General features: G+C 46.8%; 51 protein-coding genes (2 of these 51 only partly in view). 31 read left to right on the forward strand and 20 right to left on the reverse strand.

What is annotated here, in order from left to right:
- The 9 genes from OGY13_RS07950 to hybG form a co-directional block, all read left to right on the forward strand.
- Positions 1 to 192 carry the 3' portion of a DUF2623 family protein gene (locus OGY13_RS07950; RefSeq protein WP_003024490.1) on the forward strand. The gene continues 96 nt to the left of window position 1, outside the view, so 192 of the gene's 288 nt are visible here — the last part of the coding sequence; its start codon lies off the left edge, out of view; its stop codon occupies positions 190 to 192.
- 188 nt (positions 193 to 380) lie between these two features.
- Positions 381 to 1,499: a hydrogenase 2 small subunit gene (hybO, locus tag OGY13_RS07955; RefSeq protein ID WP_003024486.1), complete on the forward strand. Its 1,119-nt coding sequence runs from the start codon at positions 381 to 383 to the stop codon at positions 1,497 to 1,499.
- A gap of 2 nt (positions 1,500 to 1,501) precedes the next feature.
- Complete coding sequence (gene hybA / locus OGY13_RS07960; protein ID WP_003828357.1) at positions 1,502 to 2,488, forward strand: hydrogenase 2 operon protein HybA; 987 nt, start codon at positions 1,502 to 1,504, stop codon at positions 2,486 to 2,488.
- Entirely contained in the window at positions 2,478 to 3,656 is a 1,179-nt protein-coding gene (gene hybB / locus OGY13_RS07965) for a Ni/Fe-hydrogenase cytochrome b subunit (protein ID WP_003828354.1), read from the forward strand. Before hybA ends, hybB begins: the two co-directional genes overlap by 11 nt.
- Positions 3,653 to 5,356: a hydrogenase 2 large subunit gene (gene hybC / locus OGY13_RS07970; protein ID WP_003828353.1), complete on the forward strand. Its 1,704-nt coding sequence runs from the start codon at positions 3,653 to 3,655 to the stop codon at positions 5,354 to 5,356. The genes hybB and hybC overlap by 4 nt, the downstream gene beginning before the upstream one ends.
- On the forward strand, positions 5,356 to 5,850 hold the full coding sequence (locus OGY13_RS07975; protein ID WP_032944999.1) for a HyaD/HybD family hydrogenase maturation endopeptidase: 495 nt from the start codon (positions 5,356 to 5,358) through the stop codon (positions 5,848 to 5,850). The genes hybC and OGY13_RS07975 overlap by 1 nt, the downstream gene beginning before the upstream one ends.
- The gene (gene hybE / locus OGY13_RS07980) at positions 5,843 to 6,331 is read left to right on the forward strand and encodes a hydrogenase-2 assembly chaperone (protein ID WP_008785804.1); all 489 of its coding nucleotides are present in this window, start codon (positions 5,843 to 5,845) and stop codon (positions 6,329 to 6,331) included. The genes OGY13_RS07975 and hybE overlap by 8 nt, the downstream gene beginning before the upstream one ends.
- Positions 6,324 to 6,665: a hydrogenase maturation nickel metallochaperone HypA gene (gene hypA / locus OGY13_RS07985; protein ID WP_213752710.1), complete on the forward strand. Its 342-nt coding sequence runs from the start codon at positions 6,324 to 6,326 to the stop codon at positions 6,663 to 6,665. The genes hybE and hypA overlap by 8 nt, the downstream gene beginning before the upstream one ends.
- A 30-nt stretch (positions 6,666 to 6,695) precedes the next feature.
- Positions 6,696 to 6,944, forward strand: coding sequence for a hydrogenase maturation factor HybG (hybG, locus tag OGY13_RS07990; RefSeq protein ID WP_003024459.1), 249 nt, complete (start codon positions 6,696 to 6,698; stop codon positions 6,942 to 6,944).
- A 94-nt stretch (positions 6,945 to 7,038) separates the two neighbouring features.
- Here the strand turns inward: hybG and yghU are convergent, their stop codons facing one another.
- Positions 7,039 to 7,905, reverse strand: coding sequence for a glutathione-dependent disulfide-bond oxidoreductase (gene yghU / locus OGY13_RS07995; protein WP_008785803.1), 867 nt, complete (start codon positions 7,903 to 7,905; stop codon positions 7,039 to 7,041).
- A gap of 218 nt (positions 7,906 to 8,123) precedes the next feature.
- Between yghU and OGY13_RS08000 the strand changes: the two genes are divergently transcribed.
- Both OGY13_RS08000 and gss read left to right on the forward strand, forming a co-directional pair.
- The gene (locus OGY13_RS08000; protein ID WP_174771078.1) at positions 8,124 to 10,412 is read left to right on the forward strand and encodes an FdhF/YdeP family oxidoreductase; all 2,289 of its coding nucleotides are present in this window, start codon (positions 8,124 to 8,126) and stop codon (positions 10,410 to 10,412) included.
- Positions 10,413 to 10,565: 153 nt separating this feature from the next.
- The gene (gss, locus tag OGY13_RS08005) at positions 10,566 to 12,425 is read left to right on the forward strand and encodes a bifunctional glutathionylspermidine amidase/synthase (protein ID WP_048236767.1); all 1,860 of its coding nucleotides are present in this window, start codon (positions 10,566 to 10,568) and stop codon (positions 12,423 to 12,425) included.
- Positions 12,426 to 12,676: 251 nt separating this feature from the next.
- On the opposite strand, the gene OGY13_RS08010 is transcribed toward gss, so the two are convergent.
- The 7 genes from OGY13_RS08010 to OGY13_RS08040 form a co-directional block, all read right to left on the reverse strand.
- Positions 12,677 to 12,832, reverse strand: a complete 156-nt coding sequence (locus tag OGY13_RS08010) for a hypothetical protein (protein WP_186805001.1) — start codon at positions 12,830 to 12,832, stop codon at positions 12,677 to 12,679.
- 122 nt (positions 12,833 to 12,954) lie between these two features.
- On the reverse strand, positions 12,955 to 14,064 hold the full coding sequence (locus OGY13_RS08015) for a hypothetical protein (protein ID WP_213752709.1): 1,110 nt from the start codon (positions 14,062 to 14,064) through the stop codon (positions 12,955 to 12,957).
- Between the two features lie 1,129 nt (positions 14,065 to 15,193).
- Complete coding sequence (locus OGY13_RS08020) at positions 15,194 to 15,583, reverse strand: hypothetical protein (RefSeq protein ID WP_186412987.1); 390 nt, start codon at positions 15,581 to 15,583, stop codon at positions 15,194 to 15,196.
- A 539-nt stretch (positions 15,584 to 16,122) separates the two neighbouring features.
- Positions 16,123 to 17,184, reverse strand: a complete 1,062-nt coding sequence (locus OGY13_RS08025) for a PAAR domain-containing protein (RefSeq protein ID WP_213753053.1) — start codon at positions 17,182 to 17,184, stop codon at positions 16,123 to 16,125.
- 35 nt (positions 17,185 to 17,219) lie between these two features.
- Positions 17,220 to 19,193 carry a type VI secretion system Vgr family protein gene (locus tag OGY13_RS08030; RefSeq protein WP_081364675.1) on the reverse strand — a complete coding sequence of 658 codons (1,974 nt, stop codon included), beginning with the start codon at positions 19,191 to 19,193 and terminating at the stop codon, positions 17,220 to 17,222.
- A gap of 603 nt (positions 19,194 to 19,796) precedes the next feature.
- A complete protein-coding gene (locus OGY13_RS08035) occupies positions 19,797 to 20,525 on the reverse strand; it encodes a peptidoglycan recognition protein family protein (protein WP_071445514.1) in 729 nt (242 codons plus the stop codon).
- Between the two features lie 474 nt (positions 20,526 to 20,999).
- The gene (locus OGY13_RS08040; RefSeq protein ID WP_047408665.1) at positions 21,000 to 21,518 is read right to left on the reverse strand and encodes an Hcp family type VI secretion system effector; all 519 of its coding nucleotides are present in this window, start codon (positions 21,516 to 21,518) and stop codon (positions 21,000 to 21,002) included.
- A 673-nt stretch (positions 21,519 to 22,191) separates the two neighbouring features.
- Between OGY13_RS08040 and tssB the strand changes: the two genes are divergently transcribed.
- The 15 genes from tssB to OGY13_RS08115 are packed head-to-tail and all read left to right on the forward strand — an operon-like array spanning position 22,192 to position 41,784.
- Positions 22,192 to 22,698 (forward strand): type VI secretion system contractile sheath small subunit, encoded by a 507-nt coding sequence (tssB, locus tag OGY13_RS08045; protein WP_213753052.1) that lies wholly within the window; start codon positions 22,192 to 22,194, stop codon positions 22,696 to 22,698.
- Between the two features lie 19 nt (positions 22,699 to 22,717).
- A complete protein-coding gene (gene tssC, locus OGY13_RS08050; protein ID WP_071445509.1) occupies positions 22,718 to 24,199 on the forward strand; it encodes a type VI secretion system contractile sheath large subunit in 1,482 nt (493 codons plus the stop codon).
- A 5-nt stretch (positions 24,200 to 24,204) separates the two neighbouring features.
- Positions 24,205 to 24,627: a type VI secretion system baseplate subunit TssE gene (gene tssE, locus OGY13_RS08055; RefSeq protein ID WP_071445507.1), complete on the forward strand. Its 423-nt coding sequence runs from the start codon at positions 24,205 to 24,207 to the stop codon at positions 24,625 to 24,627.
- 5 nt (positions 24,628 to 24,632) lie between these two features.
- Positions 24,633 to 26,465, forward strand: coding sequence for a type VI secretion system baseplate subunit TssF (gene tssF, locus OGY13_RS08060; RefSeq protein ID WP_213753051.1), 1,833 nt, complete (start codon positions 24,633 to 24,635; stop codon positions 26,463 to 26,465).
- Entirely contained in the window at positions 26,432 to 27,475 is a 1,044-nt protein-coding gene (tssG, locus tag OGY13_RS08065; RefSeq protein ID WP_213753050.1) for a type VI secretion system baseplate subunit TssG, read from the forward strand. Before tssF ends, tssG begins: the two co-directional genes overlap by 34 nt.
- Positions 27,476 to 27,503: 28 nt before the next feature.
- Positions 27,504 to 28,778, forward strand: coding sequence for a type VI secretion system-associated FHA domain protein TagH (gene tagH / locus OGY13_RS08070; protein WP_374115578.1), 1,275 nt, complete (start codon positions 27,504 to 27,506; stop codon positions 28,776 to 28,778).
- Positions 28,779 to 28,801: 23 nt separating this feature from the next.
- Positions 28,802 to 29,308, forward strand: coding sequence for a type VI secretion system lipoprotein TssJ (gene tssJ, locus OGY13_RS08075; RefSeq protein WP_373371263.1), 507 nt, complete (start codon positions 28,802 to 28,804; stop codon positions 29,306 to 29,308).
- Positions 29,309 to 29,310: 2 nt separating this feature from the next.
- Positions 29,311 to 30,654: a type VI secretion system baseplate subunit TssK gene (gene tssK / locus OGY13_RS08080; protein ID WP_213753048.1), complete on the forward strand. Its 1,344-nt coding sequence runs from the start codon at positions 29,311 to 29,313 to the stop codon at positions 30,652 to 30,654.
- A 27-nt stretch (positions 30,655 to 30,681) separates the two neighbouring features.
- A complete protein-coding gene (gene icmH, locus OGY13_RS08085; protein ID WP_374115577.1) occupies positions 30,682 to 31,467 on the forward strand; it encodes a type IVB secretion system protein IcmH/DotU in 786 nt (261 codons plus the stop codon).
- A gap of 11 nt (positions 31,468 to 31,478) precedes the next feature.
- Positions 31,479 to 34,220: a type VI secretion system ATPase TssH gene (tssH, locus tag OGY13_RS08090; RefSeq protein ID WP_213753047.1), complete on the forward strand. Its 2,742-nt coding sequence runs from the start codon at positions 31,479 to 31,481 to the stop codon at positions 34,218 to 34,220.
- Positions 34,217 to 34,963 (forward strand): type VI secretion system-associated protein VasI, encoded by a 747-nt coding sequence (gene vasI / locus OGY13_RS08095; RefSeq protein WP_213753046.1) that lies wholly within the window; start codon positions 34,217 to 34,219, stop codon positions 34,961 to 34,963. The genes tssH and vasI overlap by 4 nt, the downstream gene beginning before the upstream one ends.
- Positions 34,964 to 34,967: 4 nt before the next feature.
- Entirely contained in the window at positions 34,968 to 36,389 is a 1,422-nt protein-coding gene (gene tssA, locus OGY13_RS08100) for a type VI secretion system protein TssA (protein ID WP_456301209.1), read from the forward strand.
- Positions 36,390 to 36,440: 51 nt separating this feature from the next.
- Entirely contained in the window at positions 36,441 to 39,926 is a 3,486-nt protein-coding gene (gene tssM / locus OGY13_RS08105) for a type VI secretion system membrane subunit TssM (protein WP_502873534.1), read from the forward strand.
- Between the two features lie 14 nt (positions 39,927 to 39,940).
- On the forward strand, positions 39,941 to 41,281 hold the full coding sequence (locus tag OGY13_RS08110) for a VasL domain-containing protein (protein WP_186412997.1): 1,341 nt from the start codon (positions 39,941 to 39,943) through the stop codon (positions 41,279 to 41,281).
- Positions 41,282 to 41,304: 23 nt separating this feature from the next.
- The gene (locus OGY13_RS08115; RefSeq protein WP_047408701.1) at positions 41,305 to 41,784 is read left to right on the forward strand and encodes an Hcp family type VI secretion system effector; all 480 of its coding nucleotides are present in this window, start codon (positions 41,305 to 41,307) and stop codon (positions 41,782 to 41,784) included.
- A 228-nt stretch (positions 41,785 to 42,012) separates the two neighbouring features.
- Here OGY13_RS08115 and OGY13_RS08120 read toward each other — a convergent pair whose 3' ends face one another.
- A complete protein-coding gene (locus OGY13_RS08120; protein ID WP_071445487.1) occupies positions 42,013 to 42,795 on the reverse strand; it encodes a lipoprotein YafT in 783 nt (260 codons plus the stop codon).
- A gap of 1,030 nt (positions 42,796 to 43,825) precedes the next feature.
- On the opposite strand from OGY13_RS08120, the gene OGY13_RS08125 reads away from it, so the two are divergent.
- Positions 43,826 to 44,029 carry a helix-turn-helix transcriptional regulator gene (locus OGY13_RS08125; protein WP_134866889.1) on the forward strand — a complete coding sequence of 68 codons (204 nt, stop codon included), beginning with the start codon at positions 43,826 to 43,828 and terminating at the stop codon, positions 44,027 to 44,029.
- A 145-nt stretch (positions 44,030 to 44,174) separates the two neighbouring features.
- Here the strand turns inward: OGY13_RS08125 and OGY13_RS08130 are convergent, their stop codons facing one another.
- Positions 44,175 to 44,435 carry a helix-turn-helix domain-containing protein gene (locus OGY13_RS08130; protein WP_134866888.1) on the reverse strand — a complete coding sequence of 87 codons (261 nt, stop codon included), beginning with the start codon at positions 44,433 to 44,435 and terminating at the stop codon, positions 44,175 to 44,177.
- Positions 44,432 to 45,283: a replication initiation protein gene (locus OGY13_RS08135; protein ID WP_286637577.1), complete on the reverse strand. Its 852-nt coding sequence runs from the start codon at positions 45,281 to 45,283 to the stop codon at positions 44,432 to 44,434. Before OGY13_RS08135 ends, OGY13_RS08130 begins: the two co-directional genes overlap by 4 nt.
- Before the next feature lie 695 nt (positions 45,284 to 45,978).
- Between OGY13_RS08135 and OGY13_RS08140 the strand changes: the two genes are divergently transcribed.
- Positions 45,979 to 46,248, forward strand: a complete 270-nt coding sequence (locus tag OGY13_RS08140; protein ID WP_134866886.1) for a hypothetical protein — start codon at positions 45,979 to 45,981, stop codon at positions 46,246 to 46,248.
- Positions 46,249 to 46,468: 220 nt separating this feature from the next.
- Here OGY13_RS08140 and OGY13_RS08145 read toward each other — a convergent pair whose 3' ends face one another.
- Together OGY13_RS08145 and OGY13_RS08150 are read right to left on the reverse strand one after the other, a co-directional pair.
- Positions 46,469 to 46,756, reverse strand: coding sequence for a hypothetical protein (locus OGY13_RS08145; RefSeq protein WP_134866885.1), 288 nt, complete (start codon positions 46,754 to 46,756; stop codon positions 46,469 to 46,471).
- 22 nt (positions 46,757 to 46,778) lie between these two features.
- Positions 46,779 to 47,171, reverse strand: coding sequence for a hypothetical protein (locus OGY13_RS08150; protein WP_134866884.1), 393 nt, complete (start codon positions 47,169 to 47,171; stop codon positions 46,779 to 46,781).
- Positions 47,172 to 47,510: 339 nt separating this feature from the next.
- Here OGY13_RS08150 and mobQ point away from each other — a divergent pair, with 339 nt between their 5' ends.
- A complete protein-coding gene (gene mobQ, locus OGY13_RS08155) occupies positions 47,511 to 48,581 on the forward strand; it encodes a MobQ family relaxase (RefSeq protein WP_134866883.1) in 1,071 nt (356 codons plus the stop codon).
- Between the two features lie 673 nt (positions 48,582 to 49,254).
- Here mobQ and OGY13_RS08160 read toward each other — a convergent pair.
- The 5 genes from OGY13_RS08160 to OGY13_RS08180 all read right to left on the reverse strand — a co-directional run bounded on the left by OGY13_RS08160 (position 49,255) and on the right by OGY13_RS08180 (position 53,538).
- A complete protein-coding gene (locus tag OGY13_RS08160; RefSeq protein ID WP_134866881.1) occupies positions 49,255 to 50,508 on the reverse strand; it encodes a hypothetical protein in 1,254 nt (417 codons plus the stop codon).
- 95 nt (positions 50,509 to 50,603) lie between these two features.
- Positions 50,604 to 50,912, reverse strand: coding sequence for a hypothetical protein (locus OGY13_RS08165; protein ID WP_134866880.1), 309 nt, complete (start codon positions 50,910 to 50,912; stop codon positions 50,604 to 50,606).
- A gap of 74 nt (positions 50,913 to 50,986) precedes the next feature.
- Positions 50,987 to 51,229 (reverse strand): EexN family lipoprotein, encoded by a 243-nt coding sequence (locus OGY13_RS08170; protein WP_134866879.1) that lies wholly within the window; start codon positions 51,227 to 51,229, stop codon positions 50,987 to 50,989.
- 39 nt (positions 51,230 to 51,268) lie between these two features.
- The gene (locus OGY13_RS08175) at positions 51,269 to 51,811 is read right to left on the reverse strand and encodes a hypothetical protein (protein WP_134866878.1); all 543 of its coding nucleotides are present in this window, start codon (positions 51,809 to 51,811) and stop codon (positions 51,269 to 51,271) included.
- Positions 51,812 to 52,263: 452 nt separating this feature from the next.
- Entirely contained in the window at positions 52,264 to 53,538 is a 1,275-nt protein-coding gene (locus OGY13_RS08180) for a tyrosine-type recombinase/integrase (protein WP_134866877.1), read from the reverse strand.
- Between the two features lie 503 nt (positions 53,539 to 54,041).
- On the opposite strand from OGY13_RS08180, the gene OGY13_RS08185 reads away from it, so the two are divergent.
- On the forward strand, positions 54,042 to 56,057 hold the full coding sequence (locus OGY13_RS08185; protein ID WP_286637579.1) for an ATP-binding protein: 2,016 nt from the start codon (positions 54,042 to 54,044) through the stop codon (positions 56,055 to 56,057).
- A gap of 22 nt (positions 56,058 to 56,079) precedes the next feature.
- The gene (locus tag OGY13_RS08190; protein WP_286637580.1) at positions 56,080 to 56,511 is read left to right on the forward strand and encodes a hypothetical protein; all 432 of its coding nucleotides are present in this window, start codon (positions 56,080 to 56,082) and stop codon (positions 56,509 to 56,511) included.
- Positions 56,512 to 56,596: 85 nt separating this feature from the next.
- On the opposite strand, the gene OGY13_RS08195 is transcribed toward OGY13_RS08190, so the two are convergent.
- Together OGY13_RS08195 and OGY13_RS08200 are read right to left on the reverse strand one after the other, a co-directional pair.
- Positions 56,597 to 56,938: a hypothetical protein gene (locus OGY13_RS08195; RefSeq protein WP_286637582.1), complete on the reverse strand. Its 342-nt coding sequence runs from the start codon at positions 56,936 to 56,938 to the stop codon at positions 56,597 to 56,599.
- Positions 56,939 to 56,996: 58 nt separating this feature from the next.
- Positions 56,997 to 57,671 carry the 3' portion of a helix-turn-helix transcriptional regulator gene (locus OGY13_RS08200; RefSeq protein WP_286637584.1) on the reverse strand. The gene runs 39 nt beyond the window's last position, so only the last 675 of its 714 coding nucleotides appear in the window; its start codon lies beyond the right edge, outside the window; it ends in the stop codon at positions 56,997 to 56,999.

The raw sequence follows: 57,671 nt of genomic DNA on the forward strand, positions 1-57,671 counted from the left end.
CGTGGTTTTGTGCTGGGATTTTCACATCGAATGTTTGAAAAAACGGGCGATCGACAGCTCAGCGCGTGGGAAGCGGGGATCCTGACGCGCCGTTATGGGCTGGATAAAGAGATGGTGATGGATTTCTTTAAAGAGAACCAGTCCAGTACAACAATTCGGTTTTTCATGGCTGGCTATCGACTCGAAGCTTGATCCGAAAGGGGTATTATCTTGCTTTAATTAATTACACTATTGACCTACGCCTTCGTTTTGTTGCTCCGCCGAAGTATTATAATGCACATAACCATATAAAAAGTGTGGTAATGGCGCGCCGATCGCAATATGCAACATGCGAATGGTGCAAAATAAAAGCCAGGTCTTCGCAACGGAATAACTATAAAATGACTGGAGATAACTCTCTCATCAATTCGAGCGGCATTAATCGCCGTGATTTCATGAAGCTTTGTGCAGCACTGGCCGCTACCATGGGGCTCAGTAGCAAAGCCGCCGCAGAAATGGCCGAATCAGTTTCTCGTCCTCAGCGCCCACCGGTTATCTGGATTGGTGCTCAGGAGTGTACGGGTTGTACTGAATCGCTGCTTCGCGCGACACACCCTACAGTGGAAAACCTTGTTCTGGAGACAATCTCTCTGGAATACCATGAGGTGCTCTCTGCCGCCTTCGGCCATCAGGTTGAAGAGAACAAACATAACGCTCTGGAGAAGTACAAAGGGCAATATGTTCTGGTAGTAGATGGTTCTATCCCACTGAAAGATAATGGTATTTACTGCATGGTTGCCGGTGAGCCGATCGTGGATCACATCCGCCGGGCCGCAGAAGGCGCAGCCGCTATCATTGCCATCGGCTCTTGCGCCGCGTGGGGTGGTGTTGCTGCCGCTGGCGTTAACCCAACGGGTGCCGTCGGCCTGCAAGAAGTTCTGCCAGGCAAAACCATCATCAACATTCCCGGCTGTCCGCCGAACCCGCATAACTTCCTCGCAACGGTCGCGCATATCATCACTTATGGTAAGCCGCCGAAGCTGGATACCAAAAACCGTCCGACATTCGCCTATGGCCGTTTGATTCACGAACACTGCGAACGTCGCCCGCACTTCGATGCTGGTCGTTTTGCTAAAGAGTTTGGTGATGAAGGCCACCGCGAAGGTTGGTGCCTCTACCATCTGGGCTGTAAAGGACCAGAAACCTACGGCAACTGCTCAACGCTGCAATTCTGCGATGTGGGCGGCGTGTGGCCGGTGGCTATCGGTCACCCTTGCTACGGCTGTAACGAAGAAGGCGTCGGCTTCCATAAAGGTATTCACCAGCTTGCTCACGTGGAAAACCAAACGCCGCGTTCCGAGAAACCTGACGTCAACATGAAAGAAGGCGGCAATGTTTCTGCCGGAGCGATTGGACTGCTGGGTGGCGTAGTAGGACTGGTTGCCGGTGTCAGCGTGATGGCGGTTCGTGAACTGGGGCGTCAGCAGAAGAAAGATAACGCTGACTCACGGGGAGAATAACCGTGAACAGACGTAACTTTATTAAAGCAGCCTCCAGCGGGGCATTGCTGTTGGGCGCAGCGCCGTCCATCAGCCATGCGGCTGCAGAAAACCGTCCGCCGATCCCTGGTTCTCTTGGGATGCTCTATGACTCGACGTTGTGCGTAGGCTGCCAGGCCTGTGTCACCAAGTGTCAGGATATCAACTTCCCGGCGCGTAACCCGGAAGGCGAGCAAACCTGGTCGAACAACGACAAACTGTCGCCGTATACCAATAACATCATTCAGGTGTGGCGTAGCGGAACAGGCGTTAACAAAGACCAGGAAGAAAATGGCTACGCATACATCAAGAAACAGTGCATGCACTGTGTTGATCCGAACTGCGTTTCCGTTTGCCCGGTCTCCGCGCTGAAGAAAGATCCGAAAACCGGCATCGTCCATTATGACAAAGATGTCTGCACGGGCTGTCGTTACTGCATGGTCGCTTGCCCGTACAACGTGCCTAAGTACGACTACAACAACCCGTTTGGTGCGCTTCACAAATGTGAACTGTGTAACCAGAAAGGCGTTGAGCGTCTGGACAAAGGTGGTTTACCGGGTTGTGTTGAAGTGTGCCCAGCCGGTGCGGTGATTTTTGGTACGCGTGAAGAGCTGATGGCTGAGGCGAAAAAACGTCTCGCGCTGAAGCCAGGTAGCGAATACCACTATCCGCGTCAGACGGTGAAAGCAGGCGATACCTATCTGCATACGGTACCGAAGTACTACCCGCACCTGTACGGTGAGAAAGAAGGCGGTGGTACGCAGGTTATGGTACTGACGGGTGTTCCTTACGAGGATTTGGATCTGCCGAAGCTGGATGATCTTTCAACTGGTGCGCGTTCCGAACATGTTCAACATTCCCTGTACAAGGGCATGATATTACCCCTGGCTGCGCTGGCGGGCTTAACCGTGCTGGTTCGTCGTAACACGAAAAACGACCATCACGATGGAGGAGACGATCATGAGTCATGATCCTAAACCGCTGGGCGGAAAAATAATCAGCAAACCGGTCATTATTTTTGGGCCGCTTATCGTCCTGTGTATGCTCCTGATCGTGAAACGTCTGGTCTTCGGACTGGGCTCAGTCTCCGATCTGAACGGCGGTTTCCCATGGGGTGTATGGATCGCGTTTGACCTGTTGATTGGTACTGGCTTCGCGTGCGGCGGTTGGGCGCTGGCGTGGGCGGTGTACGTTTTCAACAGAGGACAATACCATCCGTTGGTTCGTCCGGCGCTGCTGGCGAGCCTGTTTGGCTACTCGTTGGGTGGTCTGTCGATCACCATTGACGTCGGTCGTTACTGGAACCTGCCGTATTTCTACATTCCGGGCCACTTCAACGTGAACTCGGTACTGTTCGAAACGGCGGTCTGTATGACCATCTATATCGGCATCATGGCGCTGGAATTTGCTCCGGCTCTGTTTGAACGCCTGGGGTGGAAAGTTTCCCTCAAACGTTTGAATAAAGTGATGTTCTTTATTATTGCCCTCGGCGCGCTGCTGCCAACCATGCACCAGTCTTCAATGGGTTCATTGATGATTTCTGCGGGTTATAAGGTGCATCCACTATGGCAAGCTTATGAAATGCTGCCGCTTTTCTCGGTATTAACCGCCTTTATTATGGGCTTTTCGATCGTCATCTTTGAAGGCTCGTTGGTACAAGCCGGTCTGAAAGGTAACGGTCCGGACGAGAAAAGTTTGTTCATCAAGCTGACGAATACCATCAGCGTGCTGCTGGCGATTTTCGTCGTCCTGCGCTTTGGCGAACTGATCTATCGCGACAAGCTGTCCTATGCGTTCTCAGGCGATCTTTACTCCCTGATGTTCTGGCTTGAAGTCGTGCTGATGGTCTTCCCGCTGGTGGTGCTGCGCGTCACTAAGCTGCGTAATGACTCGCGCATGCTGTATCTGTCTGCGCTGAGCGCATTGCTGGGTTGTGCAACATGGCGTCTGTCCTATTCGCTGGTGGCGTTCAATCCTGGTGGTGGCTACCACTACTTCCCGACCTGGGAAGAGCTGTTGATTTCTATTGGTTTTGTGGCTATTGAGATTTGTGCATACATCGTACTCATTCGTCTACTGCCGATACTTCCTCCTTTAAAACAAAACGATCAAAATCGTCATGAGGCGAGCAAAGCATGAGCCAGAGAATTACTATTGATCCGGTAACCCGTATTGAGGGTCATTTACGCATCGACTGCGAAATCGAAAATGGCGTGGTATCTAAAGCATGGGCTTCCGGTACCATGTGGCGCGGCATGGAAGAGATCGTGAAAAACCGCGATCCGCGCGATGCCTGGATGATTGTGCAGCGTATCTGTGGCGTTTGTACGACCACTCACGCTATCTCTTCCGTTCGTGCAGCAGAAAGTGCGCTGAATATTGATGTTCCGGTGAACGCACAGTATATCCGTAACATCATTCTGGCCGCGCACACCACGCATGACCACATTGTTCACTTCTATCAGCTGTCTGCGCTGGACTGGGTGGATATCACCTCAGCCCTGAAAGCTGACCCAGCGAAAGCGTCTGCCATGCTGAACGGCGTGTCCTCCTGGCACCTGAACAGCGCAGAAGAGTTCACCAAGGTTCAGAACAAGATCAAAGATCTTGTTGCCAGTGGTCAGTTAGGCATTTTTGCTAACGGTTGCTGGGGTCACCCGGCAATGCAGCTTCCGCCGGAAGTGAACCTGATTGCGGTCGCACACTACCTGCAAGCGCTGGAATGCCAGCGTGATGCCAACCGCGTTGTGGCACTGTTGGGCGGTAAAACGCCGCACATCCAGAACCTGGCGGTAGGTGGGGTTGCTAACCCAATTAACCTTGACGGTCTCGGCGTGCTGAACCTTGAACGCCTGATGTACATCAAGTCCTTCATCGATAAGCTGAGCGACTTCGTTGAGCAGGTGTACAAGGTTGATACTGCGGTTATTGCTGCGTTCTATCCTGAGTGGCTGGAACGTGGTCAGGGTGCGGTTAACTATCTGAGTGCGCCGGAATTCCCGACAGACGGTAAAAACGGCAGCTTCCTGTTCCCGGGCGGTTATATCACCGATGCTGATCTGTCGACCTATCGCCCGATCACCTCTCACTCCGATGAGTACCTGATCAAAGGGATTCAGGAGAGTGCGAAACACGCGTGGTACAAAGATGAAGCGCCGCAGGCTCCGTGGGAAGGCACAACGGTTCCTGATTACACCGGTTGGTCAGATGACGGCAAATACTCCTGGGTTAAAGCGCCGACCTTCTACGGCAAAACGGTTGAAGTGGGTCCGCTGGCCAACATGCTGTGTAAACTGGCGGCCAAACGCGAGTCTACCCATGCCAAGCTGAATGAAATCATCGCGATTTACACCAAGCTGACCGGTAAAACTATCGAAGTGTCGCAGTTGCACTCTACGCTGGGCCGTATTATTGGCCGTACCGTTCACTGCTGTGAACTGCAGAACGTTCTGCAGGATCAGTACAACGCGCTGATTGTGAACATCGGTAAAGGCGACCACACCACCTTCGTGAAACCGGATATTCCGGCAACAGGCGAATTCAAAGGTGTTGGTTTCCTCGAAGCGCCACGCGGTATGCTGTCTCACTGGATGGTGATTAAAGACGGCATTATCAGCAACTACCAGGCGGTTGTACCGTCAACCTGGAACTCTGGCCCACGTAACTTTAATGATGAAGTGGGACCGTATGAGCGCTCGCTGGTAGGTACGCCGATTGCCGATCCAAACAAACCGCTGGAAGTGGTTCGTACCATTCACTCCTTCGACCCTTGTATGTCATGTGCGGTGCATGTGGTGGACGTTGACGGGAACGAAGTGGTCTCAGTTAAGGTTCTGTAATGCGGATATTAGTCTTAGGGGTCGGCAATATTTTGCTGACCGACGAAGCCATCGGGGTACGTATCGTTGAGGCATTAGAGCAACGGTACATCCTGCCAGACTTTGTTGATGTTCTGGACGGTGGTACGGCTGGGATGGAGCTTCTCGGCGATATGGCGAACAGAGATCATCTGATCATTGCTGACGCCATTGTGTCGAAGAAAAACACGCCAGGAACGATGATGGTCCTGCGGGATGAAGAGATTCCAGCGCTGTTTACCAACAAAATCTCACCGCACCAGCTTGGCCTGGCCGACGTATTGTCGGCCCTGCGTTTTACCGGCGAGTTTCCGAAAAAGCTGACCTTAGTCGGCGTTATTCCGGAATCGTTGGAACCGCATATCGGGCTAACGCCAACGGTTGAAGCGATGATTGAACCTGCGCTGGAGCAGGTTCTTGCCGCGCTTCGCGAATCAGGCGTTGAAGCGATCCCTCGGGAGGCGGCTCATGTCTGAGGAGTTTGTCGGTTTTCAGACGGCCCCGAAGACGCAGATTCAGGCAGCGTTTGAAGAGGTTGCCCGGCGTTCGATGCACGATCTCTCTTTCTTGCATCCGAACATGCCGGTATATGTTTCTGATTTTACGCTGTTTGAAGGACAGTGGACGGGGTGTGTTATCACACCCTGGATGCTCAGCGCACTGATTTTCCCCGGACCGGACCAGATCTGGCCGGTGCGTAAAGTCAGTGAAAAAATCGGGTTGCGTCTGCCGTACGGCGAGATGACCTTTACCGTTGGTGAACTGGAGGGCGTATCGCAATACCTTTCCTGTTCACTGATGTCGCCGCTTTCGCACAGTATGTCGGCGCAAGAAGGTGTGCGTCTGACTGACGATTGCGCGCGCATGCTGTTATCGCTGCCGGTGAGCGATCCGAATGCGCCGCAGCTAAATCGCCGCGCGCTGCTGCTGGGTCGTCGGAACTGCGAAAATGCATGAGCTGTCCCTTTGTCAGAGCGCGGTTGAGATTGTTCAACAGCAGGCAGAGCAGCACGGTGTCAAACGTGTAACCGGCATTTGGCTGGAAATCGGAGCGCTCTCGTGCGTTGAAGAGAGCGCCGTCCGTTTCAGTTTCGACATCGTCTGTCAGGGCACGCTGGCGCAAGGGTGTGAGCTGCATATTGATTACAAACCAGCCCAGGCATGGTGCTGGGATTGCAGTCAGGTTGTGGAAATCACCCAGCATGATGCGCAGTGTCCACTATGTCAGGGCGATCGTCTGCGGGTTGATGCAGGCGATTCACTGAAAGTGAAAAGTATTGAAGTCGAATAACCCATAGGTTGCTATGGGGCGGAGTCAGATATGTGTATTGGAGTCCCAGGTCAGGTTCTGGCCGTTGGTGAAGATATTCACCAGCTTGCGCAGGTTGAAGTGTGCGGCATCAAACGTGATGTCAATATTGCCCTGATTTGTGAAGGTGATACCGCTGAGCTGGTCGGGCAATGGGTGCTGGTGCACGTAGGGTTCGCCATGAGCATCATTGATGAAGATGAAGCTAAAGCCACGTTAGACGCACTTCGCCGCATGGAGTACGACGTCACCAGCGCGTGACAATCGGTTAGTGCCTGATGACGTTACGCTTATCAGGCCTACGCCTTCTATGTAGGCCGGATAAGGCATTTATGCCGCCATCCGGCATCTTGCGTTAACCCTGGCGCTTATCTTCGGTATTGGTGTCGAAGTCGCTGGCGTCATGACGTTCATGAAGCTGCTCGTTCAGCGGCCCGTTGGTGCGGTTTACAATACGACCTCGCTTAACTGCCGGACGCGCGGCAACCTCTTTTGCCCAGCGCTGTACGTGCTTGTAACTTCCTGCATCGAGGAACTCTGCCGCGTCGTACACGTTACCCAGCACCACATTGCCAAACCACGGCCAAACCGCCATATCGGCAATGGTGTATTCATCTCCTGCCACAAACTGATTCTGTGCTAACTGCTTATCTAGTACGTCGAGTAAGCGTTTGGCTTCCATGGTGAAGCGGTTAATAGCGTACTCAATTTTAACCGGCGCATAGTTATAAAAGTGACCAAAACCACCGCCGAGGAACGGCGCCGCACCCTGTAACCAGAACAACCAGTTCAGCGTTTCAGTACGTTTTGCCAAATCCTGCGGCAGGAAATAACCGTATTTTTCCGCCAGATAGAGCAGGATTGCGCCAGATTCGAATACGCGAACCGGTGGGTTTTGCGAGTGGTCACGCAGTGCCGGGATCTTCGAGTTCGGATTCACCTCAACAAAGCCGCTGGAAAACTGATCGCCGTCGCCGATGCGGATAATCCAGGCATCATATTCCGCGCCCTTCACACCCTGCGCCAGTAACTCCTCCAGCATAATCGTCACTTTCTGCCCGTTTGGCGTCCCCAACGAATAGAGCTGTAGCGGATGCTTGCCAACCGGCAGCGTCTTCTCGTGGGTGGCGCCGGAAATCGGGCGGTTGATATTGGCGAATGCGCCGCCGTTCGATTTTTCCCACGTCCAGACTTTCGCGGGCTGATAGGTATTGTCTGACATATTGACCTGCCTTCTGAGTGGTTGTGTTGATGCAGTGTAGCAGTTAGGTAGAACTCAATTTAACAGATTGGGACTTTATGTCGCTTTGTGCTGAAAGGGGAAGATAAATCTAACCCGTTCATTGTACCTGGCCCGTACTCCATGAAGAGGAAATCAATGTTGGACGGAAATTGCTACCGTATTCACCATCAAAAATTGGCGGTGAATAAGCAGTAATAATGAAAAATGGTGTTCCAGGAGTAAGCGGTTATCAGGGCCCTGCGGGTGGGTGGGGTGCGGTAAAAGCCGTCACTGCTTCGGTGTTTTCGCAAAAGGCTGTCGCGCGCGACATTATCGCGATGTTCAAAATGAACCAGGTGAAAGGGTTCGATTGTCCGGGCTGTGCGTGGCCGGACCCCGGGCATCGTGCGCCAATGGAGCTGTGCGAAAATGGCGTTAAGGCGGTTTCTTGGGAGACAACCAGTAAGAAAGCGTCACCGGAATTTTTCAGTCGTCACCCGGTTTCCACACTCTGGCACTACAGCGATTATGAACTGGAAAACATTGGTCGTTTGACGCATCCAATGAAATACGATGCAGTGTCAGACACCTGGCAGGCGGTGGATTGGGATATCGCCTTTCGGGAGATCGGCGAGCGTCTGCGCAGCTATGACTCAGCACAACAGGTTGAGTTTTATACCTCCGGCAGAACGTCAAATGAGGCGGCGTTCCTGTATCAGCTGTTTGCCCGCGAATATGGTAGCAGCAACTTTCCTGATTGCTCAAACATGTGCCACGGACCGACCAGCGCAGGGCTAACGCCGGCCATTGGCCTTGGGAAAGGGACCGTTGAACTTGATGATTTTGACCACTGCGATCTGGTGATTTGTATCGGGCATAACCCAGGTACTAACCATCCACGCATGCTGACCACCTTACGCGACGTTGCCAAACGTGGTGCCAAAATTATCTCCATCAACCCGCTGAACGAAAGGGGGCTTGAGCGCTTTAGCTTCCCGCAAAGCGCGAAAGAGATGTTCACCGGACAGGCGACGGAGCTGAGCAACGACTACTACCAGGTAAAAATGGGCGGTGACGCCTCGTTGCTCAAAGGCATAATGAAGGCGCTGATCGAAATGGACGAAGCGCGGATCCTACTGGATCAGCAGCCGACGCTCGATCATGCGTTTATCGACCAACATACCGCGGGATATGCAGCGCTGTATGACGACTTACGTCAGCATAACTGGGCTGAGCTGGAACAGGACTCGGGCCTGACGCGCAGTCAGATGGAAGATCTGGCGCACAGCTACAGTAAATCCAGCGCCACGATTGTTTGTTATGGTCTGGGCATCACTCAGCATAAAAACGGCACCGAGAACGTCCAGCAGCTGGTAAATCTGTTGCTGCTGAAAGGCAATATGGGTAAGCCGGGGGCGGGGATCTGCCCGTTACGCGGCCATTCTAATGTGCAGGGCGATCGTTCTGTGGGGATCAACGAAGCGGCGTCCGAAGACTTCCTGCAACGCCTTGAGAAGCATTTTTCTATTCGCGTTCCGCGCAAGCATGGACGCTCCAGCGTGGAGAGCATTCGGGCCATCGAGCGGGGAGACGCAAAAGCGCTCATCTGCATGGGCGGCAATCTGGCGGTAGCGATGCCCCAGCCGCAGCGTACCTTTGCGGCGATGAAAAATCTGGATCTGCAGGTCCATGTGGCGACCAAACTGAACAGATCGCATCTGCTGCTGGCAAAGCATAACTACCTGCTACCTGCATTAGGCCGAACGGAGCGCGACATGCAGGCGACGGGGATCCAGTCAGTGACCGTCGAAGATTCTATGTCGATGGTTCACGCTTCCTGTGGCGCGCTGAAGCCGGCTTCCCGCTGGCTAAAATCGGAACCCGCGATTGTGGCGGGCATGGCGCGTGCCACGCTGCCGCATTCTCCGATCAGCTGGGAAGCATTTACCGGGGACTACGCGTTGATCCGTGACGCCATTGAAGCCGTGATCCCGGCGTTCCACGATTACAACGCACGTATTGCCGAGCCGGGCGGATTTCGTATGGATACGCCTGCTTCGCGCCGTGAATGGCGAACGGAGAATGGCAAAGCCAACTTTATCGTCAGCCATCAGCGGGCGGTAGAGCGGGAACATCAGCCTGCTGATGCACTGGTTCTGGCGACGCTGCGTAGCCACGATCAGTACAACACCACGATTTATGGTATGAACGATCGCTATCGTGGCATTACTGGCCGTCGGGATGTGGTGTTTTTAAGCGCCGAAGAAGCGACGAGCCGCGGTCTGAGCCAGGGTGATGTGGTCAACGTTCAGGCGCTGGACGACAACGGTCAGCCCTGCGCGGATCGCATCATGTACGGCTTAACGGTGGTGATTTACAACATGGCGGCTGGCTCAATTGGCGCTTATCTGCCTGAAGCGAATGTCCTGCTTTCGCTGGATGCAGTAGATACACAAAGTTTGACTCCGGCGTATAAAAGCGTACCGGTCACCCTGACCAAAGCGTAGTTCCTGCTGTGAATTTTTCGCCTCTGAGCGCCAGCCGCTGCGTTGAGGTGTATGATGATGTCGACCTCTGTCCGGTTAGTGTCGCAGAGCAGGCAATCAGAGCGAAAAATTCACGCCAACCTGCTCAGGCTGTATTGTTTTGAGGTAAGGTGCATGAGCAAAGGAACGACCAGTCAGGATGCCCCATTCGGGACATTATTGGGCTATGCCCCAGGTGGCGTAGCAATCTACTCTTCAGATTACAGCTCCCTCGACCCACGGGACTACGACGATGATGCAGCATTTCGCAGCTATATCGACGATGAATACATGGGCCACAAATGGCAGTGCGTAGAGTTCGCACGCCGCTTTCTCTTCCTTAACTATGGCATGGTCTTCACCGATGTGGGTATGGCCTGGGAGATCTTCTCCTTACGCTTCCTGCGCGAAGTAGTGAATGACAACATCCTACCGTTACAGGCATTTCCGAATGGTTCGCCCCGCGCGCCGGTAGCAGGGGCTCTGCTTATCTGGCAAAAAGGCGGTGAATTTAAAGATACCGGGCATGTGGCGGTCGTCACCCAGTTGCTGGAAAACAAAATCCGTATTGCCGAACAGAACGTGCTCCATACGCCGCTGCCTCCCGGACAGCAGTGGACCCGCGAACTGGAGATGGTGGTTGAGAACGGTTGTTACACCCTGCGTGATACCTTTGACGATACGACTATTCTTGGTTGGATGATCCAGACCGATGATACCCGTTTCAGCCTACCGCAGCCGGAGATCGCCAATGACTCGCTAAAAATTGGCGGCGCGCGACTGGAAGATAACGGGCAATTTGACGGTAAATGGCTGAATGAGCAGGATCCGCTGCAAAAAGCCTACGTGCTGGCGAACGGCCATGTGATTAATCAGGACCCGCATCAGTACTTCACCATTACCGAGAGTGCCGAGCAGGAACTGATTAAAGCCACTAACGAGCTGCACCTGATGTATCTGCACGCGACTGACAAGGTGCTGAAAGACGACAACCTGCTGGCGCTGTTTGATATCCCGAAAATCCTCTGGCCGCGCCTGCGCCTTTCCTGGCAGCGTCGTCGGCATCATATGATTACGGGGCGTATGGATTTCTGTATGGATGAACGTGGACTGAAGGTGTATGAGTACAACGCCGATTCCGCATCGTGCCATACCGAAGCCGGTTTGATTCTCGAAAGATGGGCCGAGCGTGGTTACATAGGGCAGGGACACAACCCGGCTGAAGGGTTGATCAACGAACTGGCAGGGGCCTGGAAGCACAGCCGCGCACGTCCGTTTGTCCACATCATGCAGGATAAGGATATCGAGGAAAACTATCACGCGCAGTTTATGCAGCAGGCGCTGCGTCAGGCCGGGTTTGACAGCAAAATTCTGCGAGGTCTGGATGAACTGCGCTGGGATGACGCCGGTCAATTGATTGACGGGGACGGCCGTCTGGTGAACTGCGTCTGGAAGACCTGGGCGTGGGAAACCGCAATTGAGCAGGTGCGCGAGGTCAGCGAAACGGAGTACGCCGCGGTGCCAATTCGTACCGGGCATACGAATCAGGAAGTGCGCTTAATCGATGTGTTGCTGCGCCCGGAAGTGCTGGTCTTCGAACCTCTGTGGACGGTTATCCCTGGCAATAAAGCGATTCTGCCGATCCTCTGGCAACTGTTCCCGCACCACCGTTATCTGCTTGATACGGATTTCACTGTTAATGAAGAGCTGGCGCAAACCGGTTATGCGGTGAAACCTATTGCAGGACGTTGTGGCAGCAACATCGATCTTGTGAGTCATCAGGAAGAGCTACTGGATAAAACCAGCGGTAAGTTTGCCGAGCAGAAGAACATTTATCAGCAGCTTTGGTGTCTGCCAAAAGTTGCCGGTAAATATATCCAGGTTTGTACCTTTACCGTAGGTGGTAACTATGGCGGTACCTGCCTGCGTGGTGACGAGTCGCTGGTGATTAAAAAAGAGAGCGATATTGAACCGCTGATTGTGGTGAAGGAATAACCGCTCAACCCCTGTGATGGTGATGTTGCCATCACGGGGGCTTTTGACCTGCGCTGATTTTTACTCATGCCAAATCGATAGCATTGGAAATACGCCAACTTAGTATCATCAAATAAGTCAGCGCTTTCGCTGATTCAGGCTGATTGTAAGCCTTATTATAAGGGTCGCAAAATCCAGGGCAAGATTACGAAACCCCGCAAGGATTGACGCGAGGTACTCTCTGTCCATTGCCGCTCTTTCGTGATCTTGCCCTAAGCTGCCACCAGGTCCGGAAGCCCGCTGGCGATGTCCACTTTGAGGGCAAAAGGAGTGGAATGTGGCTGGTAAAGGCCGAAGCCCACCACTGCGGTGGCTGTCTCCGGCAGTCCGTCCACGTTCAGCGTAAAACGCAATTCTTTTAATGACATGTTGTTCTCCCTGGTGTTTACAGGAATAAAGACATTCCGCTGTTCAGCGGCAGTACAGTGTTACGCTTGTGTTCAGGCACGCTACCTACTCTGCTAAATTATTGGGTCTATTGAGTGTTATATCAATGCTCAATATAAAACTGATCTTCATACTCTAAGTCGTAGTTATTAAGTGAATTTAAGATAATATCTATTGCTCGTTTTCCCGCGGCCCAGGAACCGAAATGTTGTTTTTGTAGAGCAAATGACCCAATTATATAGAACCAACTTTCCTGAATCTTTCCGGCAAAAACAACTAACATGCCTTCTCCATTTCTTGCATTCTTTACTTTTAACTCACCAGTCCATAATTCCGTAATGTTCTTATTGAAGATATCTTTGCGTACTCTTAGTGAAATTTCATCAATTTCAAGGTGATTATTTTCTTTTAGTTGACTGACAATTAGTTTACAAACCTGTTCTTTATTGATTGCCGCATCATGGTATAAAAAATAGCCATCAATAATGCCATGAACGTTACTTTCTTCTTTTAAAGATAACGAATAGTAGCTCATCTTTTCGTTATTATATCGTTCTGAATATAGCCATGAGGCAGGGTAATAAAAGGAATGGTTTGCAGGTACATCCAGATTTATACTCTTTAGTTCTTCTGCCAAATGCCATTTTGAGTCATTAATTAAAGTGAAAAAATTCACACAATGAAAGAGATCCTCAGCCAGCGATTCATAATCCTTCCAGTTGCAACAGGCTTTTACCATTATCACATTGGCCCTGTTGTTTTCAAAATCATAATTTTTAAATACTCTGATTCTTGATGTGATGGTTTCGTTATCGATATCTTTTTTTGTCAAAAAATCAGCATATCGACCACTAACGCTATAATAATATTTACAGTAAAGGATTTCTTCACCTAAAAGGTCTAATATATATTCTCCCCAGTCACTGGCATCGATGTCGTTATTTATATGTTCATAGACTACATCAACTTCTGTAAAGGGGTATTTTGCTCCAGAAATGGTCTGATAGCAGCCAATAGCATAGAGGTTATTGGTTCCTGCGATTAGCTCAGGTTTAATGCTGACCGGTTTTACATCTAGTGGGAGTAATATCTTGTAATATAAGCTTGTTACTTCTGAGGATGTATAGCGGCATCGCCAAAAATGCTCTTTTTGGTATTCAAAACTATATGTCACTGCCCTTGGGATGGATGGTTTGTTATTGCTTTCTCTCATTATAATAACTCTCTCTGGATTATCTACATTTCGTTTTTTAACATAAAATACATCACAACTAGAAAACCCAAATTAAAAGCCAATTTATATCCTTTAGATACCAGATTCTCTCCTTCAATGAAATTTTTAAGAAATGATTTTTTGATATTTTCTTGGTTATATTTTTGATGGAACGATACAATATTATTGACGCCAGTATCAATAAGAGAAAATACAAAAACAGATAACAGCCGATAAGAAAGCATATAGTTGACAATCGAGTGTATTGTAAATCATCATTTAACATAACACTAATGCAGGAAAGTAGTAAAAAAGCTACAACCCCAAATAACATTCTAAACATTCTATTGTATTGGTTCATTTAACCTCCAATGATAACAGTTGCTACACCTGAATGGAATAATTCCACATTACCGATAGTTGAATCGATAAGAGAAAAAAGTAACAACCAATAAAAAAAAGCGTTCGCCAAGCCAGTGTCCATTGGCATAGTGCCAACTTGGGTTAATAATAAAAACCATCTTTCTAGGTGATGTTTTAAAAATTTTGTCACATTGGCTAATTTAAATCTGAAATATTCATTGTTTATTATAAAATGTTTTTAATATTTAAGTATTATGAAATTAAAAACCATGTAAATATAAAATAAAAACACACAGCTTCAGAGAGATATTTATCGTGTATTTATACCTCGCGAATGAAGAAATTAGCTTTTTATTAATATTATCATTGTTAAATTTGATATGGAAGGAGTATATTTTTCAATCCCAATGTCGACTAATGAAAATGCGCTATAGTAAAAAACATAAATCCTGATAACGCCACAAGAAATTTAACAAGTATAATGCTATGTACATGATGTATGTTTTTAATCAATAAAAAGCAAATCAGAGATGACAATGCAATACCAAAATAAAATCTAAAAATTTGTTATGATACACCTTGATAATATTGCTTAAAGTTTCATAGAAGAACAATACTAACCTCCAATGATGACGTTTGTTTTTCCAGTCAATATAACACCTGATGTTGAAATTGCCAACCCCAGTAATACAGGCCAAGGGGTTTCAGTGAAGGGGCCTATTTGTATATCTTCCTCCCAATCAATTCCAATAACCAGTGCAAGCTTTCATGCCAGCTTTACTCTGAACATGAGATTATCTGTATCCCACCAAACCCCACTTTTCAGGCCTCCCCCTACTGAGCCAGCACTTACAGCAAGGGAACTTTTTTGTTTTAAATATTTAGATTCCAGAGCACTTGATAATTCGCCTTTTGCGGCAGCTGCTTCAGCCCCCAATTCAAAAGCAGCGCCTCCTTGATGCTCATCCTCACCATTAATTAATGTTTCAGAGGCTTTTGCTTCAGCAGTTCCAAATGTTCCTTCTATTTTTATATCTTTAAAATCACCCGAATTTTCCTTTCCAAAACTAACCCCCGTATTTATAGAAAAACCGGTAGCCTTTACACCATATGTTCCTGATAACTGTTTATCGTTTGAGATAGTACCTGCATTCATTTCTACTTTACCAACAACAGTTCCTAAATTTTCTATCTTATCATTTTTTTCATAATAATATTTCTGAGTTGTCTTGGTTGTATTTATAAAGTTTGATGTGCAGAATGAATAAGGATTTAAAATTAGCCATTGCTTAAATGTTGCTATGAGTGGTGGTTGTCAATTATGGTATGTACATAAGATACATGAAACACGCATATATATATATAAAGACAAATATGAGCTTAAGGAATCTTGATATGTTAAATTGATTGGATAAATACCATTTTATTGGTTGTCTGTCGATGTTGGTACTATTATTTTTTATATGAAATGCAGCTAATCGTTTAGCACCACCATCTATCATTGAAAAAATAGTATAGTAAAAAAAAGCATAAATACCAAGTAGGTGTACTATTTTTAATGATGTTATATTTCGAACGTGATGAAATATAATATATACTGAAAGGAGGTATAGGGCAATACCTAAAAAAAATCTAAATACAAGATTATTGTATAATGGAAAGACAGATTCTGATATGCGAATAATTTTACTCATATTATCCCCCAATAGTAACAGTAGATGCACCTGATAGCACTATACCAGATTTGGAAGAGGTAAATCCAAGTCGCTCTTGAATAGGGACGCTAGTAAATGGTCCAAGCTGGATATCAATATCGCCCCCTAATCCTAATATAAATGCTATTTTCCCTGACAATTGAACTTTTACCATTATATTATCAAAATCCACCCATGCCCCTCCTCCCAATCCTAAACCTGCCGACCCAGCAGTTCCATCAACGGAACCTTTCAATTTAAAATATTTTGAGTCTATAGCACCTGAAAGCTGCCCTTTTGCAACAGCTGCCTCTGCTCCAAGTTCAAAGGCGGCACCAACTCTTGCTTCGTCAAGATCGTGTGTTAAATTATAGTTGCCTTTTCCTTCAGCTAACCCGATTGTACCTTCAGCTTTTGCCTCCACATAGTCACCAGATCCTGCTTTTCCTGAACTGAGGTCTACATTCCCAGAAATACCCTCTAACTTTGCATCAACCGAGCTGGAATGTACATCCTCATTTGCAACTGTCCCTGCCTTCATTTCAGCCTTGCCAACAGTACCTCCGAGACTAATGTTCGTCCCACTTTCTCCAATCGGATGATTTAGTTGAAAATCTATAATGCCTGCTTTTAAGTCACTCGTATCATATTGACCATCACCATCACCATCACCATCACCATCACCATCCGTTAGAGCTGACACTGCGTATCCAGTATATAATTTAAACTCATCTGAGCCATTTGGATTTTTTACCGAGCCATCTTCATTTGTATTTTTAACTATTGTTATAGAATGATATTCAGGAAGTTTAGGTCCTGTTGTCGGTGGTAATGATTTTTTACCAAAAACTACCTTATCCCCTTTTCTGGCGGCGGGTATTCCATTTATTGTAACTGTTTTAGAACCTTCACTGATTACACCGGGCCCATGCTCTTTACAAACAAAAGTATCCCCCATTCGAGCAGCCGGAAAACCTCCTGTTGAGACATTACTACTGCCTGATGTTATTGGCCCATCATGTCCGGCTGTATCTGCCGTTTGTCTTGCTGCATCCTTACCCATATCGCATTCTCTTATGTGGCAATTAACTAATTTAATTATGGATTTAATTTTAACATGCCACCGGTCAGCACCTGTTCCTCGCTACCATCTGCTGATAATTTTTTGGTATTGACATGATATTCATCTTTCGCAGTATTCTTAATTATTTTTCCACTAATCGTAATTTCTCCATTCTCCAACAAGGTAATGCTCGACTCTCCACAAATAAACTCGATCTTCTCTTCTGAAGAAACGCTGATGGTTTTTTTTACCTTTATTGTTTGCTTCCCTTCATGAAGGGTAATTTCCTGATCTCCTTTATCTATATCGGTTGTTTTATTTCCTTCAGTAACTTCGGTGATCTGATTATTAACTACCGTTGTTTTTTGATCATTAGCTACCGTCACCGTCTGGTCATGACCACCTGCCTTTTTACTGCCCACCTTCACTGTTTGCCCCACAACCACCGTCTCCGTATGGTTGTTGTTTACCGTCGTGGTCCGGTCGTGCAGCACCTCCGTATCCATGTTCTTCTGCGCATGGATATACACCCGCTCCTTTCCGGTGGCGTCATCAAACGTCAGCTCGTTAAATCCGCCGCCTTTATAGGTTTTCGAGCGGATGGTCATCTGCGTTTTCGTGCCCGGCAGACTGCCCGGTGGGCGGTTGTCCTGGTGGTAGGTGCGTCCCATGATGATGGGCTGGTCCGGGTCGCCGTTGAGGAAGTCCACAATAACCTCCTGGCCCACACGCGGAATGGCGAGATTGCCAAATCCCGTTCCCGCCCACGCCTGCGATACCCGTACCCAGCACGAACTGTCCTCATTCCCCGGACAGTAACGGTCCCAGTGAAAACGTATCCGCACCCGGCCATGTTCGTCACAGAAGATTTCTTCCCCGGCCGGGCCGGTGACGATGGCGCTCTGTGGGCCGTCTACGGAGGGCTTCGGCAGGGGAGGGACACGCCATGTTCTGTCGGCCGGGATAACCTCGAAACGATTGCTGAGAGTGGTTCCTGTTCCCTGACTGCCATGCAGTGCCTGCGGCTGGTCTCCTGCCAGTACGCTACCCACAATCTGCCATTCCCTGTTCAGCGATACTGATGGATGTCCTGTCAGGGTAAAGCGCTTCCCCGGCCACATTTTTGGTGAGTTACTGTAACCTGTTGCTGTCTCTGCATTATGTCTCCGGCCCTCAATCTGGTAGCGGGCAAACGCCTGTCCGTGGGATTCGTCTTTGAAACGTCCGGGATAATCGAAGATTTCATACTGCGTGAGTTGGCCGTTCAGGTTCTCAGCAGCGCGGTTGTAATAGCCGGGCCAGGCGGGCGTTTTGAAGGTGTAGTCCTGAGTTTCGACGGATGAAGGCCGTATCTGCGCATGATATCTGAACTGGCTGATGTGTTCGGTGGATGCCTCGGCCGTCGTATTCGGATTAAATGGCATGGATCCCAGTGACGATACTCCTGCCACATCATCGCAAAGTACCAGCTTTTGCTCTGTCCCTTCCGGAGTGCACCAGTCAAAATAAAAGATGCCTTCTTCTGACCACAGGCGGTTCAGGAAGGCAAGGTCAGTCTCACCGTACTGCACGCAGAACTCGCGTGCCGGGTGCGGCTCATAAAATACCGGGGTCCACCCGGTGATACCATTTTCACTGAGCAGGGTGGAGGAGATGGCTTTGATATCCTGCTGCTGGAAGATGCGGAAGTTCTGGCGTAAACCGCTTCTCCAGAGTGGTGGTGAGATAATTATATGGTATCCCATCTGCCAGTGATTGTTTTCACTGAGGGTTACGGCAGAGACAATACCACTGATATAGCGTAATGGCTCCATTCCCTGCCAGATGGTCAGTACGGCATTTTTTTCCAGGAAATCAGTTGCGGTCAGGTCAGAAAGACCGCTGGCAATATCCACTATTAGCTGGAAAGGTTTTGAGTAATGCTGAGTAAGTCGAAAACTGACCACCGCGGTGGTCATTTCCGACAGACCGTCCACTGCCAGTGTGAAGCGCAGTCCTTTTAACGACATATTACCTCCTGATGGTGATTGTCAACGGATTTACCTCAAATTCTCTTACAATGCTTTTATTAATTTGGTTGTTTAGTAGAGGAGTGAAACATCAGATAACTATATCCTGTAAGTTTAATTTTTCATCAATGTTTATTCTGTAACTCATGTTAATTCTTATCTTGCATTTTGTTAGCAGAAAATACATGTCTCCTGGATTTATCTGGGCCGTTATATTAGACGGTCGTATCATTCAGTCGGGTATATAGAATCCATTAGTAAGAAGTTTTTTCTTTATTGTTTTTCTACATTCCGATAGTTGTTTTCCATACCTTACTTGGCAGTAATTATACAATTTATCATTCTCATTTTTGGTTGTTGGTGAATCTCTTAGAATGTCAGAAGGCGAGACAGGTAATTCAAAAAATAAAGTTGATGATATGGTGTGTTTAATGAAAGGAATTGGTATCCAGGGCATGTCGCCTTCTTCATAGTATAGCTGTTTATCTATTCCAAGTAGAAAATATAAAAAAATAGATAAGATGATAAATTTATGGAATGAATGGGATCGCATATATAATATTGTACTCGAGAAAAATTTTCATTCGAAAACAAGTGTTAATTTCAGGGGGCACTTAACTTGAACTTTGTTCTGAGATTGGCAGCAATCTGAAGACCATAAGTTCCTGGACAAGCACGACCTAAGCCATTTAAAGAGGCAAACTCCCTATGTCCTCCTAACTGTGTGATTGGGAAAAATTTTATAAGAGTCCTAACTAAGACGTTAATAGCATTTTTCTGTTTATCGGTAGGTATATCAACGGATATATCCCAGTCATCCTTAACTTGTCCGGCAAACTCACTTAATGATCCCCATCGGGATGGTCCAAATTGTGAGGCTTCACCTGGTAAACTAAAATCTGATAAAAAAACTATACCAATTTTTCCTGTGTTTGCCCCTTTTAGGTGAGCGCCTTTTTCTCTTATATCCAGAGCTTCATAAACTACACCTGTGCAATCTATAGCATAATGATAACTTAAGTGATTAAAACTTTTGATGTCGGTTTCTTCAGCCTGGCGCATTTTAGCTTCCCCATCTTTAGTACATGAGTAACTATTTCCAGCATGATGTATTACAATTGCAGGATAGTCCCAGTCTTCACCATCACTTCCTGGGGTGGTTTTTGCTTTCCAATCACTTCGTTTTCTGACAGTTATTCCTGCTTCATGCAAATCAGAAAATATAGATTCCCTTACCTCGTTCTTTTTTTTACGTTCTTTTATGGACTTTGATATTGCATCAAGCCCTGTATGAATCAACTCTTCAGTTACTTTATAATAATCGTTTTCCATATTAAGACCGTTTGAATGTAATTGATGACTAAATGCTCATGAATTTATAAATTAACGTGTTGATTTTATTGTGAATTTTATGATGGCCATCGTGCGGGAAATATACTTCTCTTATGTGTTCACACTGCAAAATCATCACAGCCATAGGTCTACGTGCGTTACGTACTACCCGGCCTGCTTTCCCTTTAATTACTCTACTATTTGGCACTGCTATCTATTCTGCTTCCATTGTAAAACTCTGTCCTTTTAACGACATATCAACCTCCCTAAAGTATGACTCTCGCTGTTTAGTGACTGTGACGGTACGTACAGTGTTACGCTTGCGTTCAGGCACGCTACCGCCGAAGTTTCCGGCGTCCGCCATCTCCCGTAAAAACGTAATTCCTTACTGACAGCCTTCTTCTTTATTGATTGCCTGTGGCGCAATACAAAAACAGCACCCTGCCCGTGAGGGCCGGATGCTGTGGTTTTAACTTATGCTTCCAGCGGTGCACGCCAGTCGTCAGCACCGGAAGTACCGGACTTGATGTGTTCCCACTCGACTTTACGGTACGCCAGTGATACGGCGAGCAGTTGAGTGAACTCACGCTGTGTCGGGTCCTGGCAGTGCGGCATATGCAGGTTCATATCCACAATCGTTGAGTCCGTCAGGCGGGTAGTGAAGTAATGTTCCTGCTTACCTTCGACAGAAGTGCGCCACCAGTGCAGTTCAACTTTTGGCAGCATCTCACCGGACGCCAGCGCGTTATACAGTAGCGGAACGGCTTTATTCAGCGCCACGGTAAAGATGAATGGCTTGTGGGCACGCTGGCCTGCGGGCTGACCGGACTGTGGGTCGGTTGGCACGGTGACGTTGTGCAAAAACTCCTGCACCAGCATTTCGTCTTCGTGGCCCTGCACATAGATGTTACCGACAGAATCGGCGGTGAATGCGCCAGCGGTGATATTGCCCTGAGTCTGGCCTGTTATTGAAATGTAACATGGGGTTGGCATTTGTCGTGCTCCTTGTGGGTGTTGTTAACAACTATTTCCGGTGGTCTGCCGTTAATTCCCGACAGGCCGATAATAATGCGGCTCACTCCAGGAGTCGCATTATGCTTCTGCATCCGGCTTACGAACAAACCGAAGATGTGGTAACTCGATGAATGATATTTAATATTTATTAATTATGTTTTTAATTTAATCTAAATATATATTATCAACTATTGCAATTCATTTTCTCAGATGCCTGTGTCTGGAAATGGACATTGGTTAATCATGAATAATATTATATTCGCTGCGCTTTATTGAGAAAAGTCTGTGAGGTGTTTCTTAATATGTTTCATCCTTTTATCCATAAGTTTTATACATAGCAATCCACTATAATTATTCCTGATAATGCATAAAATAAATTCATTTAAATTCAATGTGTTATGGTTTTGCATTGTGCGATTTGTGTTGCTTTTGTTTCTTCTGTACTTATATCTATCGAGCGGATAATAAAATCATACCCTTCTTTCAATTGAAGAAAAAGATCTTTTAAAATTTATCATTGAGCGTAAAATGCGGAGCATGAAGGGTGTGGAATTTATCTTTTACTGCCACTGGAACGGCATTGTTAGTAATTTTTTGTAGTAACGAAAATGCTGTGTTCATGGCTCGAGCGACAATCTTACGGACTATTTTTATGAGCAGCAGAAAAAATGACAGCAGTGGCAGTATTGCCCCTAAAGAACGTGTAAATATTAAATTTCAGCCGAAAACGGGAAACCAGACAGCAGAAGTGGAACTGCCGCTTAATTTATTAGTAACCGGCAATCTGACAGGTGGAACAGATGACACTCCGCTGGACGAACGCCAGCCTGTTGCTATTAATCGTAACAATTTTAACGCCGTGCTGGATCAGGCGGATATCGGGCGTGATTTTACGGTGCCCTCTGCGCTTAGCGAAGCTTCTGATGTACGTATGAACGTCAATCTGAAAGTGAAATCACTGGCCGATCTGTCACCGGACAATATTGCCGCCCTGGTTCCGGAGATGCGCAAAATGCTGGAACTGCGCGAAGCGCTGGTTGCACTCCGGGGGCCAATGGGCAATATGCCTGCCTTCCGTGCGCAACTTCAGGCTCTGCTTGCTGACGAAAAGAGCCGCGAACAACTGATTGCGGAGCTGGGCCTCGCTGGCCGGAAATAACTTGTACAAGGATTTCAGTATGTCAGAAACCACCTTACCGGAAGCGCTTGCTTCCACTGCATCTGTCGCCGCACCCAGCCTGCTGGATGAGATCATGGCGCAGACCCGTTTTAAACCAGAATCAGAAAGCTACGATATCGCCCGTCAAGGTGTGACTGCCTTTATCACCGCAATGTTGCAGGATGATGAGGCAGAATCAGTCGATATCCTGGCCGTTAACGGCATGATTGCTGATATTGATGCGCGTATGGGCCGCCAGATGGATCTGATCCTCCATGCCCCGGAGTTTCAAGAGATGGAGTCGTTCCTACGCTCACTGAAGCTGCTGGTTGACCATGCCGATCCGCGTGAAAACATCAAAATTCACATCATGCACGCTACTAAAGAAGAGCTGTTGGATGACTTTGAATTTTCAGCGGAAATAACCCAGTCTGGGTTCTATCGGCATGTCTATTCCAGCGGTTTTGGTCAGTTTGGCGGTGAGCCGTTTGCCGCAGTGATTGGCAATTACGCTTTTAACAATACCGCTGCTGATATGAAGCTGCTGAAGTATGTTAGCGCCGTCAGTGCGATGAGCCACTGCCCATTTCTGTCTTCCGTATCACCGGAATTCTTTGGTCTGGATTCGTTTACCGAACTTCCTGGCATTAAAGACGTTGCTGCTATTTTTGAAGGCCCGGCCTACACCAAATGGCGTTCGTTGCGCGAGTCCGAAGATTCCCGCAATCTGGGCCTGACAGCACCGCGTTTCCTGCTGCGTCATCCTTATGCACCGGATGAAAACCCGGTTAAGAGCTTTAACTACCATGAAAACGTCAGCAAAAATCATGAGCATTATCTGTGGGGAAACACGGCTTTTTTGCTTGCGGCAAACATGGCTGAAAGTTTCATGTCCACCCGCTGGTGCCCAAATATCGTCGGTCCGCAGAGCGGTGGCGCGGTAAAAGATTTGCCGGTGCATTTATATGAAGCCATGGGCCAGCTTCAGGCCAAAGTTCCGACCGAAATTCTCATTACCGACCGGCGGGAGTATGAACTGGCGGAGCAGGGCTTTATTACTCTGACAATGCGCAAAGGCTCTGATAATGCGGCATTTTTCTCTGCCAATTCGGTTCAGAAACCCAAAGTGTTCCCTAACACGGTGGAAGGGAAGGAGGCTGAAACCAACTACAAACTTGGTACGCAGCTCCCTTATCTTTTCATCATTAACCGACTGGCGCACTACATCAAAGTATTGCAACGCGAACAGCTTGGTTCATGGAAAGAAAGAGGGGATCTGGAGCGTGAGCTGAACGGCTGGATACGCCAGTACGTAGCTGACCAGGAGAACCCGCCTTCTGACGTGCGCAGCCGTAAACCGCTGCGTCAGGCGAAGATTGAAGTCTCTGATGTGGAAGGTGAACCAGGCTGGTACCAGGTTGCTCTGAGCGTCCGTCCGCACTTTAAGTACATGGGGGCATCATTTGAGTTGTCCCTGGTCGGGCGTCTGGATAAAGAGTAGTCACCATGATAATGGAGCGGGAGTCTGGGGGGAGTCTGTTTGAACGTATCGGGGAGGCGGCAAAACCATCTTCACGCCAGCGCCCAAAGACGGCGCTGTTGCATTCTATACGCGATAACCTGCGCAATATCCTCAACACCCGTTCCGGTAGCTGTTATGGCTCACCGGAGCTGGGGATCACGGATTTTATCGACAGGCCACCCGAGCGCCAGAACATCCGGGAATGGATGGTTCAGGCGATCCAGAACTGTATTCTGCGTTACGAACCCCGGATATCGGATGTGGCGGTGACTGCTGCCACAGAGGATAGCCATGCGCCACTGAACCTGCGTTTTCATATTGTGGCATATATGGATTTCAGCGACAGGCAGGATGTCCTGGAGTTTGACATTCTGCTGGATAACCACCAGCACTGGTGCGTGGAGTAAACCTGATGGCCTTCGAAGAGCGTTATTACCGCGAAGAACTGGACTATCTGCGTCAACTGGGCAAACTTCTTGGTCGTGAAAAACCCCATCTTGCCCGTTTTCTGGCCGAGAAAGAGGGCGATCCTGATGTGGAACGCCTGATGGAGGCATTTGCTTTCCTTTCTGGTGGCCTGCGGCAAAAGCTGGAGGATGAGTTCCCGGAGTTTACGCACAGCCTGATTAATATGCTGTGGCCCAATTATTTACGTCCTGTGCCGTCAATGGCCGTGGTTGAATACAACCCTGTTGCGACACAGTTTTCTGCGCCCGTTCAGGTTTGTCGTGATGAACTGATTTGCTCAGGCCCGGTTCGCGTGACGTCTTCGGGACGTAAGATTCTGGCCGGGGATGATGCTACCCAGTCTCCTGTATGCCATTTTACTCTGGCACGCGATACCTGGCTGCAACCGTTACATATTCGCGATGTGCGTAACACCAGCACGCTGAAAAAAGGGTACGTTGACATTGATTTTTTCACCGAAGGTAGTGTTTCTCCCGACACATTGGATCTGAATAAACTCACTTTCTGGCTGGGAAACGGAGATGACTATACCCGCCAGCAACTCTATTTATGGTTCAGTGAGCGGTTAATGGATGCGGAACTGGTGGCTGGAGAGCGGCGTATTCCCCTACCGGATTTGTGGCTGAACGCAGCTGGGTTTGAACGGGAAGATGCACTATTGCCGTGGCCGAAAAACGTCCATAGTGGCTATCGCGTGCTTCAGGAGTATTTTTGCTACCCGGAGAGCTTTTTCTTCTTTCATTTACAGGGGGCCACGTCGCTACCGGCAGACTTCCCGGTCGGCGCGTTTACACTGCGTTTGCATTTTAATCTGCCATTACCTGTGGATATCAAGCTTCGCAAAGATTCACTGCGCCTGTACTGTACGCCGGTGGTGAATTTATTCGCTCACCATTCTGAGCCTGTCAGGCCGGACGACAGTTCACCGCAATATGCGTTACGGGCCAGTCAACAGAACCCGGAACACTATGATGTTTTCCAGGTGAAGACGGTTTCCAGTAAGGTTGCAGCGTCGGATAAAACTCCCGGTCCTGATGAAGCAATACATATCTGGCCTGAGTTTGAAGGGTTTCAGCATCAGATCGAGTACAGCCGTCAGCGTGAAGTTGTCTACTGGCACCACCGCACCAGAACCTCCCTGTTTCATCGTGGTCTGGAACACGCCATTGCCTTTGTTCACGCCGATGGCAATCAGCCCGACCCTTCCCGACTGAACGGTGAAGTATTCACCGCTTCGCTGGTGTGCACTAACCGAATGTTACCTGCGTCACTGCATACCGGCGATATCTGCGTTCCTGTTAACAAAAATCCAGCGGTGGCATCGTTCAGCAACGTTACGCGCCCGACCCGTCCTCTGTATCCAGTAACGGATGGCGATATGCACTGGTCGCTGATTTCCTGCATGAACCTGAACTACCTTTCGCTGTTGGACCGGGAGGCGCTGATCCAGGTGTTGCGTACCTTCGATATGCCGGGTATCCACCATCCACAGCAGGCACGGCTTTCCTCACAGAAGCTCGATGCCATCGAAAAAATGGAATCCCGCCCGGTTGACCGTCTGTTTAAAGGCGTCCCGGTTCGCGGTCTGTCCACCACGCTGTGGATCAATCCCGCCCCCTTTGTCTGTGAAGGCGAGATCTACCTGTTGGGTACCGTACTGTCATACTTTTTTGCGCTGTACGCCAGCATCAACTCATTTCACTGCCTCAAAATTATTAACACGGAAAGTCAGGAGTCCTGGGAATGGCAACACACAGGCCAGCACGCCCTGATGTAGGGGAAACGCTACCGTTCCCGGATGTGTGCGGGATGAATTTTTATGTGCTGATGGAGTCACTGTACCGCCAGTATGGTGAGCCGGGCTGTGAGCCATCCCTGCGCACCGAACCGGAGCATGAAGTGGCGCTGTTCAAATCTGATGCCAGTATTGCCTTTCCGGGCAGCGATCTGAGTACGCTTGAACGCAGTGACAGCGGGCAGTTTATCCTGACGACAAAATTCCTGGGCTTCTCCGGCAGTCAGTCGCCGCTGCCCGGCTATTACCTGGATCGGATGGCGCGCGAATCTGCGCAAAATGAAGAGGGGCTGAAAGCGTTCCTCGATCTGTTCAGCCACCGCTGGACGCAGTTTGCTTACCATGTCTGGCGCAAATACCGCTATTACGTCTGTTTTCGCAACGGTGGAACTGATGTCTTTTCACAGCGGATGTATGCGCTGGTGGGCCTGGGCAATCAAAGCGTGCGAGACAAACTCGCCATCAATCACAGCAAAATGCTGGCCTACGCCGGGATACTGGCAACACCTGGGCGCTCGCCGGACGTGGTAAGTAACCTGGTCAGCCACTGCTTCGATTTACCTGATGTCAGCATCGAAAATTGGCAGTTGCGTAAGGTAGTCCTTGAACCCGCGCAACAAAACCGGCTGGGCGTGCGTAATCCTAAACGGAAAACGGCCGGGTATGTGCCGGGCCGCTCGGTGATCGGCGTTAATTTTACCCTCGGTGCCAGAGTGCCGGATCGCAGTGGAAAATTTCTGTTGCGGATCGGTAATCTCTCGATGGCGCGCTACCTCTCTTTTTTACCGGAAGGCGAAAACCACCAGGCGCTGACGATGTTTGTCTCCTTTCTGCTACGCGATCAGTTCGCCTGGGATCTGCGGCTTGATCTCGCACCGGACCAGGCGAAGGGAATGCGGCTGGGCGATCGCTCTCGATCCTGTATCGGACGCACGGCGTTTATCGGCCAGCCGAAAATGCCGCCAACCGTCACCCTCCATATTAGGGATTAATTTAATGGAAACGCAAATGGCTGAGGAAATAACGCACGCTCCCGTACTCTCACTGACGCTACAGGTGATGAACGGTAACGAACTGGAGAGCGGACGCGCCGCAAAATGTCTGTTTACCGCCGATGGCGGGGAAATTGGCAACGCATCCACCTGCCACTGGCCGGTGCAGGACAGGGCGGGTTCTGTTGCCGAACGCGCCTGTCAGGTGGTGATGCATGACGGCACATTTTGTCTGAAAAGCCTGGTATCGGGGCTGATGATTAACCTGGCACCGGTGTCCACGGAGACCGGGCTGGTGCGCCTGCGGCAGGGCGATGAGGTCGTTCTGGGGGCGCTGGCGCTGAAGGTATTTATCCACAATGGACAGCTGGTCAGCTACAGCGAACAGATGGCGGCACCGGAAACCATCGTTACCAACCGTGACCGCCTGGCAGACGCGCTGCTGACGACGAACGGTCAGCCTGCGTATCCGGGCATGCCCCGAATGCACCAGCTTGCGGATACCGTGGTCAACAGCTTTTCCGCCGATCCGCTTCAAGCACTCCAGATGGAAAGTCTGACAGTGGCAGGCGATCCGCTTGCGGGGGTTGTCCCTGTCCGCTCTTCTGTTCCTGACAGGGATGGCGTGATCGACACCCCGTTTATGGATTTACCGCCGCGGTATTCCGATCAACAGACTCGCTACGAGGATGCGGCATCACCGACAGATACTGCCCAGCTCCATCTTGCCGTGACCCCGCTGTTGCGTGGGCTGGGCGGCTCGCTTGCCGTGCGTAACTCACAGGATGCCGATGATTTTCTGGAAGAAGCAGGGCGGACGTTGCAGGCGGCGATAAAAGGTCTGCTTGAGCTACAACAGCGCCGCAACAGTCTGTCGGACAAGCATCTGCGCCCGCTGGAAGATAACCCGCTGCGCCTGAATATGGACTATACCACCGCCCTTGACGTGATGTTTGCCGAAGGCAAAAGTCCAGTGCATCTGGCTGCACCCGCTGCCGTTGGTGAGAGTCTGCGCAATATCCGTCATCACGAAGAGGCCAACCGCGCCGCGATTGTCGAATCGCTGCGCGTGTTGCTGGATGCGTTCTCGCCGCAGAGCCTGATGCGTCGCTTTGTGCAGTACCGGCGCAGCCATGAACTGCGAAAGCCGCTGGATGATGCCGGTTCCTGGCAAATGTACTGCGATTACTACGACGAACTGGCCTCCAGCCGCCAGCAGGGTTTTGAAATGCTGTTTAACGAAGTCTATGCCCAGGTGTATGACCGGGTACTGCGCGAAAAACAGCGGGAGCCGGAAGCATGACAGGATGTTTTTTTCGTTTCTGCATGGTGATGTTGCTTTTCAGCCTCACCCTGACAGGCTGCGAAATGGTGAAAAAGCTCGGCCAGGTGATTAAGAACCCGGATGTTCAGGTCGGGAAACTGGCAGATCAGTCATCGGAGGTAACGGTCACGTTACTGACCGAGCCTGACACGAATATCAATGCGGACGGTGAGGCGGCTGCGGTCGATGTGCAACTGATTTATATGAGCGATGACTCGAAGTTGCAGGCGGCTGACTACGACATGGTTGCCAGCACGCCGCTGCCGGAGGTGCTGGGGAAAAATTATATCGACCACCAGGACTTTAACCTGCTGCCGGATACCATAAAAACGTTGCCGCCAGTGAAACTGGATGAAAAAACGCAGTTCATTGGTGTGGTAGCGTACTTCTCTGATGACCAGGCCACTGAGTGGAAGCAAATCGAACCAGTAGAAGGGGCGGGTCATCACTACCGTCTGCTGGTGCATGTACGACAGGGCAGTATCGAAATGAAGAAAGAGGACAACTGAGAATGGCGACCATGAAAAACAGGGTGATCTGGCAGGAAGGTCTGTTTGCCCTGCCGCAGCACTTCCAGCAGCAGCAGCGTCATCAGGAATATTTGCTGAACCAGCGTATGAGTGCGCAGGATGATTTTGCCTGGGGATTCACCTCGTTGTCGATCAATACCGAGCTGCTTGCCCAGGGGAAACTGATGCTGGACTACGCGACGGGTTGTATGCCGGATGGCACGGTGTTCAGCATTCCGGAGCAGGATCAGCTCCCTCTGCCGTACCAGCCGCTCGATCTCTCCCGATCCGGCAGCAATGACATTTATCTGGCATTGCCCGTTATCAGTGATATCACCTGTGAAATCGAAGGTCGCCGGAGTGCTGAGCAGGGAACAGAGCGTTACCGCCTGACCCAGGCCGATACCCGCGATTTGCATTCCGATGATGGCGACGTGCAGCCTATCGTGCTGGGACAACTGGCACCGAAAATCGTCAGCGGCGCGGACGATCTCAGCACCATGGTCACGCTGCCGCTGTGCCGTATCCGCAGCCAGCAATCCGGTGGCGCACTGGTGCTGGATGACAGCTTTATCCCGACCAGTCAGGCCATCCGCGTAAGCCCCGTGCTGAACGGATTTGCTGGCGATGTGCAGGGGCTTCTCAGCAACCGCGCCAGCGAGCTGGCAAAACGTATCGGTTCGCCGGAGCAGAGCGGTATCGCAGATGTGGCTGAGTTCATGATGTTGCAGATGCTTAACCGCAGCCAGATGCACTTTACTCATCGTACCCACCTACACACCCTGCACCCGGAAACGTTTTATCTGGATCTGGTCCGCTTACTGGGGGAACTGATGACCTTTACGGAAGACAGTCGTCTGCCTTGTCCGGTGGAGCCCTACGACCACCGTAATCTTACGCAGTCGTTTAATTCCGTAATCCCGGAGCTGCGCCGGGCGCTCAACACCGTACTGATGCCGCGTGCGCAGAATCTGCCACTCGTCTTCTCTGACGGGTTTTATGTTGCCACGGTTAACGATCCGACCCTGTTGCGCTCCGGCACATTCATTCTGGCGGTGCGCTCACGGATGCCGCACAGCCAGCTTATTCACCAGTTTACCCAGCAGTCAAAAATCGCGGCCACCAACAAAATCCGCGATATGGTCAGTGTGCAGGTACCAGGTGTACCGCTGACGCCGCGAACTGCCGCCCCGCGCCAGTTACCGTACCACGACGGTTTTGTTTACTTCGAGCTGGACAAAGGTGCTGCTGCCTGGTTGGACGTGGTGAAAGCCGGTGCGCTGGCGCTGCATATTTCCGGCACCTTTCCGGATCTGGGGATACAGTTGTGGGCGATAAGGGGTTAATCCATGAATGAGTCGTTCGTTCCGTCCATTGACAGTCTGACCACAGGGAACCCGTCGGGAAAGGTCAATACTGCGCCGCAGCTCGCGGACGAAAGTCTCTCTGGTCGCCAGTACCGATTGGCTCTGCGCGGCAACAGCATAAACCCGATGATTGACGCCGCCACACCCCTGCTGGGGATGGTGATGCGCGTGGACGGGATGAACAGCCAGAGTATGCCGGAACACCTTTTTGCGCAGGTGGTGACGGACGTTCAGGCTGTGGAGCAACTGCTACAGGAACAGGGCTACGAGCCGGGCGTGATTGTCTCGTTTCGTTATGTTCTCTGCACCTTTATTGATGAAGCTGCACTGGGGAACGGCTGGTCGAACAAAAACGAATGGATCAAACAGTCGTTACTTGTGCATTTCCATAACGAAGCCTGGGGCGGTGAAAAAGTGTTCATCCTGCTGGAGCGCCTGATTCGTGAGCCAAAACGCTATCAGGATCTGCTTGAGTTTTTATTTCTGTGCTTTTCGCTGGGATTTCGCGGGCGCTACAGGGTGGCTGCGCAGGATCAAGGGGAGTTTGAACAGATATATCGCCGCCTGCATCACGTTTTGCATCAGCTTCGTGGCGATGCGCCTTTTCCGCTGCTGCATCAGGATAAAAAAACGCAGGGCGGACGCTATCAGCTTATCAAACGATTGACCATCCGACATATTCTCTGCGGCGGCATCGTCGTGCTGGCGCTGTTTTATTTCTTTTATCTGCTGCGGCTGGACAGCCAGACGCAGGATATTCTGCATCAACTGAACCGGCTGCTTGCCAGGTAAGGACACTACATATGATCCAGATTAATCTGGCCTCTCTGGTTAAGCATCTTAACCCGTTTTCCCGCCAGGCGCTGGAGGCGGCGGCAGCAGAGTGTATGAGCCAGCAGGCAATGGAAATCACCGTGGCACATGTGCTGTTGCAGATGCTGGCAGCGGTGCGCAGTGACGTGAGGGTGATTGCTGGCCGGGCAGAAATTGATACAAATGCGCTTCGCCAGGCACTGAAGGTGGAAAATTACACGACGTCGCGAGCGACAGACAGCTACCCGGCATTTTCGCCGATGCTGGTCGAGTGGCTGAAAGAGGGCTGGCTGCTGGCCTCTGCCGAGATGCAGCATAGCGAGCTGCGCGGTGGAACACTGCTGCTGGCTCTGCTGCATTCGCCGCTACGCTATGTCCCGTCTGCCGCTGCCCGGTTGCTCATCGGCATCAACCGCGATCGCCTGCAACAGGACTTTGCTGAGTGGACGCGCGAGTCGGCGGAGTCAGTCGTACCGGATGCTGGCGGGCGGACCGTCAGTACTAAAAACGATACCGGCGACAGCCTGCTTGGCCGCTACGCCAAAAACATGACCGCAGACGCCCGTAACGGCAAACTCGATCCGGTCCTGTGCCGCGATAATGAAATCGACCTGATGATCGATATTCTCTGCCGTCGCCGCAAAAATAACCCGGTCGTGGTCGGTGAGGCTGGCGTCGGTAAGAGTGCGCTCATTGAAGGACTGGCGCTTCGTATTGTCGCAGGCCTGGTACCGGACAAGTTGCGCGATACCGATATTATGACGCTCGATCTTGGCGCATTGCAGGCGGGCGCATCCGTTAAGGGTGAGTTCGAGAAGCGTTTTAAGGGGCTGATGGCGGAAGTCATTCAGTCACCCAACCCCGTCATTCTGTTTATCGACGAAGCCCATACGCTGATTGGCGCGGGGAATCAACAGGGCGGGCTGGATATCTCTAACCTGCTCAAACCGGCGCTGGCACGCGGCGAGCTGAAAACCATCGCCGCCACCACCTGGAGTGAGTACAAAAAATATTTCGAGAAAGACGCCGCCCTGTCGCGCCGTTTCCAGCTGGTGAAAGTCAGTGAACCCACGGCAGCAGAAGCGACTATTATTCTGCGCGGCCTGTCGGCGGTATATGAGCAATCGCACGGCGTATTGATTGATGATGAAGCCTTACAGGCAGCGGCGACGTTAAGCGAGCGTTACCTCTCTGGTCGTCAGTTGCCGGATAAAGCCATCGACGTACTGGACACAGCCTGTGCCCGCGTGGCGATTAACCTCTCGTCGCCGCCGAAGCAAATTTCGGCGCTGACCACCCTGCGTCACCAGTGCGAGGCGGAAATGCGCCAGCTTGAGCGTGAAATCCGCATCGGCCTGCGGTCGGATACCTCACGACTGACTGAAGTTATCGTCCAGTATGACGAAACGTTGACCGAACTGGATGAACTGGAAGCGGCATGGCACCAGCAGCAGGCGCTGGTGCAGAAGATTATTTCGCTGCGTAAAGGGCTGCTGGAAGAAGAAACGGAAGCCAACAGCAGTGAAGACATCATGCTACCGGACGCTGACGATAACGTCGTATCAACGGATGAACCCGAGGCCGAGCAGACGGGCGCGGAACCTGAAATCCCTCCTGCTGTTCGTCTCGTGCAGTTAACTGCTGAACTGGAGACGTTGCACCATACGCAACTGCTGATTTCCCCGCACGTCGATAAAAAACAGATTGCCGCCGTGATTGCCGAATGGACTGGCGTGCCGCTTAACCGCCTGTCGCAAAACGAAATGTCAGTGATTACTGACTTACCTCAGTGGCTGGGTGAGACCATAAAAGGCCAGGATCTGGCGATCAGGCACCTGCATAAACACCTGTTGACCGCCCGCGCCGATCTGCGCCGTCCGGGACGACCGCTTGGCGCATTCCTGCTGGCTGGCCCCAGCGGTGTGGGTAAAACCGAAACCGTACTACAGCTGGCAGAACTGCTTTATGGCGGTCGCCAGTACCTCACCACCATCAATATGTCGGAGTTCCAGGAGAAACACACTGTTTCGCGCCTGATTGGCTCCCCTCCGGGCTATGTCGGCTACGGTGAGGGTGGCGTACTGACCGAAGCGATTCGCCAGAAACCCTACTCTGTGGTGCTGCTCGACGAGGTGGAAAAAGCGCACCCGGATGTGCTCAACCTGTTTTACCAGGCGTTCGACAAGGGCGAGATGGCCGATGGTGAAGGCAGGTTGATCGACTGCAAAAATATCGTCTTTTTCCTGACGTCTAACCTCGGATACCAGGTGATTGTCGAACATGCCGACAATCTGGAATTAATGCAGGACGCGCTGTACCCGGTGCTGGCGGACTTCTTCAAACCCGCGCTGCTGGCTCGTATGGAAGTGGTGCCTTACCTGCCGTTATCTAAAGAAACGCTCTCGGTCATTATCGCCGGGAAGCTGGCAAGGCTGGATAACGTGCTGCGAACCCGCTTTAACGCGGAAGTGGTGATTGCATCGGCTGTCACTGACGAAATCATGCAGCGCGTCACCCGCGCCGAAAACGGTGCGCGAATGCTGGAATCGGTTATCGACGGCGAGATGCTGCCGCCACTGTCCCTGTTGCTGTTGCAGAAAATGGCGGCGAGTATCGCCATTGCCTGCATTACGCTGGACGTAGTGGACGGCGCATTTACTGCTGACATTGAAGATGTGCCGGATGAGGATACTCAGCCCGAACTCAAAACAGAGGACGAAGCTGTTTTATGAGCAGAATGCAGACGCTCCGGCAAACCGGACTGCTGATGGCTGGCCTGCTGGCAGGATTGTCTGCGGGTATTTCGTTCGCGAAAACGCCACCCGCACCCGGCGTCGTGGCCGCGCTGAGCAGCACCACATCCCCCGAGCCGGATACACAGACCACGCTGAAAGCGATGCAGTCCTGTCGCCGGGAGCCTGCAGCGCTGGAACGACTCGACTGCTATGACCATATTTTGGCTCCGGGGCAATCCGGTTTTGATGGCGCGCTGGTAAAGGCCCGTTATGAAGGTGAGGCCTGGAAACGGGCTTTTGCTCAGGAAAAACAGCGTCCGAACAACTCCACCGCATTGATGATAACGCAAAGCGACGGAGAATATCCGATGGTGATTATCACCACGCCCGCTATCGGCAACGTCCCGCCGCGTCCGGTACTGATGTTCAGTTGCGTGGACAACATCAGCCGGATGCAGGTGGCGCTGACACATTCCATGACGTCCAGTGATATCGCCGTGACGCTGACTACTGATCACGGGCGCTTTCAGTCTCGCTGGTTTATCCGTGAAAACGGCACCCTGCTGGAGTCCAGCCGGGGATTATCCGGAATCGACGAAATTAAACAGCTTTTTGGTGCAAAAACGCTGACCATCGACACGGGTACGGACAGTGCGGCCGGGAAACTGACCTTTAATATTGACGGGCTGGCGAAAACCATCGCGCCGCTGCGCGATGCCTGTCACTGGGCGGGAGAATAATAAAATGGCAATGGACTTATGTAACCCGGATACCTGGATATCGCATCTGCTGGAAAATCTGCCGGAAGACAAACTGACCTCTGTGCTGAAAGATGATAATCCTGACTGGGAATATATTGACGGCGACATGCTTAAACTCGGCTCTCTGGCTCACAGCCAACTGGATATCCCGGAAATTCAGCGCCGGGGGTTGACGCTCCTGGCCTCTAAAAGCAAGGATTTTCGCCTGCTGACCCATCTTTTACGTACCCTGCAGCACGCCGGTGATCCGCTGCTGGCGCTGCGTTTGCTGGCGCTTTATGTGGAGCATTACTGGACGGTGGCAGCACCGGGAATGGCGCATAAAAAACGTTTTGCCGCCCAGGTCATAAAGCGTTTTGAGGCGGGCATTTCCGGTTTTGCAGAGAATGCTGCTGCGACGCAGCGCGATCTGTTGTTGGGGGAACTGGCAAAACTGGCGCTACTGTGGCAGGACAATAACGCGACTGAACTGGCGCAGGCAACGGACGATGTTGCTGCGCTGTACATGCGGGCATTTCGCGACAGCGAACCTGCCGAAACGCCCGTTGCAGCACAATCTGCCGTCGCTTCTGTACCGCTTTCTACTGTGCCGGTCGCATCTGCACCTGCGCCATCTTCGGTAGCCCCCGCACCGGTGATGAATATTGACAGCCATGACGACAAAGCCTGGCGCGATACGTTGCTGAAAGTCGCTGCCATTTTATGCGAACGCCAGCCGGACGTGCCGCTTGGCTACCGTCTGCGTCGCCATGCGCTGTGGCTGGCAATTACCTCCGCGCCGCAGGCTGAAAGTAACGGACGCACAACGCTGGCCGCGTTCCCTGCCGATATGATGGATGATTTTCATGCGCGTCTGAACAATGCCGACATGACGCTGTGGCAACAGATAGAGAAAAGCGCACTTCTGGCGCCCTATTGGTTTGACGGTCATTACCTTTCAGCGCAGGTTGCGCAGCGGCTGGGCTACACCGCCGTGGCAGAGGCTATCCGTGAAGAAGCTATCGGTTTTCTTACCCGTTTGCCCCAGCTTTCCACTCTGCTGTTTAACGACCATACGCCCTTTATCAGCAGTCAGACAAAACAGTGGATGACCGCCTCGCCGTCCTCCGCTCAGCCCGTATCAGCACAGCAATCCGGCGAGGAATGGCAGAACGCCTTGGCCTGTTTTACTGAACAGGGGCTGGAGGCTGCATTACGGTATCTGGATACGCTGCCCGAAGGTTCCCCCCGTGACCAGTTTTACCGTCAGTATTTTGGCGCACAACTGATGGACGATGCTGGAATGGCAAAAATGGCGCAGCAACAGTTTCGGATGCTGTTCAACACCGGCTTGCGAATAGTGCTGGCAGAGTGGGAACCATCGCTACTTGAGCAGCTTGAACAGAAGTTCACGGCAGAACAGTAATAGATAACAGGAGTTTTTGTGAGAATACCGCCCCCCCGACTGTTTAGTGGCATGAAATCAGTTCTGCGACCCGCGATGCCACGGTTTAAGGTCTCCGCGTTCTGGCTGCTGGTGCTGGCATGGGTTTTCCTGCTGGTGTGGATCTGGTGGAAAGGCCCGTCATGGTCGTTGTATGACGAGCTGTGGCTTAAACCGCTGTCCAATCGCTGGCTGGCGACGTCGGCATGGGGGATTATCGCCCTGGGGTGGCTCACCGCCCGGGTGATGAAGCGCCTGCAACAGCTTGAGAAACAACAAAAACAACAACGTAAGGAAGCGCAAGACCCGCTGAGCGTCGAGCTGAATGCGCAACAGCGTTACCTCGACCGGTGGTTACTGCGCCTGCAACGCCATCTCGACAACCGTCGTTATCTGTGGCAACTACCGTGGTATATGGTCATCGGCCCTGCCGGGAGCGGTAAAACCGCACTGTTACGTGAGGGATTTCCGTCCGATATCATTTATACGCCGGAAACGGTACGTGGTGCAGAGCAACGTGTGTACCTGACGCCGCATGTCGGCAAACAGGCGGTGATTTTTGATATTGATGGCACGCTCTGTGAACAGCCGGATGCTGATGTCCTGCACCGTCGATTATGGGAGCACGTTCTGGACTGGCTGGTGGAAAAACGTGCCCGCCAGCCGCTGAACGGGATCATTATCACTCTCGACTTACCTGACCTGCTGACGGCTGACAAACGCCGTCGTGAGCATCTGTTGCAGACGCTGCGCAGCCGTTTGCAGGATATGCGCCAGCACCTCCACTGTCAGCTACCGGTTTACGTGGTGCTGACGCGGCTGGATTTGTTACACGGCTTTGCCGCCCTGTTTCAGTCACTGAACAAAAAAGATCGCGATACGATTCTGGGTGTTACCTTCACCCGCTGCGCTCATGAAAACGAGGACTGGCGCGCGGAGCTGGATGCTTTCTGGCAGACATGGTGCGATCAAATGAACCATGCCTTGCCGGATCTCATGCTCTCGCAGACGCATATGCGCAGTTCCCTGTTCAGTTTTTCCCGCCAGATACAGGGAAGCCGGGACTACCTGGTCGCCCTGCTCGACAGCCTGCTGGACGGTGAAAATATGGATGTGATGCTGCGTGGGGTATACCTCACTTCGTCACTGCAACGGGGCCAAATGGATGACATCTTTACGCAATCTGCCGCCCGGCAGTATCGGCTGGATGGCAGTCCGCTGAACGCCTGGCCGCTGGTGGATACCGCATCTTACTTTACCCGCAATCTGTTTCCACAAGCGCTGCTGGCCGAGCCAAATCTGGCTGGAGAAAGCCGCACCTGGCTGATAAACAGCCGTCGCCGTCTTACGGCTTTTTCCGCAGTGGGTGGGGTGGCGACATTACTGCTCATCACCGGATGGCACCATTATTATAATAATAACTACGCCTCCGGCGTACAGGTGCTGAAACAGGCGGAAGCCTTTATGGCGATCACGCCTCCGCAAGGGATTGATGACTACGGTAATATGCAACTACCGCTGCTGAACCCGGTGCGCGACGCGACGCTGGCCTATGGAAACTGGGATGACCGCAGTCGCCTGGCGGATATGGGATTGTATCAGGGACGGCGCGTCGGGCCGTATGTCGAACAAACCTATCTGCAACTGTTGGATCAGCGCTTTTTGCCTGCGCTGTTTAACGGTCTGGTGAAAGAAATGAATGCTGCACCGCCAGAGAGCGAAGAAAAACTCGCCGTGTTGCGTGTGATGAGAATGCTGGAGGATAAAAGCGGACGTAATCATGAAGTGGTTAAGCTGTACATGGCGAAGCGCTGGAGTGACGAGTTCCGCGGCAAGCAGGACATCCAGGCGCAACTGATGTCGCACCTCGACTACGCGTTGAAGCACACCGACTGGCACGCAGAGCGTACAGCGGGCGACGGGGATGTCATCAGCCGCTGGACACCGTATGACGGTCCGGTGGTGGCTGCACAGAAAGAGTTAAGTAAACTACCTGTTTACCAGCGTGTTTACCAAAGTCTGAAAACACGGGCGCTTGGTGTCCTGCCTGCCGATCTGAACCTGCGCGATCAGATTGGTCCGACGTTCGATCAGATCTTCGTTGCCCCAGATGACAACAAACTGGTGATTCCGCAGTTTCTCACCCGCTATGGCCTGCAAAGTTATTTTGTGAAGCAACGTGATGCGCTGGTAGAACTGACAGCGATGGATTCCTGGGTGTTGAATCTTACCCAAAGTGTCAAATACAGCCAAGCCGATCGTGCTGAAATTCAGCGCCAGTTGACCGAGCAGTATATCAGCGACTATACCGCCACCTGGCGGGCGGGGATGGACAACCTCAATGTGCGAGATTATGAATCCATTGTACAACTGACCGGCTCACTGGAGCAGGTTATCAGCGGCGATCAGCCGTTGCAGCGTGCGCTGACGGCGCTGCGGGATAATACGCAGCCAGCCATTCTCTCTGAAAAGCTCTCTGATAAAGAGCGAGAAGATATGCAGGCAGAGCCGGATTATCGCCTGCTGACGCGTCTCGGACATGAGTTCGCACCGGAAAACGCTACCCTGGCAGTGCAGAATAACAAGGAAAATACCTTACAGGCGGTCTATCAGCAGCTAACGGAACTGCATCGCTACCTGCTGGCTATCCAGAATGCGCCGGTACCGGGGAAATCGGCGCTGAAAGCTGTTCAGCTCCGCCTTGACCAGAACAGCAGTGACCCTATATTTGCCACCCGCCAGATGGCGAAAACGCTTCCAGCACCACTTAATCGCTGGGTGGGTAAACTCGCCGACCAGGCCTGGCATGTGGTGATGGTGGAAGCGGTTCACTATATGGAAATTGACTGGCGTGACAACGTGGTGAAACCGTTCAACGAACAGCTTGCAAATAACTATCCGTTTAATCCACGTTCATCCCAAGATGCCTCGCTGGATGCATTTGAACGTTTCTTTAAACCGGACGGTGTGCTGGATACCTTTTATCAGCAGAACCTGAAACTGTTTATTGAGAATGACTTAAGTCGTGACGGGGGGGACGGCGTGATTATCCGTGAGGACATCATCCGGCAACTGGATACCGCGCAGAAAGTCCGTGACATATTCTTCAGTAAGCAGAATGGCCTGGGAACACAGTTTGCGGTGGAGACCGTCTCGCTTTCCGGCAATAAGCGCCGCAGTGTACTGAATCTGGACGGGCAATTAATTGACTACAGCCAAGGGCGTAATTACACCGCTCATCTGGTCTGGCCGAACAACATGCGGGAAGGTAATGAAAGCAAACTGACGCTGGTTAGCACCAATGGTGGGGCACCGCGAAGTATCAGTTTCAGTGGGCCGTGGGCGCAGTTCCGGCTATTTGGCGCAGGCCAGTTAACCAGCGTGGAAGAGGGGACATTCAGCGTGCGCTTTAATGTGGACAGTGGCGCGATGGTCTACCGGATACACGCTGATACTGAAGACAACCCGTTTAGTGGTGGACTGTTCAGTCAGTTCCGGCTAACGGACACGCTGTACTGAGGAAGGAGACCGGGATGAGCAACGACGCACTCATACAAACTATCGTCACTGGCAGTGATCCGCGTAATCTGCCGGAGTTCATCGCTATTCGCGAGGAAATCAACAAGGCTAGCCACCCGTCTCAGCCGGAAATGAACTGGAGGCTGGTGGAATCGCTGGCGCTGACAATTTTTAAGGCTAATGGCGTGGATTTGCACACGGTCACTTACTACACCCTGGCGCGTACCCGCACGCAGGGGTTGGTCGGTTTTTGTGAAGGAGTCGAACTGCTGGCGGCAATGATTACCCATGAATGGGACAAATTCTGGCCGCAGGGTGGATCTGCTCGTACTGATATGCTGGACTGGCTTAACACCCGTAGCGGAAATATCCTGCGCCAGCAGACCTCCTTTGCGGAAAGCGACCTGCCTCTGCTGTACCATACCGAACGGGCCTTACAGCTTATCTGTGACAAACTCCAGCAGGTGGAGCTTAAACACCCGCCGCGTGTGGAGAATCTGCTTTATTTTGTACAGAACACGCGCAAACGGCTGGAGCTGCAACCCCGGAATAATACAGATGCTGTCCCACAGGCCACCGTCAGAACGCTGGTCTATGCCCCGGAAAGTAATGCGCCCATGGCTACTGAGACACTCTCTTCTCTCCCCGAATTGCCGGAGATGAGGGTGGAAGTCCGTGGTCTGGCGGATAATGGGTGTATTGCCGATCAGGGCAGTCCGGTGAAAGGTTTTATGGCCGGTATCGCCGCTACTGCGGTTATCGCCGCAGTACTCTGGTGGTGGCAGGTGTACCCGATGCAACAGCAACTGGCACAGGTCAGGGATACGGCACAGGGCGCGGCAACGGTCTGGCTGACATCACCGGACCTGGACAGTTACGGACAACAGTTGCAACTGCTGCCTGATACATCGCCATTACAACTGCTGGAGACCGGGATGCAGATGATGCGCACAGCGGACACTCGCTGGCCGGAAAGCCTGCAACAACAACAGGCCTCTGCTCAGTGGAGTGAAACCCTGAAAACTCGAGCACAGAACAGTCCACAGCTACGGGGCTGGTTACAGACTCGCCAGGATTTACACGCCTTTGCTGACCTTGTGATGCAGAGCGAGAAAGAAGGACTGACACTTTCTTATATAAAAAATGTCATCTGGCAGGCCGAGCGTAGGCTGGGGCAGGAGACACCGCTGGAATCATTACTGACGCAGTACCATGACGCTCGGACACAGGGTCAGAACACGCAGGCGCTGGAAAAACAGATTAATGAGCGACTGGACGGCGTGTTAAGCCGCTGGATGCTGCTGAAAAACGGCGAAATGCCGGAAGCGACAACTGAAATCAAATCCGGAAAATAACGACGAAATAAAAGGAGTTTACTATGGCAAATCCGGTTTATATGACATTGAACGGCGACCTTCAGGGGCTGATCTCCGCAGGCTGTTCTTCCATGGCCTCCATTGGCAATAAAGCGCAGATTACGCATACGGATCAGATTATGGTGCTGGGTTTGTCCCACGCACTGACTCGCGCACAGAATGTGAATCATCAGACGCTGGTGATCCAGAAGCCGGTGGATAAATCCTCCCCGTTACTGACTAAAGCCATCAGTGAGAATGAGTGTCTGACCTGCGATTTTGAGTATTATCGCACCAACCGCTTTGGCATTAATGAACTGTATTACAAAGTGAAGCTGATTAATGCCCGTATCGCCAGCATCAAGCATGTTGTGCCGCACACCATTAATAACAGCCAAGGGCAACCGGAAGAATCATTGTCACTGAGTTATGAAAGTATTACCCAGGAGCACTGTATTGCTGGAACCAGCGCCTATAGCTTGTGGGAGGAGCGGCTTTTCTGAGGAATATACATTGTGAAGAGTATTTATTTCGATCCAACCATCATTGCAGCTCTTGTCTGCAAAAATATCTGGGGTCTATAGCAAAAGTCGAAGTTGTCTGGTTAATCCCCGCATAGATATTCTACGCGGTCAATGGCATTATCTGTCAGCAAAAAAGGTGAGCCGTACACCCTGAAATTTTCATATCGATGGCTACCGTCGCAAATTATCGGCGGTAGCCAGGACGGATTACTGGTAACGGTTCACCAGGTCTTTAACCATTGATGCATAGGTTTTTTGCTTAAGCTGCGAAAATTGCCTTTCAGCAGTTGCTTCTGTGGCATTTTTTTTTCCGGGCAGTGGTAGCAGCATTTTATCTTCATAATTGACCGGCGACCAGGTAGCCCATTCACCAGTTGCCACGTCCACTAGAGTGAAACGCACCAGATAACGTAGTGATGTATTGTCGGTTAGTTTTTCATTTTTATAATCTGACCAGACCATGTTTTTTGTCGCAGCGTCATATTTGCCTGACTGCAATGTATCCTGATAAACGATGATTGCTTTCTGATGACCTTTCGCGGCGACATAACGCAGAGCCTGCATCCAGTTCATGTTTTCTACAACAGCAATATCCTGGCTCTCGTCTTTATTTTTATCTTTATTACAAGTCACGGTCTTTTGCCTGTCCGGGATACCGGAGAAGGTTGCGACGGTATAATATCGACTCATTTCCTGCTGCATGATGGCTTCCGGTGCTCGGCTACCGGACTGTACCAGAATAACAGGCGAACTCAGAGGTACGCGAAATACATTCCCTTCCAGCGCAGCCTGGATCTCCTCTTCGGACACCGCCAGCGTAGTTTCATTGCCAAAAATATCCTTGTCCGTCAGTTGCTGTGCTGAAGCAGTCTTACTTACGCCGTTCTCTGTCCGTGCCCCTGCTTTCTTTGCATCAATAGGAGAGTGTGGCGCGCAGCCAGCCAGCAGAAATACTGCTGTACATAAAAATACTGCTGACCTGGAATTCATATTTGCATCCTCAATGGCGTCAGGTGTTTCCTGCAATTATTTATCTGAAAACTCAAACTGAATTATACACATGAAATAAAGACCTAAAAAGAGAATTGCTGTTTATTAAAACATTCGGTTAAATAATAATTGTTGGTTTTGTATGTATTATTTAAATATATGCAATCCTATTGCAGAGTACAGTTTATCCGTGTGGGGCTGGCTGGCAGTATTATTGGGAGAATTATAACAGTACGAAGAGTTTTTAGGGGGGGCAATATTCGGGAGTAAAACTATATTATTGCCTTAACACTAATATTGGTTTGTTCTCCTGAATGAATTTAAGCCAGGAATAAATGATGAAAACTCTGGAATATACAACATCAGAGTAAGACAAGAAGCGCCTCATTCGGATCAGATTTTAAGGTTTCGGGTATACAGGTGGGGTGGCGGTGTGTCTCAACGTCCTGGATTCGCCCATGCTCTTGAGTGTTGCCGAGAAAGGTAGATGCCAGCAGCTTACGCGCGACTTCTGCCAATCTAATTTGTGTATAAGAATAGACGAATTGGAGGTGAGCAGTTGGCGAAGTTCGATGAAGAGTCCGCTTCGCCAAAAGCAAAAAACCCGCCATAGGCGGGTTCTTCTAAATAGTGGTGCCGGACTCGGAATCGAACATCACCATACCTCATTGATTTATATGATTAAGAATTGTTTATGGTATTTTTTACCAACTTGTTTTTACCAACAAATCATAGCGTATGTCAATTTAAATCAATGATTTACTTAGCCACTCTGCAGTAGACATTGTTAGACATTAAGAGCGAAAAGCAGTAGAGATCTACTCTCTTGTATACCATTTCCACACACTCGAAAATAAAAGCACTTTTTGCTAAAAATTATAACATTTTGTTTTTTAAGGGTATTTTATGTGTGTTTGTGGATTATATCTTAACTTTTATATTAAAGCTAGTGTTTTTTTTAAGTTGCTTATTGATTGTTACCTTCGAAATATAAGATAATAACGTCTCCAAAATAACAGAGAGGAATTATATGAAAAAGACAAAAAGACTTATTAGACTTAAAGAGGTGATCGAGAAAACTGGCTATTGCAGAGCGTGGATTTACAGACTGATTAAAGATAACAGTTTCCCCGCTCCGGTAAAGATTGGTGAGAGATCTATTGCTTTTATTGAAAGTGAAGTTGATCAGTGGATAGATAGCAAGATATTCAATTCACGTAATAAAGCCGCCTAAAATCATTATCAGCTATTGGATTTATACTTAACATATTTATTGTTGAAGTATAAAAGTTCAAAAATCGAGCGCAAAGCGTTTCAGAGCTAAATATGAAAAACATAAGCAATTAAAATAATACAAACCATCAGTGTGGCTTGTATTATTATTGTTTTTTCTGTAATAAATACCTTCTGTAATATGCGATAGCACTGTTTTGAGTTGTATTCATTCTTTCTGCAATTTCTTTCCATTTTAATCCCGACTCTCTTAAACTAAAAGCAAGATTTCGTTTCTCTTCGGCCTCTTTCTCGTATTCATCACGAGGTAAAGAAATGTATCTTTTTACTGTTGAAACCGACACGCAGAATTTTTTTGCCATCTCTTTTTGTGTCATTGGTCTTTTAACCCTTTTATTTACTATCATAATTCCTCCAGAAATTTAATTAGTTCTTTTGTTTTTCTTGGTGCTGTGTTTTTCCTTGCCCGTGCAGACTGAATTTCAGAAAATCGACTTTGGGAAAAATTTCTCCATGTCCATTTGCAAATACTTTTACAAATTTGGTTAACTTCATTATGTGATAATAGATCGTTAACATTACAATGGTTGTTTAACATAATTGCACGAGAAAGAATATGCTCATAAAAATCATAATATGTTTTGTTTGCTTTATATTTTAAAAAATCTTTATAAGATAAAATTCTTAAATCTTCAAATAAATTAACATTACGGCCTAAACCATATACTGGACTTGGTTTAGTATTTTTAGTAATTCTAATATCAGGCACAAAATCTGCTAAATAATCTAAATCATATTCTGGAATGTTTGTCCAGGTACTTCTCCATTCATTTATATTGATAGGGTTTTTCATTAAAATATCAGCATAGGCTCTGTCTGCGTCCAGTCTTTCCGTAAAACCTCGCTGAACAATTGAGGCTAATCGCAACGGCTTTATTCTTGCAAAGTCAGTCTTCAGAACTGGGTTCTTTAAAGCATAAAGTAGGTGTGCGTGACCGTTTTTGGTATTTTGAATTATTATATTAGGTTTGGGTAAGTCAGCTAAATCCCAGGCAATTGCTCCATTTTGATGGTCTACATCGAAGACCAAACCATTTATAAATGACTTATTATTAAAAGCAATGTATTTTTTTAATAGTGCTTTATCTTTGGGGCTTCTGTAAACACCATCATTAAAATCGTCACAGCACAAAGCGTATTTTTGAATTTTATTTTCAAATTTTTCTATGTTATATATCTCTTGTTCTAATAGCATTTTACATTTCCTTTGAGTAATTACTCCTTTTTGATAGTTAGTGAAACTTTTCAAATATGAGTCTTGTTGTTAGTTTTATTTTTTAATAATACATTTAAAAATATTGTCAAGTGGTTAATAAGCCATATCAGATATTATGTTTTATTGTGGCTCAATTTTATAAGGGAAAACAATATATGTCTTTTTTGTGTAAAAGGTTGTTATGAGTGATTAAGTAGGTTCTGATGATGTAAATAAAAAGAATAAATATAAGTAAGAGGGATGGTATTTATTTTGATAATTATGTTTATTAATGAAATGAAAGTTATAGAATACCATGAGGAATTGTTAATAGAATTAAGTGCGAGTGAGCTTAAATGTGCTTTTAAGTGATGTTTATTTACCCTTAATAGAATTGGATTATCATAATATAAAACGTCTCAAAATAATTTACAGGACATATAAGAGTGAATGTAAGAGGAACGTTGAAATTAAAACTAAATATGAGATCGGAAACTGTATTCGATCCGTTCGTTAGCGTTTCATACTGAGAGACTAACACACATATCCTGCGACGCGTAGAAAAAGTACAATAAGACAGAAAAAAGTGGATAGAGGAGAACAGGCACGATTTTTCAAAAACACACCCCAGATACATGACATCATCATATCTTTATTATGGTAATATACAAGACCAAAACAAGAGGGTTAAATAAATGCACATTTTTGAATTTAAAACAACACATAGATTTACAGAACATGAGATTATGAATTACTTAAAAAGCAAAAAAATAAAAGATTTAGATCACTTTAATGTTGAAGTGCTTATTGAACAAATAGCAAAGAATGAAGGGATTGATTATTACGATATTATCCATCCCAATGATGAAGAAAAAAAAGAAATTATTGAAGAGGCACGGATTGTTTTAGATGAAATAAGAAGAGGAGTAAGAATAGAAAAAGGATTTGAATATTTGAAAGAATAAAACGGTTTAACAGGTGGAAGGTTCACTTTGTTCTCCTTCCACCTTTGCCAGTGTGCGGGGCGTTCCAAGCCGTCAAGGGTTCGCTATCGCCGCTACGCGCCCTTGACTGCTTTCCTCTTAAAATAATTAATAACCCTGAATATAAAAACAGCCGACAAGTTGTCAGATGAGTTTGTGAGAATTAAAAAAAATCTTATTTTAATCTATCACTTTGGTTTTTTTAGAACTTTTTGAATGTTCGTGCTATTTTCTTATCTTTTCTTTCTTTGAGTTCGTTTTCTGCCCACGCAATTATTCCATTTTTAAAGTCTTCACTCTGATGCTCAAAATATGTCAGCAATCCAACCAGTTTCTTAAAGTTGTTATATTGTGGAATATCATACTTTAAAATTTCAGCCATAATTGCCTTAATGTTTTTGGCTTCCGCCTGTTTCTTTAAGTACTTTTCTTTTTGCTCTAATCGTGCGAGTTCACGCTTTAATCGCTCTTTTTGTTGGTTTAAGTCCATACATTACCTCTTTTTGTAATATTTATTCTTTATCCTTGACTGATTTTTGTCTTTCTTTGATTTTTTCATTAATTATCTTTATGAAATACTCTTTCACTTCATTTAAATACTCATCACCTCTGGTTTCATATTCTTTTTTATTTATAGTAAATGCGGGGTAATAAAATTTATTTTTTAAGTCTTTTATTGCCATAGTAAAATAACTACTGTTTATATGTTTGGTTTTTCTATATTGATATTGTGTTTTAAAGAAATTGAAAAAATTCTCTCTGAAAGCCCTTTGTTCTACCTGTTCCCAAGTTTTAACTCTGTAAGTTGCTGAATTTGCAAAAATACGACCGTTGTTTTCTTTTAAGCAAAGGAAATAATGATCTTTTATTTCTTTCGCACATATATTGATGTTGTTTCTTTCCATTTTATAACTCCTGTTTTAATATTTCATTATGTTCAATACATCTAAAAATAATAAAGTCAATTTTTATGTCATTTTATTTGATTTTATTGAAAAAGTTTTTATTAAATAAATAAGGCACGAAGTGGCGAACGAAGAGAGCAACATTTTAGTGTTAGCTAATAATGCCCACTTATACATTCCCCTTCGGGTAATGTGTGGTCCCTGCGGGGCTGTGTGCTTCGCACTAACGGCAAGCCGTGAAGCGGGAGGCTTACCTGCCGCCCAGTCGAAGACTCAATGCCAGCGGCAAAGGTTGCACGATAAAATGAAAATTATGAATATAATAAAGGAGGCCAAAATATGGCAATATTTCACCTAAGTTTTAAGGTGCTTACACGTATAACAAAAGAGGGTAAAAGTAAAAGCTCCGTTTATTTGGCTGCTTACAATTGCCGCATAAAATTGACAGACGAAAAAACAGGCAAGATATTCAACTACACTAAAAAACAAGATCTGTATAAAAGCGGTATTTTATTACCAGAGTCGGCCCCTGCTCGTTTCCGTCATCGTTCCCAACTTTGGAATGAAGTTGAAAAGATGGAAAAAAGGAAAGACTCCCAATTATGCCGTTATTTTATTATTGCCCTACCCAAAGATATTACACCGGAAAAAAATGAAGAGCTTTTAAAGAGGTATTTAAATAGTTATTTCGTTGAGAAAGGCATGATTGCAGATTATGCAATACATGATATAGGAAGTGGAAATCCACATGCTCACGTTATGCTCACGATGAGAAAGGTTAATAAAAATGGTTTTTTAAACAAAAAAGCCAGAGAATGGAATGACCCAAGACTTGTTGAGGTGTGGCGTAGATCATGGGCTGTTTTAGTAAATAAAACATTAAGGGACAATAACATTGCTGACACAATAACAAATCTCAGTCACCTTCGACAAAAAGAATTGTTCATATACAAGGCAAAAGAAGAGATTAAAAAAGGAGATTTAAAAAAAACAGAACAGTTTATTAACGGTGTAAATATCTTAAACATGAAACCACCACGAAAAAGAAGAAATCGTAATTTATATATTAATTTAAAAAATAATGCAATCAAAACTAATGGAATAAGAGATAGATTGAGACAACAACTAAAGCAAATAGAAGAAAACCAGAAAAAAAATACTTGGCTCGGCTTGCTTTTTTGTAAAATCACGTTAAGTATTATTAGTCCTGGTCGTGAAAGTAAAAATAATTATAAAGTCACCGACGTTGAGTTTTATAAAAATATGAGAATCGAAAAAGAAGACATAAAGGAAAATTTAGAACTTGAACAATATATAGAAGAAGAAATTAAAAAAGGAGATTACTATGAGTTTAATAAGAAAAACCACATACCACACACCGCTAAACGGCTTGGAATTAGAAACAAATAGGAAAAGAATTGGAGTATATGTGGATGAAATTGGAAAGAAATGGAAAGTTGAATTTTTATTGAGAGATTCAGAACAAGAATTGAAAGACAAGAAGGAGAGGGAATTTAATAGGAGAGAGGTTCAGAACAAAAAGAGAAAATGAGCATAAGAAATAATCTTCATGTGTTGGGAGAGGAGAACTCGTTTTGCTTCTTGAACTTACATACAGGAAAAGGTAATTGTATACAAAAAAAAGCATACCACCTTTAAAATGTCAAGGAACATGATATAAATTAAAAATAAAAGGTTATCTATACCAAACTACCTTATCCATTTTAAGGGATGCTTTTATTATTGCAGGAGAAATGTTACAAAACCGAAAAAATAAAAAATAAAATAAACGGATATGTTGCTATTCCGATTTACAGTCTGAAAGTAAAGTATATGACAATTCCAAATATACCTTAAAGACCTGTTACGTGCTTCATTTGCGCTACTGTTCTTCCAAAGTGACTCTTAACATTTGTTTCTGTTCGGCATGACATGTGGATCTACGGTAGCAGCATCAATGGCTGTGCTTTGCAAAATGGGGAGATTGCCTTAATATCCTCTTAACATAAAATTATATCGGTCTGTAAACTGTAATCATAAGGGCCTATACATAATATATGTGTATAGGCCTTTTGTTTTATTTTTACTTTGAGGTTATATATTCTTTGGTGTTATCATTTTTATCTCTTAACACTAATTTCAGACTCGAGTTATAAGCATTTAGACCATTATTAGTAGTTGTTCCATCGAGATATAGATTCATTTCCAACCCTATTCTTTTGTCATAGTTAGAAATAGCATCGTAGACGTATTTCGCCTCATCTCGGTCTTTAAATTTTATTAAACACGGGGCCTGGTTATTTATAGCAGTTATACTTATATATAAACGGCCCGCACCAACGAATCTATTTATTGAATTTGGATCTTCACTTCCGTTATTGCAGAATGCGCTATAATTCGTTTTTGACAAATCTAGGGTGTTATTTGAAACATCGAAGCCAGAAGCTAAACTACCTCTCCCATCAACCTCCGCTCCGACATAAGAATCCATTTCTTTTCTTGTCATTCCCATAAAATTAGTGTTTTTTGAAAGGCTACTTATTATTGCAGGGTATTTAATAAAAATAGGCTCTCCTTTTTTAAACTTGCTAAACTCTGATTTTATTCTTTCTAATTCACTCGCTTTAATATCTTCTTTTTTAAAAGGGTCGCTCTCGTTATTATACGCTGAGCTGAAGTATTCCAAATATTTTTCATCTGTCAAATTATAGTTACCATTAACAGTGTCAAATATTACTAAGTCATTCTTACTGACTAAGTGATAACTATCATCACTCATTGCTTTCATTTTGTTAAATATTTCTTCTGTTTTTTTGCTCTCTTTTTCTTTTTTCTCTATTTCTGACTTTTCTCTATCTGCCTTTTCTTTTTCTCTTTCAGCTTCTTTTTTTCTCGTTGATTCAATTAATGCGGCTTGCTTTTCAGTTGGTTTTACATCCTTATTCTCTATTATGTTTTCATTTCTTATTAGTTCAATAACACTACTAACAACATCATTTCGAGATATTATTGAGGTGACGCCATCATTTTCAGATAGTTTTACCCTTATAGGGGTGGCATTGTAAAATTCAACTGCGCTATCCGTTGCAGGATGCATTTTGAAATTATATTCACATACTTGGATATCTTTGTTTTCACTTTTTATGGCCTTTCCTTCTATATCAATAGTAGCACCGCTTTCCAGTGATACCTTGTCATACATCATTGGGAATATTTTAGTAAAGCCCAATATAATACTCGATTTAATGTCATCGGTGACAGAGGTCGTATTACAATCTATTTTATCATTACATCCAGATAAGAATATAATAAAAGCTAATGCAAAGAGTTTTTTCATGATGGTTTCCGGTTTATATACAGAAAAGGTGGTTGTATGAAAAAACACCACCTCTGAACTGTTAATGGACACAAAATAACTGAAAAATGAAAAGATTATCTATACCAAACTACCTTATTTTTTTTAAAGAGTGCTTTTATTATCGCAGGGAAAAACGTTACGAAAATGAAAATTACAACACCTACAAGAAAACCAGCAATCCAAAATGTTTTTAAACCTATGAGTGTTCCGAAAGAAAAACCTATGAGAAGCCCAAACATACCAAATAACGTTAGCATTGGTTTCATTTGTTCTGCTGCTCTTTCAAAGTGACCTTTAAAAGTTGTTTCTTTTTCGGCATGGCATTTGGGGCACACGGTCGCATCATCGCTGACAGTGCTTTTACAAAATGGGCAGATTGCCATAGTATCCTCTTTATTAAGTTAACATGAGTCTATGAGTAATGTTATGGATAGATATTTTGTTTTAATTGCGTTGATTAATATCGTTTTTTACCCATGTTCTTTATTATGTCATCTGTTGCTTTATCTAATTCTTGCATTTGTGCTTTCTGTAAGTTTTGACAATTATCTATTATAGTGTCTGATGGGTTAGTTACCTTTTGACATTTTATGACCCACTTTTCCATTAATTCATGATTGCCAGTAAAGTCACTAACACTATATGATGAATCGCAAGCGCTGAGGAGAAAAACGGCGACTAATAATATATATTTATTCATTGTTAACTCCATTTTATTATTAAGTGATAACTATTGTTTTTATTTATTTAAAATCTTGGCAGGTGATAACGATATTTGATTGCTCGCTCCACCAACATTATCTATAAGTACAAACCCTTTTACTGTAACTACATCGCCAACGTTATATTTTTTAAGATCATCATATTTAACAAATGCACCTGCCTTACATGCCCTATATCCACTTGATATAATCCCTGAGTCGAAAATAAAAACAGCTTGTGTGCCTTTAAAATCTGGATCTCCAGTAAAACGTGGTCCAGCTTGTGCTACATTAATTATCTTATCTGTAAACTCAATGTATTTACTATCCCACTTGTCATTTGCCATATACTGATTTTTTTGAAAATCTGAACAAATTGCTTTTAAGGATGTTTTTGTGAACGACTTTTCGTCTAATTCATTTTTCTTTGAATTAGTAATGTTTGGTATTGAAATTTTATTTAGCCCCTCTGATAAAGAATTATATGAGCTTTGAAGTTGTTGGCAACCCGATAAAATAAAAGAAGAAACTAGAACAAGCCCGGTAATTTTTTTTACTTTAACCACAACGTTGATCCCCATAATGTAAATCCCCATTCCAATGTGTCTTACCTCTCGCTCGCTCGAAAAGCATAACATCAGAAAGGAGCTTCTCAATAGCAATGATCGATAAAAAGGATCAATAAGTATCTATTGATAGGTTATGACGATTAAGTCAGTGGTCATCGATCGGTAACTGCATCGATAATACCGATCGATAAATGTTATATGATAGTTATTGTCTATCATTATTTTGGTTTTGATCGTTTTAAACGATACTGGAAGGGGGAGATTTAATTGAGTTATGTCAGATGATTATGGAAATGCTTTCCTGTTTTGATTGGTTTTACACAGAATCCAGGCTTTTTGGGATAGGGGGGCTATTCAGAAGATAGTCAGCAACGAACAGTTGGAATGATACAGGGTGGCAACGTGGGAGTGCGAAAGTGTCTTTTTGATGAGGGAGTACCAAGTGCTCCTCCCTCCTGTTATTTTTAATTATTTGTTCTTGCAAAATCAAAAGGCATAATATGTTTTTCCTTATTAGCATCGAGATAATCAGCCCACCACTGCAACATTAATCGACGCTGTGTTATATGTTTTGCTTTATGGGTATAAGCAGCCCTGACATTGTTTTGCTCTTTGTGGCTCATTTGTCTTTCAATAGCATCTTCTGTCCATATACCAGACTCAACAAGAGAACTACAAGCCATTGTGCGGAAACCATGACCGCATATATCCTTTTGGGTGTCATAACCCATTTGACGAAGAGATTTGTTGATTGTGTTTTCGCTCATTGGTTTACGATAATCATGAGCACCAATAAATATTAGACCTTTCCCATCAGAAACATCATGGCTAATATCTTTTAACTCTTTAAGTATTTCTATTGACTGTCTGCACAGGGGAACATAATGCGGTATGCGCATTTTTGAACCTCGTTCTGAAAACTTGACGTTTTCTATTTCTTCCCTTTCAGTTGGAATAACCCATAAGGCATTTTTAAAATCTATTTCTGGCCATCTGGCGAAGCGTAATTCACTTGACCTGATAAATACAAGCATCGTGAGCTTTAAAGCCAATATCGTTAATCTACGGCCATTATAAGCATCAATACGAGCAAGTAGATCGGGTATCTGTTCAAGTTCAAGCGCTGGGTAATGCGTTCTTTTAGGTGTGATTAACGTACCGCCAAGTTCATTAGCGGGATTATGGGTAATCATATCTTCCTGAACGGCATAACGCATGATAGCTGTGATCCGCTGTTTCAGACGTGAAGCGGTTTCGTGCTGACCTTTGGCCTCAATTTTACGCAAGGGCCGAAGCAGATCGCGAGTGGTCAGCTTCGTAATATCTTTTGAACCAATTGTGGGGAAAAGATGATTGATGAGGCTGTTTAAAATTCGTTCACTATGTTGAGGTATCCAGCGCTCACTAACGGACATCTTATCGTGCCAGACGCGCGCGACAGCTTCAAACGTAAAATCACCGCGCTCCTCAGCCTTTACAGCCTTTTTTTGTTGGAGTGGATCAATTCCATCAGCTAACAGAGATTTCACCTCTACGAGCTTTGTGCGAGCTTCTGCGAGGGGAACATTGGGATACGTGCCGAGAGAAAAGACTTTCTGCTTACCATCATAGCGATAAGCAACCTGCCAATACTTCGACCCGTTAGGATGCACCAACAGATACAACCCCTTTCCATCAGATAGCTTGACCTGCTTGCCGGAAGGCCTGGCGTTTTTTACAGCAATATCAGTTAAACGCATGACAAGTCCCCTTGCCCAAATGTTGGTAAAAAACTCATCGAACTGAGTTTACCAGCTTTTTTACCAACAAAAAGGGAGCGATACCAGTAGATTTTAACTAACGGTAGTAGACGTGGTGAAGGGTATAACTTATTGACTTTATAAAGCAAAACGGACGTCAGTAGACGCCCGTTTCTAAATAATTGGTGCCCGGACTCGGAATCGAACCAAGGACACGGGGATTTTCAATCCCTTTAAAACTGCTGTGAAAAGCAGCAAGACAAAGTGCCAAAGTGGCTAGTTTTTATCTAAGCCCCTTACTTCTGGGTCAAAAACGGCCACATGCTAGTATGTTTCTAAACGATTGGCCATGCTTATGTCTGAACTTCTACTGTGATGGTTCTACCAAGATGCTACCTTTTCAATGTATGAAGTGAAGGGTACTTTTTGATCGTAAGAATTATGATAAACTTTCGGGCATTAGAATTGTATGTTCTCTAAACCTTCAAGGACGGACACTACCCATGAGCAAAAGAGAGTTTGTCGGTACAACAAACATTACTCATGCTGGTATCAAGAAGCTTTTTACTCGCTGGAAGGATGAACCTTCGCAGGCGGTTGTCGAACTAGTAGCAAATGGATTCGATGCAGGAGCCAGTAAGGTTGATGTCCAAATCAAACGTAATGATCTTGGAGGGCTGGAATCTGTATCGGTGTTAGATAATGGTTCCGGCATTAATATTGATAAATGCGAAGAACATTTTTCAAGGTTTAATGAGTCCCTTAAACAAGGAAATGATGATTTACAAGGTGCTCATGGTAAGGGACGCTTATCCTTTCATTTGTTTAGCCAGGAAGCAATTTGGTTTACCCGTTATCAAGGGCACGACTTTAAGATTACGATAAATAGCGAAAGCCTTCGAGATTTTAAGGTTGTAGAGCTTCTTGAATCAGAACAACATGCATCCTTAAGAAATTTGAAAAATGGAACATGTGTTGTTTTACGGCATTTTACCAAAAATTTGCCTGGTAATGATCCTATCATCAAGAAACTGCAAAATAATTTCGGCTGGCGACTGTCATTAAATAAAAATAGAAAACTTTTTCTAAATGATGTTGAAATCAGTGTTCCTCTGAATGTATCTATTGAAAAAAATATTGAATTTGACAATTTCACCTTTAATGTCTTGTTTATTCGCTGGGTAAGTAAGCCTGGTGTTGAAAAATCATATAATTATCTTGTTAATAATCAAGGCAGAATTGTTTTTCGAGAGTTAAGCAGTTTTAACCATAAGCCAAGTTTTTATCTTAGTACCTATACTCGTTCTGATTGGGTGGAGCTTTTTGATATTCATGATTCTAGTTTGAACTTTAGTGACGAGAAAAAAGTCAGTATTAGTTCTGATGAATATAGAAAATTGAAATCAGAAATTCAAAAGATAGGAAAGGAAATTTATGATAATTTCTTAAAAGAGTTTGTGGATGAAAAAATATTTGAGTATGAAGAAAAAGGATATTTTCCATCTTATTCTAATCTTTTAGAAGTGGATGCTCAATGGAGAATGCAGACCATAAAAAACACAATAAGTAGCATTTATTATGCTGATCCATCGATCTTCTCAAATTTAAAATCCAAACAAGCTAAGATTCTTATACATCTTATCGATAAATTAATAGTATCTAATGAAAATAGCGAGCTTTTTGATGTGTTAGAAAGCATCCTTGAATTAGATCATAAAAGCCTGTGTGAATTACAATCTCAAATAGAGAAAACATCACTTCAGAATATAGTTTCTACTATTGAAGTTTTGCAGCGTAGAGAGTCTGCTGTTCAGAAATTAAAGGAAGTTGTAGTAAGTCATCATGATAAGGTAAGAGAAACACCTGATCTACAACTTGTCATCGAGAATAATACATGGTTATTTGGCAATAAATATACCATGTTAGGTGCTGAGGAAGATGATTTTCAGAGAATAGCCTATAATTTGAGAAATCACGTTAAGGGCATAGATACACTTACATCAGATGATTTTGATCAAAATGATCTTGCTGATGGACTGGATATTGAAGGAGTCCGCAGACAGGTAGATCTCTTTCTTGCAAGACGACGAGTTGAGTTTAATGGCCGTGGTGAAAGCTACTTCCAATGTACGATTATAGAGATAAAAAAACCGAGTGTTTCTTTAAATGAAAAACATCTTAAGCAATTGAAAGATTACGCAAAAATAATTCTTCAGCACCCTGGTTTTTCGATGGAAAATATGAGGTTTGAGTTGATTCTTGTTGGCAGAAAAATATCCAGCTCTGATTTTGAAATTGGTGCTGCGTTAGAAACTGCGGAAGCACGAAATGAACCAGGCTTAGTGTTTGATGTGAAAAATGGCCGTATAAAAGGATATGTTAAAACTTGGGGTACTATATTCTCAGAGTTCGAGTTGTCTAATAATTATTTGCTTAATAAACTAAAGCTTAGAAGAGAGTATTTAGATAGTTTTGATGCTGAGGAGCTAATAAAAGAACTGCATGAACCGACTGAATAATTTTAATTGGTGATGTAATTAAATGGAAATTAAAGACAGTGATTACTACAGCATTAAAAAAGAGATAAGATTTTACGCCAGAGATATGAATCAATGGTGGAAGAATCTACAGAAAGACTCTGTGGCAGAATGGTTATTGCTTACAACTATTGGTTGCTGGGGGATACCTAACCACTTATTCCAAATGTTGGCATTCATTCTTACAATGTTATTTTTTACTGGTAAGCTCAAAGTTCTTCAGCGAAAGTATTCATTTGTTAAGTCAGAGAGGGTGATTTTAGGAAAGATCATGAATGATAATATTCCTGAAAAAGAAAGAGAGATGCTTATTTATCGGTTAGGTAAAATAAAGAAATTCAGGCGTAACAGAAATATCATTTTCATTCTCAAAAGGAATTGGCGTTTTATCTTTGGATATACTTTCTTGATGGTTTCTTTTGTCTATACTTTATAAGTAGATATGATAATTGAAATTTTAGATTGCAAAATAGACCAGCCAAATAGATTGCATTGACTGGTCGATCTTATAATGTCATATTTTAAAACGGGTCGTTTTCTGTGTCGGTTGAGTTATTTATGCATCTGAAAAGCTGACGGCTAGGCTTGTGTTTTTTATTCGAGTAGAATCGCATCGCAGATGCACAAAGAGATGAAACCTGTCTTGCTATGTTTTTCCCGAAGTTAACAAGAAGACCGTGCTTTATCTTCTCACCATCTGTTCTGACTTTAATGATAAAACTGAACTGATAAATGACTATGCCAGTGAGGTCATTACCAAACGTTACGCTGGCAGCCTTGTTTATTTCGCTTTCATAATCTCTCAGGTCAGTGTTAAGTCTTGCTGTTGCATCTACAAGTGCGTATTCTTTATCGATAATCATTACTTTCTCACTTATCATGTTAATGTGATTTAATCATCACTAATAATATGTTGTGATTTTAATTGCGATTATTCGGTTGTTTTGCCCTGTAATCCATTATCTGATGAATAATGTTCATGTGGGGTAACGCTTCCATAAAGTCAGACTGTTCAATCAGCGAAATGAGCGCGTTATCGATTTCAAACGTTGTATCCGATATTACCTCAACCAGCCTGATTCGGGACAGGGAAATAACAAACACGCCCGATGACGTACATCCGGCAAGAAACCACTCCGCATGACTGCAAAGCAGACGATAGGGGTGAATGGTGTGACTGGCTTTTTCATCGGTTCTGATACGCACCTGCGTCTGGTTAAGTATGGCGAGCGTCAGTCTGCTGAAATCACCGAACAGTGTGGGTTTCTGGCGCGGTTCCGGTAGCATAATCCTGTATGGCGAGGGACGTTCCCCGTCAAGCATCAGGCTCAGCAGTTTGGCGTCCATCGCGGGTAACAGACGGTCAAGATGTAGCAACCTCGCCAGTATCTTCATATCCCGTTCCGTGCGGCGACGAAAGTAATGTGAGGCAAGCTGATACACGCCGTTGCTCTGTTCAATATCAAGGTACGTCAGACGGACGTTGAAATCCCGTCGCAGCGTTCGCGTCGTCACTCCAAATTCCTCTGCCAGCGTCCCGATATGCAGCTTTTCACCCTGAAACAAACGGCTCAGGATGATGGAAAGGCGGGTTGC

The organism is Citrobacter sp. Cpo045, assembly GCF_030332875.1.
GTDB classification, from domain to species: Bacteria; Pseudomonadota; Gammaproteobacteria; order Enterobacterales; family Enterobacteriaceae; genus Citrobacter; species Citrobacter portucalensis.

Coding starts and splice junctions, on each gene's coding strand:
- hybO (WP_003024486.1), top strand. CDS start 381: ATGACTGGAGATAACTCTCTCATCAATTCGAGCGGCATTAATCGCCGT.
- hybB (WP_003828354.1), top strand. CDS start 2,478: ATGAGTCATGATCCTAAACCGCTGGGCGGAAAAATAATCAGCAAACCG.
- hybC (WP_003828353.1), top strand. CDS start 3,653: ATGAGCCAGAGAATTACTATTGATCCGGTAACCCGTATTGAGGGTCAT.
- OGY13_RS07975 (WP_032944999.1), top strand. CDS start 5,356: ATGCGGATATTAGTCTTAGGGGTCGGCAATATTTTGCTGACCGACGAA.
- hybE (WP_008785804.1), top strand. CDS start 5,843: ATGTCTGAGGAGTTTGTCGGTTTTCAGACGGCCCCGAAGACGCAGATT.
- hypA (WP_213752710.1), top strand. CDS start 6,324: ATGCATGAGCTGTCCCTTTGTCAGAGCGCGGTTGAGATTGTTCAACAG.
- hybG (WP_003024459.1), top strand. CDS start 6,696: ATGTGTATTGGAGTCCCAGGTCAGGTTCTGGCCGTTGGTGAAGATATT.
- yghU (WP_008785803.1), bottom strand. CDS start 7,905: ATGTCAGACAATACCTATCAGCCCGCGAAAGTCTGGACGTGGGAAAAA.
- OGY13_RS08000 (WP_174771078.1), top strand. CDS start 8,124: ATGAAAAATGGTGTTCCAGGAGTAAGCGGTTATCAGGGCCCTGCGGGT.
- gss (WP_048236767.1), top strand. CDS start 10,566: ATGAGCAAAGGAACGACCAGTCAGGATGCCCCATTCGGGACATTATTG.
- OGY13_RS08010 (WP_186805001.1), bottom strand. CDS start 12,832: ATGTCATTAAAAGAATTGCGTTTTACGCTGAACGTGGACGGACTGCCG.
- OGY13_RS08015 (WP_213752709.1), bottom strand. CDS start 14,064: ATGAGAGAAAGCAATAACAAACCATCCATCCCAAGGGCAGTGACATAT.
- OGY13_RS08020 (WP_186412987.1), bottom strand. CDS start 15,583: ATGAATGCAGGTACTATCTCAAACGATAAACAGTTATCAGGAACATAT.
- OGY13_RS08025 (WP_213753053.1), bottom strand. CDS start 17,184: ATGGGTAAGGATGCAGCAAGACAAACGGCAGATACAGCCGGACATGAT.
- OGY13_RS08030 (WP_081364675.1), bottom strand. CDS start 19,193: ATGTCGTTAAAAGGACTGCGCTTCACACTGGCAGTGGACGGTCTGTCG.
- OGY13_RS08035 (WP_071445514.1), bottom strand. CDS start 20,525: ATGGAAAACGATTATTATAAAGTAACTGAAGAGTTGATTCATACAGGG.
- OGY13_RS08040 (WP_047408665.1), bottom strand. CDS start 21,518: ATGCCAACCCCATGTTACATTTCAATAACAGGCCAGACTCAGGGCAAT.
- tssB (WP_213753052.1), top strand. CDS start 22,192: ATGAGCAGCAGAAAAAATGACAGCAGTGGCAGTATTGCCCCTAAAGAA.
- tssC (WP_071445509.1), top strand. CDS start 22,718: ATGTCAGAAACCACCTTACCGGAAGCGCTTGCTTCCACTGCATCTGTC.
- tssE (WP_071445507.1), top strand. CDS start 24,205: ATGATAATGGAGCGGGAGTCTGGGGGGAGTCTGTTTGAACGTATCGGG.
- tssF (WP_213753051.1), top strand. CDS start 24,633: ATGGCCTTCGAAGAGCGTTATTACCGCGAAGAACTGGACTATCTGCGT.
- tssG (WP_213753050.1), top strand. CDS start 26,432: ATGGCAACACACAGGCCAGCACGCCCTGATGTAGGGGAAACGCTACCG.
- tssJ (WP_373371263.1), top strand. CDS start 28,802: ATGGTGATGTTGCTTTTCAGCCTCACCCTGACAGGCTGCGAAATGGTG.
- tssK (WP_213753048.1), top strand. CDS start 29,311: ATGGCGACCATGAAAAACAGGGTGATCTGGCAGGAAGGTCTGTTTGCC.
- tssH (WP_213753047.1), top strand. CDS start 31,479: ATGATCCAGATTAATCTGGCCTCTCTGGTTAAGCATCTTAACCCGTTT.
- vasI (WP_213753046.1), top strand. CDS start 34,217: ATGAGCAGAATGCAGACGCTCCGGCAAACCGGACTGCTGATGGCTGGC.
- tssA (WP_456301209.1), top strand. CDS start 34,968: ATGGCAATGGACTTATGTAACCCGGATACCTGGATATCGCATCTGCTG.
- tssM (WP_502873534.1), top strand. CDS start 36,441: ATGAAATCAGTTCTGCGACCCGCGATGCCACGGTTTAAGGTCTCCGCG.
- OGY13_RS08110 (WP_186412997.1), top strand. CDS start 39,941: ATGAGCAACGACGCACTCATACAAACTATCGTCACTGGCAGTGATCCG.
- OGY13_RS08115 (WP_047408701.1), top strand. CDS start 41,305: ATGGCAAATCCGGTTTATATGACATTGAACGGCGACCTTCAGGGGCTG.
- OGY13_RS08120 (WP_071445487.1), bottom strand. CDS start 42,795: ATGAATTCCAGGTCAGCAGTATTTTTATGTACAGCAGTATTTCTGCTG.
- OGY13_RS08125 (WP_134866889.1), top strand. CDS start 43,826: ATGAAAAAGACAAAAAGACTTATTAGACTTAAAGAGGTGATCGAGAAA.
- OGY13_RS08130 (WP_134866888.1), bottom strand. CDS start 44,435: ATGATAGTAAATAAAAGGGTTAAAAGACCAATGACACAAAAAGAGATG.
- OGY13_RS08135 (WP_286637577.1), bottom strand. CDS start 45,283: ATGCTATTAGAACAAGAGATATATAACATAGAAAAATTTGAAAATAAA.
- OGY13_RS08140 (WP_134866886.1), top strand. CDS start 45,979: ATGCACATTTTTGAATTTAAAACAACACATAGATTTACAGAACATGAG.
- OGY13_RS08145 (WP_134866885.1), bottom strand. CDS start 46,756: ATGGACTTAAACCAACAAAAAGAGCGATTAAAGCGTGAACTCGCACGA.
- OGY13_RS08150 (WP_134866884.1), bottom strand. CDS start 47,171: ATGGAAAGAAACAACATCAATATATGTGCGAAAGAAATAAAAGATCAT.
- mobQ (WP_134866883.1), top strand. CDS start 47,511: ATGGCAATATTTCACCTAAGTTTTAAGGTGCTTACACGTATAACAAAA.
- OGY13_RS08160 (WP_134866881.1), bottom strand. CDS start 50,508: ATGAAAAAACTCTTTGCATTAGCTTTTATTATATTCTTATCTGGATGT.
- OGY13_RS08165 (WP_134866880.1), bottom strand. CDS start 50,912: ATGGCAATCTGCCCATTTTGTAAAAGCACTGTCAGCGATGATGCGACC.
- OGY13_RS08170 (WP_134866879.1), bottom strand. CDS start 51,229: ATGAATAAATATATATTATTAGTCGCCGTTTTTCTCCTCAGCGCTTGC.
- OGY13_RS08175 (WP_134866878.1), bottom strand. CDS start 51,811: ATGGGGATCAACGTTGTGGTTAAAGTAAAAAAAATTACCGGGCTTGTT.
- OGY13_RS08180 (WP_134866877.1), bottom strand. CDS start 53,538: ATGCGTTTAACTGATATTGCTGTAAAAAACGCCAGGCCTTCCGGCAAG.
- OGY13_RS08185 (WP_286637579.1), top strand. CDS start 54,042: ATGAGCAAAAGAGAGTTTGTCGGTACAACAAACATTACTCATGCTGGT.
- OGY13_RS08190 (WP_286637580.1), top strand. CDS start 56,080: ATGGAAATTAAAGACAGTGATTACTACAGCATTAAAAAAGAGATAAGA.
- OGY13_RS08195 (WP_286637582.1), bottom strand. CDS start 56,938: ATGATTATCGATAAAGAATACGCACTTGTAGATGCAACAGCAAGACTT.